We start from the raw sequence: 57,671 nt of genomic DNA on the forward strand, positions 1-57,671 counted from the left end.
CGACGTCCCCAGTCCTTGTTGAGAAGGTTGGTGAAGTTGAAGATATCCAGCGTAAACTCCAGCCGCTGGCCATCTTCGAACGTCTCGTCGAAGAAGCTGCCGAAGATCTCCTGGCGGAACCGCAGGTCGATGACGTGCTCGAACGGCGTTCGATCATCGTTTCGCTCCATATATCCACCCCGGTTTTCCGACAGGGCGTCGATCCCGCTGACGAACGCATCGAGGGCTTGTGCCTGCTGGGCTGCCGTCACGGTCACGCCCCGAACGTTGGTGTCGACGAACTCGAGATTGCCGGCGTCTTCCGGTACGTAAAAGAGCGCCCGATCATCACCGCCGCCACCGGCGCCGACCAGACCGTCATCCGCACTGTTACCGATGATGTATGAGAAAGGACGGCCGGATTCTCCATTGTAAAGAAGCGAGAGCGAGGATCCGCCGATCTGATACGTGAACGTAGCGAGCACGCGGTGGCCGATCGAGAAGTCGGATCGGGATGTCCCGACGTTGTTGAGGCCGTTGACGTTCTCGATGTCCTCCCAGTTCGAGTTGATCTGCGAGGAGGTGCCGTCGTTGACGGTAAACGCGTCACCGTACGTGTAGGAGGCGGATCCGCTGAACGTCCCGTACTTCGTATCGACCTGGTTCTGCAGGCGGCCGGTGATGTCGTAGGCATATCCCTTCGACGTGCTACCGACCCGGTGAATCACGTCGTACCGCGAATCGATCAGCGCCTCCTCCGGGTCAATGTCGCCGTCCTCGTCCCGGTATGCCCAGATCGGGCGATTGTCGGGACCGTCGAGCGTGGCGTTCGCCGGTTTCACGTTTACGTTCGTGATCGTGAGGTTGCTGAGCGTGTTCGTGTATTGACCCTCAATCGTGCCGACGAAGCCGAACGGAAGACGCTGATCGATGCCCAGGTTGGTTCGAAGCACCTGAGGGTACTTGAAGTCATCCTCGAAGATCTCAAGTCGACCGCTCGGTGCCAGTGCTTCGGCCGTCAGGTCATCATCAAAGTTCAGCGGTGAGAGACCGTTTGACGGATCCGGCCTGAACGGGTTATTGCCGATGTTGAACAGGAATCCGTTGGAGACGCCGTTATTCAAGAACATGCCTCCGGGCCAGACATACGGCACGCGGCCCGTGAAGATACCGACACCACCGCGAATCTGTGTGGCGCGATCTCCCTGCACGTCCCAGTTGAATCCAAACCGCGGCGACAGCAGGAACTGCGCGTCGGGCGTCGCGCCCGGCTCGGCGCCACCGAGACTGTACCCATCAAAGCCGGCCACATCGGTGAGCGTCACATCCGTCACAACCGGATTGTTCGGGTCGGCTTCGACGTCGACCTCCTGCCCGGTCCGCACGGCCTCGAGCGTTGACTCGAACACGCCGTCGTTGTCGTCTACGCCGTCGTACTCATCACTGTAGAACGGCGGCTCGGTCGTAATCTTCGGCACGTCGAGACGCAGGCCGAACGTGAGCCGGAGGTTGTCCGTGACGCGCCATTCGTCCTGCGCGTAGATGCCGAGCTGGAAAGCGTTGAAGGCCTCGGCGTTGTTGGCGTTGTCGCCAAACTGTCCGGTCCCGTCCCGGAGATCCGGAATCGAGAAGCCGCGGAGCACGGTGCTCGAAGGCGCGGTCGCACCGCCCGGGAAATTCGACTGGCAGTAGTCGCTACCGCCCGATCCCGCCGCACAAACAGCCTGCAGGAAGTCATCCGGGCTGGAAAACTCGTACTGTCCGTAGTTGAATGGAATGAACGTGTTGAAAATCTCGTAGAACTCGTTGTGCGTCCCCACCGTGATGGTGTGGTCGCCCACGAAGTAGCTGAAGTTGTTCGTGACCGTGAATACGTCCTGCTCCAGCAGGTTGGCGGTTGAGAACGGCTCGGCGCCGAGGCTGATTTTGCCTGCGCCATCATCGATATCCACCGTCGGGAAAATCGCCGCCGCGTTTCGGTCATCCCGGACGCGGGTATAGCCGGCGATGAACTTGTTCGACATATTGTTGCCCAGTGTCGAATTCAGTTCGATGGCGGTCGAGTTCGTCGTGCTCGGAAACACCTCGGCGCGCGAGGTGAAGTTGATGTCATCGCCACCGCTTCGAAACTGGTCGGTGTTCTCGCCCTTCGTGTAGCTGTGACGGACCATGAGCCGGTGATTCTGGCTGATATTCCAGTTCAGCTTCGCGAATACCTTAGGGCTCTCGACAGTTGTCGTCTTGTCGCGGAAGGACCCGGGGTCGAAGTCCAGTTCCTGCTGCAGAACCGACGAGATCTGCTGGAACGTGTCTTCACCCGATGCGCCCGTATACGTGCCGGGTGCGTACGGCTGCGGCGTCGCCCGGTCCAGGTACTCCGCATTGACAAAGAAGAACAGCTCGTCCTGAATGATGGGTCCGCCCAGGCGGAAGCCGTACCGGTCGTCCGTGAATTGATTCAGGCGACCGCGGACACCGTCGGAGCCGGCAAGTGGATCGCGCCCTGTCAACCAGTCGCGGCGGCCGAAATAGTAGACCGACCCTTTAAACCGGTTGGTCCCCGAACGCGTGACGGCGTTGATGGCACCGCCCGTGAAGCCCGACTGCGTAACGTCGAACGGTGAGATCGAAACCTGAAACTCTTCGATCGCGTCGAGGCTGATCGGCGTGATGCCGGTCTGACCGCCGTTCGTGCCCTGGGCCGAGAGGCCGAACACATCGTTGTTTACGGCGCCATCAATGAAAATGGAATTGTAGCGATTGTTCTGGCCGGCAATCGAGATGGCCGGACCGTCGTCGTCATCGTTTTCAACGTACGCCTGCGGCGTTAGCCGGGTGTAGTCGGCCAGGTCTCGACTTAGCGTCGGAGCGGAGTCGATCTCGTCGGCGCCGATGCTGCGCTCGATGCCGGTCCGCTCGGCATTGAAGATGCCTCCTCGCTCGGCGGTAACCTCCACGCCCTCGAGCTCCTCGGTGGCGGGCCGGAGCTGGACATCCAGCTCATAGACCTGATTCAGGCTTAACTGAAGACCCGTCTGCGTGTACGGCTCGTATCCAACGAACGTGACGCGAAGACGATACGGGCCACCGACGCGCATATTGGGCAGCGTAAAGCGACCGTTCGGATTCGTCGTCGTACCGTACTGCGTACCGGATGGCTCATGCACGGCCACCACATTGGCGCCGGGGAGGGACTGACTGGCTTCATCGGTGACCTGACCGCGCATCGTGGCGGTCGTTACCCCCTGCCCCATCGCCGGCGCTGTGGACGCCAGCAAAAAGATGGCAAGCAGGATGGGAATCGTAGCCCATCGTTTCATCGGACTGTGTATGCTTTATGAGTAAAGTGGCAGGCATACACTCCCGATGACCTTCATCCATCTGTGGCCGGATCTACGTTACGTATACACCGCAGAAGCCCACTGACGCATAGTACTGAGCCGGCTCATTCGACCGCCGACCCCGGTCCACCGAGAGCGCACCAGTGAACATAAACCGCTGTCTCTCGGCTCTTCAATGAACCGAAGATGCATAACTATTTGATGATACTTTGGTAGCCCTCTCATATCACTATCGTCAACGTGGCGTCATGTCCGGATTTGACTTTCCGAAGTTTAAACCCACGATTACGCGATGCCGACGCTTCGTAACGGACCTGTTTCCTGATGTGCCGGCCGGACAGCCGTCCTGTATCTCAGGGCGCCTCTTGCGCCATCGCCTCGGTCTCCTTCAGAACGCGAAGGAGGTTGCCACCGAGGAGCTTGTAGACTTCTGCCTCCGAGTAGCCGCGCCGCAGCAGTCCGTAGGTCACGTACGGCAGGTCAGTCACGTCGTCCAATCCGCGCGGCAGGTCGAATACGCCGTCAAAGTCCGACCCGATGCCGACGTGGTCGATGCCGGCCACCTGCACGGCATGATCGATGTGGTCTACCACGTCGCCCCATGTGGCACCGGAAATAGAGCGTTCGCGCCGAATGTCGTAAACGGCCGACCACAAATACGCCAGTCCCCGACCCGAGGCGGTGAGACGACGGCGGGCCTCCTCGAACACGTCTGCGCCGAGGTGCGGGTTCACCATCGCGTCGAAGAAGTTGATCATGACGACGCCGCCATTCAGCGCGACGGCCCGCATCTGTTTATCGCTCACGTTCCGGACCGTGGGCGTCAACGCGCGACTCGATGAATGACTTACGATCACAGGGGCCCGGCTGGCCTCGATGGCGTCGAAAAACGTCGAGTCGGATACGTGTGCAAGGTCCACAACGACGCCAAGGTCGTTCATCGCCCAAACCATCTTTCGACCGAGGGGACTGAGGCCACCGTGCTCGGGTTCATCCTGCGAGCTGTCCGCCCACCGGTTCGTGTTGACATGCGTGAGCGTCACGTAGCGAATTCCCTGGCGCGCAAAGCTCTGCAGTGTGTCCGTGGATGCGGCAAGGGCGTGACCTCCTTCCAGTCCCAGTACGATCGCCTCTCTCCCCTCACGCGTGATTCTTCGCACATCATCGGCGCTTTGGGCGAGGTCAACACCCGGCGCTGCTCCAACCTGGCGGCGCACCTCTTGGATTTGCTCTCGGGCCCGGGCGACCGCCCGATCGCCCTCCCCGTAGTAGGGCGCGACGTATACAGCGAATACGGCCGCGTCCAGCCCTCCCTCGCGCATCCGCGGCAGATCAACGTGACTGCGGTTGCGTGAGTGCCGGCGGTCCAGACGGTACGCATCATCGACCATATGCATCGGGACGTCCACGTGCCCGTCCAGGACGATGGCGTTGAAATGGATGCGCAGTGCTTCGGCCCAGAGCGAATCGTCGACCACTCGGGCCGTCACGCGGGCCGCGGGCCAGGCAATGGTGTCGCCGTCAACCGACGCCGAAACGGGCTGATCGAGCGTATCGCGCGGGCCCTCGGGAGATGCATCGCCCGTGGTCTGGTCCGGCATCTGCGCCCGGCACCCGACAGCGGGCCATACGAGCAGGACGACAAGAATCAGGGAAAGCACGCGGGCAGACGCAGGCATGTCGGTCCGGCATAATGCGGAAGAAGGACAAGCGCCCGAACAGTGACGTTCAGAGATGTGAGCGCGGTCGACCCGGCGCATTTGCGTCATGCCAAAGCCCGCACCCTGCGGGTGCAGACGCTATGGCCTCGCTACTACGCAACCGACCCGATTCCTTACGATTACTGCGCCTCAGGAGGCGTCGCTTCCACAGACGTGGAGTCCGTCGTGTCCGATGCGGCGACCTGAACAGAAGGACGCACGGACCGGATGGCATTCTCAAACCATGTGATTCGGTCGTCCCCCTGCGACGCGGCGGCGATGTCAACATCACCGTCTCCGTCGAGGTCTACCGGCAGCACGGCGAGCGCTTCCGGCGCATCGCGGGTGATCATGTGGCGCGCTCCGAAGGTGCCCTCGCCGAGGTTTTCATGCCACGCGACGATACCGGACCGGAAGGAAGCAGACAGAACGTCATTGTCGCCGTCATGGTCTACATCCGCGACGGCGATGGATTCTGGCTCGTTCACGCTATCCGACACGAGCTGCGCTTCTCCAAAGGTTGCTGGGCCCGTGTCCGCAGAGTCGCGAGGGATCTGTCGGTACCAGACCACCCGGTCATCCGTCGCCGTGCTCGCGAGCATGTCCCGCAGTCCGTCGCCGTCTACATCATTGGCTGCAACGGCGATCACGCCCGTAGCGGCTTCGTCGACGATGTGGGTCGTGAACGAACCGTTGCCGGTGTTCTCGTGCCAGGCGACGGTGTCGTCGCGATAGTCCGCCGATGCTACGTCTGGGTCGCCATCGCCGTCGATATCCGCGACGATGACGGCTTCGAGACCGCCGAACGAACTGGCGATCGGCTGCGCCTCGGCAAACTTGAAGCCGCCGGACGCACTTCGATTTTCGAACCACACGATTTCGCCATCGATGCGCGACACCGCTACCACATCGAGCTGTCCGTCCCCGTTTACGTCCGCGGGCTGCGCCAGAAGCGCGCCCTTGACTTCGCCGGGCATCGCTATTGGTTCAGAAAAGGCCAGTTCGCCATCCGACGACACATTCTGAATGATGTACACGGCGTCGTCCCGGAAGGCGGCGGCGAGGACATCCATGTCTCCATCTGCGTCCATGTCGGCCGAGGACGCATCAATGGCCCCTTCCGCTCCATCCATCACAACGACCGGTTCGTCCCGGTTCAGGGAGAACAGGAGCACGCGGTGACCCGCATATGTGGCGGTCAGAAGGTCGAGAGTCCCGTCGCCGTCGACGTCGGCCGGGGCGAGCATCTGCGGGTCCCGGGGAGCGACGAAGACGCGGGCGGGCTCACCGGCGAAGGGGACGTGAATCCGAGCGGTGGCGGATGCGAAGTTGCTGTCGGGATCCATGACCGTGTGGCGAATCTCCGCGACGCCGGCAAACCCTTCCGCAGGACGGTACTCGATGCGTGCGCTGTCGACCTGCGAGACCGCACCGATGCTACCGGGGAGTGCCGTCACGGAGGCGAGGCGCACGCTACCGCCTTCCGGGTCCTGGTCGTTGGCGGTCACGTTGATCGTGACGACGTCGGCCTGCGTGGTGGCCAGATCATCGCCGGCAACGGGGGGCTGATTCGTTGGCTGGGCGGGAGCGCCACTCCCGAGGAAGGCCCACCATCCGCCGATGATCAGCAGAAGGGCAAGCAGAGCGGCGCCGCCGACCTGAAGTCTCGGGTCGGACAGCCGCTTCCGGACGATTGTACCCAGTGCCGCCGTTGTATCGGCGGGTGAACGCGTATCGGCGGCTGGACGATCGGCCGCACGATCAGAATCGACGGCTTCGTCGGTCGCGGACGTCGATCCGTTCTTCGAGGATGGAATCAGGAAGTCCGGATACTCGACGGTCTTTATGCGGCGCGCCATCGTCCGGGCCGTGGTCGTGGTCACCTCGCGGGTCCGGCTCAGGGCGTGGGTCGCTCCGTGGAGCGCACGGCGACCTGCCTTTTTCGCGGCACGTGAGGCATGGTGTAGGGCAACGGCAATGTCGGATTGCGCGGTCGCTCCCTCCGTCCCGGCAGCTGCTTCGGCCGCCGGGGACCGGCTGCCCTTCGACACAACGCCCGAATCTTCGGCCGGGTCGTTTCGACGGGTCCGTCTGGAGGTATCGGCGGTGCCGGTGGCGTCGGCTTCGGACGCGTCCGACGAACCCGCAGACGTCGCGCGAGAAACGCGGGTAGCGCGGCTCGCTTCTTCCTTCGCTGCCGGGATGGCGTCCCCGTCGGCTCCGTCGGCACTCACGGACACCGCTTCTTCCTGTTCGGATGCATCGGAGGCGAACGTTCTCGTTGCACCGCTACCGCTGGACGGACGAAACGAAGCGGACGTCCCTGGATCCGGCAGTTCGGGACCTTCCGTGCCGAACGTGACGTGAACGGCGGTCGGACTGTCCGGGGAGGCGCTGATCTCCGACTGCCAAATAAGATCGTGCAGCGAGACGTAATCGCCTTGACTTCCGCCGGTCGAGGTCGCCGTCGTCGTCAGCGTGGCCGTTCCGCCAGAGGAGGCGGCCCGGTCGGTACGGACGGCGCGAAGCCGGTGCGATCCGCGCGACAGGTTCAGCATCACGGTCTGTCCGGCCTCAAGAATCTCGGACACGCGGCCGTTGACGTAGAGCCGGCAGTCGGCATCGGTCCGTACCTGGACGACGGCCTCTCCGAGATCGGCCGGGGAGGGGTCGTGATCGTGAGGTCGAGGGTTTCCATCGATCCACGCTGCGGCCGTGATGCCGGGAGGCGGCGGAAGCAGGTCGCGGAAGGCTTCGATACTCTGCGGGCGGTTCTGCGGGAGAACCTCCAGTCCCGCGACGACGGCATCGTTAACCTGCTCAGACAGGCTGGGAGAAATTTCGATCGGCGGCACGAGATCTTCGTTCATCACCCGAGCCGGCGCCTCCGGTGGCTTGTAGCCGGTCAGGGTCCGATAAAGGGTCGCAGCGGACGCGTAGATGTCGGTCCACGGCCCCTGTTCTCCACGAGAGTGGTACTGCTCGTGAGGGGCGTATCCGCGCTTGAGCATCACGGACAGCGTCTGCGTTCGCTCGCCAACTGCAGCTCGTGCCGCGCCGAAGTCCAGGAGAACCACGCGCCCGTCTTCCGTGAGGTAGATGTTGGACGGGTCGATATCACGGTGAAGAACGCCGGCGTCGTGGGCAGCCTGCAGGCCGTCGAGGACGTCGTGGATGATGTAGAGCGCCTCCTCTTCCGGTAGCCAGCCTGACTGGGCTTCAATATATTCTTCCAGCGTGTAGCCCTCGTAGAAGTTCATCACGAGGTAGCCCGTCCCGTTCTCGCCGAAGAAGGTCCGCACCCGCACAATATTCGGGTGGTCCTCAAATTTGGCGAGTGTCCGCGCTTCCTGAAGGAAGCGTTGAAGACCGAAGTCGAAGTCCTGATCCTGCGCCGACGACCGCGGCACCACCGAGTTGGTATCGGTCCGGTCTACGGCGAGGTGCCGCGGGAAATATTCCTTCACCGCGACCGGCCGCTCCAGCAGTTCGTCAAAGCCGAGATACGTCACCCCGAAGCCGCCCGCACCGAGCACGCGGCCAATCCGAAACTGGTCCCGCAGCAGCGTGCCGGACGGAAGTGCGATCGGCAGCCGATCGCCAGCTTCATGAAAGATGTCGTCTCGATCCATACCTCCGCAGGAGGGTGTAGGTGAATACCCGCCGGGGCCGTGGCGGCGGAAAAGTGCAGGTGTACTGGTTAATGTATGATGGAGCCAACGGAGAATCACATATGCTCCGTTCCGCTCTCTTCGTCCAATCGCCCCATTATTACGTGTCTACCGACGGCGGTTCGAATACCGGCACCGGATCGGCGGCAGGTGGCGGCGGATTGTTGGAAGGCGGCGGGGAACCGCTTCACGCCGTCGGTGCAGGTAGGCGCACGCCAACACATCACTCGTCCGGTCCATCTCCCTACGAAGATCGTGCCACCAACGAAAGACGCCGGACCGTGGCCGGCCCGGCGCAGAAATTTGGTACATGCCTCACGTCGTGTCGCCAGAGCGTAGCTTTGGGCGACCGGTTGGTGAGGGGTCATGCGGCAACCGGATCAGCGTGATCGATGCGTGTGCCGAGCACCTCAAGGAAGGCCGCGATCCAAGCCGGATGCGCGGGCCACGCCGGGGCAGTCACCAGATTGCCGTCGGTAACGGCTTCGCTCATATCGACGTCCTCGTACGTACCGCCCGCGGCCTCAACCTCGGGAGCGCAGGCCGGGTACGCCGACAGACGCCGACCTTCTACAACATCCGCGGCCGTAAGGAGCTGTGCGGCATGACAGACGGCCGCGACCGGTTTGTCCTCATCGAAAAAGTGGCGGACGGCGTCCAACACGTCATCATTGAGACGCAGGTACTCCGGCGCCCGACCACCCGGCAGGACGAGCGCATCATATTCCGCCACGTCGATGTCGTCAAACGTCGCGTTGAGCGCAAAAAGGTGCCCGGGTTTCTCTGTGTAGGTCTGGTCCCCTTCGAAGTCGTGGATTCCCGTCTTCACGGTTTCGCCCGCCTTCTTGTCCGGGCAAACGGCATGTACGGTGTGCCCCACCATCTGGAGCATCTGAAACGGGACCATCGTCTCGTAGTCTTCGCCGAAGTCGCCGGCGATCATCAAGATCTTTTTGGCCATCGGTATACCTCTTTGCTTGTCGAGTGCGAACGGAGTCGTGTATCTACGGGCATGGGTATACACATCGTACCGCGCGGATGGGTTCATGCACCGACATCATCGGATGCGCGCTGCCGCACGAGGTACCCCCATGTTGAGGCTTTGTTACACTTCAGATCGATAAGGTTGAAGGTTCACCGGGGGGCGTGTGCGCAACTCGGTCGGGCGACGACCGCTGCAAAATTACCGTCACCGGTCACGCGGCAGCGGACGCCGTTGCGGATGTTTGCTCTTCCCAGCGCTGGGCGGCTTCGATGGCTCCGTCGAGAAAGCCCGGGTGGTCGCACGCGGTTTCTGCAGCAACGAAGTGGAGGCGGCCATTCCAGTACTCGCGCGACAACGCCGGGACAGCCGTCGGCTCGTCTACCCGGCAGGCGCTCCCCGCGGACGGTGTCGTCCGCGGCGCCCGCGACCAGTCCTGCACACGCACAGCCACCGGATCGCGCGCCGCCGGGCCATAGCAGTGGACGAGTTGCTCTACGATCCGCTTGCGGAAATCGTCCATGGATACACCCTGTTGCAGCGGCGGGCCGAACCCGAAGAGTCCGCCGGCTCCCCGGCTGCGTCCCCCGGAGGCCAGTGATGCGGGCGGGGTGGCGTCGTGCCAGTCGTGAATGGGGCCCACGAGGCTTCGCACGCGGCCGGACCATCCGTCCTCGCGCCAGAAGGGACGGTCGTACACGACGCCGGCCTTGAGACTGTGACTCATCCACGTGGGCGTGTGCCTGAGTGCGTCTTTGACGCCTGACGGCAGGGGACGGATGTCGATCGTATGCGCGACGAGGCGGGGCGGCACAGCGCAGGCGCATCTCGCTGCCTCGACGCTGAACGGCCCCTCGGAGCCGGTGCCCTCCACCCGAATGCCGTCCGGGCCTGCCTGCCGGATGCGATCCACCCGCATGCCGCAATGGACCGTTCCGTCCGGAATAACATCGGCCACGGCGTCTATGAGGGCCTGGGTTCCTCCTTCGATCCGCCATGACGGGGGCGGGGTGCTCGGCCAATCGACGTGTTCTACCGGTCGGTTGCGTCCGGATTCGAAGACGGCCACGCCGGGTTCGTACTGACGGATCCGTGCGAGGCTGAACCGATCGAGGACGCGTGGGACGCGGGTATGCTCCGCCCAGTGCCACGCCGCCCCAAGATCGACCCGTATGCCGCCTGCGTCCAAGCTCAGGCAACGACCGCCGACGCGTTCACCGGCCTCAAGCAAGAGGACGCTGTCTCCGGTTGCGGCGCAGCGGTGGGCCACCAGCAATCCCGCCACGCCGCCGCCGATGACGACGACATCCGCGGATGTGGCAGGGGAGCGAGGCATGGAGACGAGTCGACGTCGGTAAGAAGCCGGAAGGAGCCCGGCGCGGTCGGTGCTTACACCGTCTCCTTCGTCGGGGCCGAGAATTTCTTCTCAAGCATCGCGTCGATGCTGTACCGCCCCGGTCCCGTCAGAAGCAGAACGACGAACACGGTCAGCATCTCCGTCGCGTGCCACGGGCCGCCGGAAATCGTGCCCGTGATGTGGCCGGTCGCCGCCACGACCATGGTTATGATGAGGAGACCCAGGGCCGGGCGCGTGAGCAGGCCGAGCATGACGAACAGGGCGCCTGCGAATTCCGCAAACGACCCCATGAAGCCCCAGAATGTGGGCCAGAACGTGATGCCGAGAGCCGACATGTTCTGGCCGAGTCCCATCCACTTCTCTGGACCGCCGAAGAGTTTCTCGTAACCGTACACGAAAACAAACGAGATGCCGATGCCGATGCGGAGAATCAACAACGCTGCATCAACGGAAGACCACCGGGACGTATTCATCGTTCAATCTGATCGAATGGGACAGACGGGGAAAGATCCAACCGCTTCAACAGGTCGATGCAAGCCCGGAACTCCGACGGGGTTGGCCCGCCGACCTGCTTATCCGAGAATTTTGTCGGCGCTGTATTTACCGGGACCGTAGAGAGCAACGGCGAGGAAGCCGATCAGGTAGACGATGGCGGTCTCCGGGCTACCGTTGCCAGTCACGATGTGCATCGTCGCGGCCATGGTCATCGTCAGGACGACGAGCAGCGAAGCCGGGCGGGTGACGAGGCCGACTGCGACCAGTAGGGCGGCGACGAACTCCGAGATAGCCGCCATGAAGCCCCAGAAGGCTGGGGCGAAGTCGAGCCCGATGATGCCCATCACGCCCCCGACTTCTGCCCATTTCTCCGTGCCGCCCGTGATTTTGCCCCAGCCATGACCGATGGCCATGTACAGGCCGAATACGACACGAAGGAGGAGTAGCGCGAGATCCGGATACGTTTTCAGCTTATCGCCAATCATCTTGAAGATAGTTCAGGGGGAGGGAGTGAGGGGTGAGAGCAAACGGCACGACGGAATCGTGCGCTGTGAAGGCTTGAGGGTAGGTACCGGTGGCGAGCCACGATGCCGTCAGTCGATTTCCCAGGTGTTGCCCCGGCGAAGGAGTTCGTCCAGGTCGCCGGCACCGCGCTTCTCGGTAATGGCTTCGATCTGCTGGTGAAGCAGGTCCTCGTAGGTGGGGCGCTCCACGCGGTACAGGACGCCGAACGGACGCGGCAGGTCCTCACGCCAGAACATGCGCCCGATGATCGTCGCCATTTCTTGGTTCGTTTCGTCGTATACGAGGCAGTCATCAGCCGACCACTGGCCATTCGTCAGGTCCACCGGCTCCGGACGGAGCCCGTCCAGACGAATGCCTTTTGCCCCATTCGCGTACGTCAATGGCTCGCCGTTGTCCACGAAGAGCGCGCGGTCGGACTTGGTCTCTTTCTCCGTAAACTCGAAAAAAGCACCGTCGTTAAATATATTGCAGTTCTGGTAAATCTCCAGAAACCCAGTGCCGTGGTGGTCATGCGCGGCCCGCATCATCTTTTTCATGTGCTTCGGATCGCGGTCCATCGTCCGACCGACGAACGTCGCATCCGCGCCGAGGGCGACCGCAACCGGATTGAACGGCTGATCGATGCTGCCGTACGGGGTACTCTTCGTGACCTTGCCCACCTCCGATGTGGGGCTGTACTGCCCCTTGGTGAGGCCGTAGATCTTGTTGTTGAAGAGCAGGATCTGAGTGTTCAGGTTGCGGCGGAGAATATGGATCAGGTGGTTGCCGCCGATGGAGAGCGCGTCCCCGTCCCCGGTCACGATCCAGACGTCAAGCTCGGGATTCGTCGACTTCAGCCCCGTCGCGAAGGCAGGGGCACGGCCGTGGATCGAGTGCATCCCGTAGGTGTCCATGTAGTATGGAAACCGTCCCGAGCAGCCGATGCCACTAATGAACACGATGTTCTCTTTCGGCACGTCCAGGTCGGGCAGCAGGCGTTGCACCGTCGACAGGATTGCATAGTCGCCGCAGCCGGGGCACCAGCGGACGTCCTGATCGCTGGAGAAGTCCTTTCGCGTCAGTCCGCCGCCATCCCCGCTCATGCCGGGCGGCATCTTTGGTTTCTTCGATCCAGGAGGACCTGCGGGCTTTTTGCCGGGCTTCTTCGCACCCGGAGGTCCGGCCGGCTTCTTCGCTCCGGGCGGTCCCGCCGCTTTCTTTGCGTCGGGCGTCTTCGAACCGGGTTTTTTAGCACCGGGCGGTCCGGCGGGTTTACGGGTGCCGGCCGGGCTCGAACCCGACGACGACCCGTTCTGGGTGCCGTTGGTGTCGTTGGAAGTCGGCGTCTCGTCTGCCATGTCGAATCGTACGTCGTCAGGTGGAATGCAACGGGCGTTCATCAGCGCCGGTTGCGGAAAACGGTCGGGACGGAGCGATCAGCAGCGGCGGTCAGGCGGGCGTGACCTGACCGGTCATGCGTTGGATCTCATCCAAAATCTCCTCCGCCCGGAAGGGGCGTCCCTGGATCTTGTTGAGCGGCCGCACATCCTTCAGGTACTCATCCCGCAGGAGGCGTGAAAGCTGTCCGTTGTTGAGTTCGGGGACGAGCACGCGGTCGTACCGCGCGAGGATCTCTTCCAGGTCTCCGGGTAGCGGCCATACGTGGCGTAGGTGCGCCCGAGCCACTGGCACGCCGTCCTCGACCGCCCGTTCGACGGCTTCCTCGATTGCACCTTTCGTGGAGCCCCAGCCGAGCACAAGCAGATCCGCATCCCTATCGCCGTGAATCTGGGTGGGCGGAATATCCTGGCGGACGCGCATCACCTTCTCCGCCCGCATCTGCGTCATCTTCTGATGGTTGGCTGCGTCGTAGGAGACGTCGCCGGTCGGGTCATCCTTCTCCAGCCCGCCGATGCGGTGCTCATGGCCGGGCGTTCCCGGCTTCGCCCAGGCCCGCGCCAGCGTTTCTTCATCCCGAACATACGGCAGGAATTGGGGGTTGCCGTCGTCGTCTTCATGAAAGGTCTCCGCGCGCTTCTCCGTCTCGAACGACACGCTGAAGGGGGCCAGCTGGTCGGTGTTGGGAATGCGCCAGGCCTCTGAGCCGTTGCCCAGGTACCCATCCGCGAGCAGAATCACGGGCGTCATGTATTTCGTCGCAATCCGGCAGGCTTCGTACGCTGCGTAGAAGCAATCGCCGGGCGAGCTTGCGGCGATCACCGGCAGCGGGGCATCCCCGTTGCGGCCGTAAATCGCCTGCAGGAGGTCGCTCTGCTCGGGCTTGGTCGGCAGTCCCGTGGACGGGCCGCCTCGCTGCATGTCGATGACCACGAGCGGAAGCTCCGTCATGACGGCCAGGCCAATGGTCTCCGTCTTCAGCGCGAGGCCGGGCCCGGACGTTGCACAAACGCCCAGTCCGCCGGAGAAACTCGCACCGACTGCCGAGCCAACAGCCGCGATCTCGTCTTCGGCCTGGAAGGTCATCACGCCGAAGTTCTTATGCTTGCTGACCTCATGGAGGATGTCGGACGCCGGTGTGATAGGGTAGGATCCGTAGAAGAGCGGCAAACCACTCTTGTCGGTGGCGGCAACCAGGCCGAGAGCGAGCGCCTCCGCTCCGCGAATGGCCCGGTACGTGCCCGGCCGCATGGCTGCCGCGTTCACCTCGTAGCGAACGGCGAAAGCCTCGACCGTCTCCCCGTAGTGTGCCCCCTTGTGCAGAAGGTGCAGGTTGGCATCGCGAATCTCCGGCTTGTCGTCGAACTTCTGCTTGATCCAGTTCTCTGCCGGTTCGATCGGTCGCGAATACATCCAGAGCGAGAGCCCGAGCGCGAACATGTTCTTCGACCGGTCTTTCTGCTTCTTCGTAAGGTCGAAGTCGTCGAGCGCCTCGTGTGTCAGCTTCGTTAGCTGCACTTCGATGACCTGATAGCCGTCCAGGGTGCCGTCCTCGAGCGGATTGGCATCCATGTCCGCAAGTTCAAGGTCCCGAGCGGACATCTTGTCGACATTAACCATTACGGTGCCACCGGGGCGGACGCGGTGCAGGTGCACTTTCAGCGCGGCGGCGTTCATCGCGACGAGAAGATCCACCTCGTCGCCGGGCGTGTGGATGTCGACCTCGCCAAAGTGAAGCTGAAAGCCGCTCACGCCGTATGTGGTGCCCGCGGGTGCACGGATTTCCGCCGGGTAATCCGGTAGCGTCGCCAGATCGTTGTGCGCGTAGGCGGACGCCAGGGTAAACTGCGATCCCGTCAGCTGCATGCCGTCGCCCGAGTCGCCGGCGAAAAGGATCGTCGCCTCGGGGATCTGCTGCACGTTCGTAGATGGAGCGCTCATGCGAAAACGTCAAACTTTAGAATAGATCTAAACTGTGTGTTGCAACGACGGCCCCGGTGCGATGATTCCGGGAGCTACGGTGAACGCACGCGAGGTTCACCGAGCCTAGACTCGATCCGATGCCCATGAGTACGACCCGGCGATCGAACGACCCGGCCCGCGTGCCGGTGGACAGAATGCGGAACGGAGAGCCCGGGTCCGGCTGTGCCGCGCTGTCCCGCGCTGTCCCGCGGAGGTTGCGAGAACGAAACAGTGTCGCGCCGACGGAAGGCCGTCACGTTGCAATATCCGCAGATCCGCGGGGATCGGATAGCGGGTTGACGTCGCGTTGCTGTGCCCGGCATTCCCCCACAGACGATTGCCTCCGAACGGGATTCGGGCGCTTCCTCCGATGAACTGACTTCCGTCCTGCTCCGACCCGGGGGGCACGATCGTCAGGTGTGGATACCACATTCCGACTTGTCCGTGCCCTCCCACCGACCGTCCCGCGAGTACTCCGAGCCGTCGACGGCCTGCGTGCAGGGGATGCAGCCGATGCTGGGAAAGCCGCGGTCATGCAGTTCGTTGTACGGCAGCCCGTTTTCAATGATGTAGCGCCAGACGTCCTTTCGCGCCCACGAAGCCAGCGGGTTCACTTTGACGACCTCGCATTGTGGCGCCCAGTCGACAATCCGCGCCTGGGCCCGAGAAGCGGACTGATCGCGACGAACCCCCGTGACCCACGCGCTGCGGTCGGCCAGAAAGTCCTGGAGCGGTTTGACCTTGCGAAGAAAGCAGCACCGGTCCGGGTTGCGGTTCCACAGCTCCGGCCCTTCCGCCTCGGCCTGCTCTTCGGGCGTCGCACCTCCGTGCACGCGGGTGATGGTGATCCCGAACGCCTCGGCGAGCTCGTCCTTGAGTTCGTAGGTCTCGGGGAAGAGGAGGTCGGTGTCCAGGTAGAAAAACGTCGTCGCCGGATCGATCTCTGATAGCATGTGCATGATGACGACGCCGGACGGTCCGAACCCGGTGCCCTGCGCGAGGCCGCGGCCGAAGGTCTGAACGGCCCACTTCAGCACGACACGAGGGTGGCGCGGCTCGAACTGCGCATTCAGAGCGGCCAGCCGACTCCGGGTCCACGATTGTGGATCGGTTGCTGCCGGCGGGGTGATTGCCGACAGGTCGACAACCGGATCATCGATGTCACCGTACGCAGCGTCGGACGCCCCGCCACGCCCATCCGGGTCCACATCGTCGGGGATATGTGATTTCTCAGGAGACGCGTCATCGGGGTCAGAAGCAGAAGCGTCCGACCGGGAAGAAGAAACCATACGGTTGAAGGGAGTGAGGGCAAAGGGGGTCCCTGACTGATACGGCTCAGTGTGGGGTACTGGCCATTGCGCACTGGGCATGCGCGCGTCGGGTCGTCAGGCTAAACGAGGGCGTAGAGCACTGCGTCGGCAGGGTAGCCCAGGTTGCTATGTAAAAGACGCACTGGGACTGACATCGTCAAGCCCGGCACAACGGCAGACGCCCTTCCATGAAATCGACGGGCGGTGGCGAACAATTGGTAACAGTGCCGTTACAGGAAGATGTCCGGCAGGATTTCTGCCACGTGTATTTGCCCATTGACCTGGTTCCATGCCGGTTCCTGAGGGGATCGCCGCTGGACGGCACGCCGGGTCGTTGCAACCTCGCTTCTGCGCCGCCTGCACCTCTATGCTCAGCTACGCCACAACGACGCACGATATCCAGATCACCGTTCGCCCGATATATCTGGACGGGCAAACAAACATTCTGGAACGTGCTTTTTCCTTCGCCTACGCCGTGTTCATCGAGAATCAGGGGGAAGACGACATCCAGCTTTTACGGCGGCGATGGACGATTCACGAGTCTGACGGTACACTTCACGATGCCGAAGGGGACGTCGAGTTACGGGCTCAGCCGGTGCTTTCCCCCGGCGAGGAACACATCTATGACGGCGCATGCACGATCAGCTCGTTCAGCGGATCTGTTGAGGGCAACTACCTCGTCCAGCGCTCGGACGGGAAGCAATACCGCGTCGACATCCCGACCTTTCCCCTTCAGGCAGCAGCGAACTGACCGAAGATGCCGGTTTAAGCCGACACGAGCCCCACGGAACGGTCAGCTGGCCACTACGTCCAGGCGGATATCGTAATCATCCGTCGTCAGCGTAATCGTCTGGTTCTCGTTCGCCAGGCCGTACTCGATGATCTGGTCCGGAAGCTTCTCGTCCGGCGTGTTCATCTTGAACAGCACGTCGGCGACGACCTGCCAGTCCTGTGCCGTCAGGTGGACCTGTGCATCCCGGCCTTCAGCCACCATCGGTGCATACTGAAGCACCTTGTTCAGATGGTTGACGGCCATTTTCACGTGCTTGTTGGCTGGAATCTCGGGATCCATACGTGCGAAGCTGTCTCCATTTGAGGTGGCTCGTCAGGGTTGATCGCGCCAACGACGGCACGTTTTCAAACGTTCCTGCACGCGGCGACCTCCGCGACTTCTTATCACGCTCCGTCGCAACACGGCCCGCCCGATCCATCGCCGGCGTCGTATGCCGGTCTACCTTGACGCTTCGCGCGCCGTTTCAGACCTTTCATCCTCTTCGACGTTCTCTCCTCGACCGCTGCGCTCATGAAGCCGTATCACGACTATCTCCGCGACATCGTTGACAACGGCTCGGAGCATGCCGATCGGACCGGAACGGGGACGCTCCGCGTGTTCGGCCGCCACCTACGTTTCGACCTGCAGGAGGGCTTTCCCCTGATTACAACGAAACGCGTGTGGATGCACGGCGTGGCAGCGGAGCTCTGCTGGTTCCTTTCGGGCGGGACGAACATTCGCCCCCTCCTCGAGCAAGACGTCTCCATCTGGACGGACTGGCCCCTGAAGCGTTTTCGAGACGAGACCGGTCGCGACCTCTCACAGGACGACTTCGAACAGCGGATCCTGGACGATGCCGCGTTCGCGGAAGAATGGGGCGCACTCGGTCCGGTGTACGGCAAACAATGGCGCGACTTCCGCGGACCGGACGGGCGCGTCGATCAGATCGAGCGCCTCGTGACGGATCTTCGAGAAAATCCGGAATCCCGCCGGCTCCTGGTGTCGGCCTGGCACCCCGCACAGGTGGACGTCATGGCCCTTCCCCCCTGCCACTACGCCTTCCAGTGCTTCGTCGACGGCGAACCGGGCGATGGGCGCCTCTCGCTCATGTGGCAGCAGCGATCGGTGGATTCCTTCCTCGGCCTCCCCTTCAACATCGCGAGCTACGCCCTTCTCACGCACATGCTGGCGCAGCAGGCTGATCTCACGCCGCACGAACTGATCTTCTCGGGCGGCGACTGCCACATTTACACGAATCACCTCGACGTCGTCCGCGAACAACTTCGCCGAGATTCGTACCCATTGCCCCGGCTGTCCCTGACCCCAAAAGCCTCGATCGTCGATTACACGGTCGAGGATGTTATCGTCGAGGACTACCGGCATCATCCCGCCCTTCGAGCGCCCATCGCCGTATGACGCCGACTCCAGGCAGAAGTGGGCCCGTATCTCGCATTCGGGCCATCACCTCGCTTCCTCCCATACCGTGCCCGTGCCTCCGCCTTCGACTTTGCCACTGTTCGACCCACACGTCCCACCCGGCGCTTTCCTTTCCAATTCCCACCCGTGCTGATGGAGTACGACGGCGACAAGGTTGACGACATGATTCTCGCGCTGCTCTGGCTGACGGCATTCGACGAGGAGATCGGCGAGAACGTCATCCAGACGCGTGCGTGGAAACGCTTTGCCCACCGCCACATCGATCGGCTTCATGAGAAGGGGTGGATCGAAGACCCGGGTGAAAGCGACCGATCGGTCGTCTTCACGGCGGAGGGCCGGGAGCGATCGCACGACCTCTTCAAGCAACTCTTCGTGGATGGACCGCCAGGCCGCTCCTGACCTCGTTCGGTACCTACTTGTCCCCTGCCCTCATGGTCACCCCTGCCGTCGCCGCACCTTCGACCCGGACCGCGCTCCCGTCTGCAACGGAGCTCGCCGCACAGATACGAGCCGGCGAGACAACCGCTACCGAAGCGCTCGATGCCGCGCTGGACCGTATTCGGCGTCGCAACCCGGAGCTCAACGCGATCGTGACGCTGGATGAGGCCGGCGCCCGACAGCGGGCGGCGGAGGCGGATGCGGCACTCCGGGAAGGGACCGTGTGGGGCCCGCTCCACGGCGTCCCCATCACCGTCAAGGATCAGTTCGATACCAGAGGGATCCGCACAACGTACGGGCTTCCGCCCTACCAGCGATGGGTGCCGGATCGAGACGCCGCCGTCGTGGCCCGACTCAAACGGGCCGGCGCCGTCCTGGTGGGAAAGTCAAACCTCCCCTTCGCCTCATATGACTGGCAGTGCTGGCATCCGTACTTCGGGCGAGCACAGAATCCCTGGGCACCCGGCTACACACCCGGTGGAAGCAGCGGCGGGTCCGCAGCCAGTCTCGCAGCCGGTTTCGTCCCGCTGGAGCTGGGGGCGGACGTCGCCGGCTCCATCCGCCTCCCCGCCCACTTCTGCGGCGTCTGCAGCCTGCGCCCGAGCGACGGAGTACTTCCAACCCACGGCATGGTGCCGAGCGATCGGCCGATGACGATCAAAAACATCGTGGTGCCAGGCCCAATGGCGCGCACCGTGGCCGACCTCGAGCTTGGCTTCCATGTTCTCAACACGCCGAGTGACACCCCGCTGGAACCGCACCATCCGGTCTCTCCACCGCACCCGTCGGACCTGACGATCGCATTGACGGACGCTCTCGGTGATGTCCCGTCAGACACCGACACGCAGCGTGTCCTACGATCTCTCGAAACCGCCCTCACCCGGCAGTCGGTCTCCGTTCAGCGGGTCGCGGCCCCCATCGACATCGAAGAGGCCCTATCCGTATGGGGTCGCATCCAGGGCTACGAACTGTCCCGGGGCTTACCCTGGTTGCTCCGCGACACGCCGGGACGACATGTCATCTGGAACGGCGTCATCCGCGCGCTCTACGGATTTCTTGCGTCGTACCTCGTCGTCGGGTCGGGTCTCGACGAACGAGGATACCAGAATGCGCTGACCCATCGCGACAAACTCCGCGCAACCCTCAATGACTTCCTCGACGACTTCGACGCCTGGGTAACGCCGGTCGCGGCCATCCCCTCCTTCCAGCAGTGCCGGACGGGTGCGCGCCTCTCGATCGATAGAGAGACCGTGCCGTACGCTCTGCCGTTTTCAGCCTATCTGCCGGCGCTGGCCGTGCCCGGGCACCCGATCGCGACGCTTCCTGCGGGCTGGACACGTGCCGGCGACGAGCCAAGCCGCCCCATCGGAATCCAGGTCCACGGCCGCTTCAACCAGGACCGGGACCTGCTGGCCACAAGCCAGACGCTGGAATCGATTCTGGAACGAGAAGCAAGTTGCTGACACAGGCACAATCGGGCGGGTTCTACCATCCTGGATCGCGAGGCCGCCGACCGAACCCGTTTGCTGCGTCGGAGGTATGAACCGGTCCACTGCTTTCCGTACCCGAAGCCGGTGCTCCGATGCCTGCCTCTCATCGCTCGTCTCCGACGCCGCCGCCTAAAGACACGCCCCGTCGCGCCGTCATCATCCGCGACCTGGTCTTTTTTCAGGTCAAACTCTGGCTCGACGGTATCAAAGACATCGTGCTGTCGCCCCTATCGATTGCCGGGGCCGCCATCGACCTCCTCTTCGACCGGACCGGCGCAGACAGCCTCTTCTACCGCGTGATGCGATACGGCGAGCGGTTCGACCTCTGGCTGAACCTGTACGGCCCGGCACGGGAAGCGGCGCATCACCCGGACGGGCTACTGAGCCGGCGCGGAATTCGGGGAAAAGATATGATCGAACAGATCGACCGCACATCCCCGGCCCCAGAGAACGCCATTACGAGCGGCGAACCCCGCCCCCCGTCGTCTACGTCGACGTGATGCACGCATTCCCACTCACCTGTATTTGTACGCTGTGCCCGACATTATCCTGATTGCCGCCGTTGCGGAAGAAAACCGCGTCATCGGCCGAGACCTCGACCTACCCTGGCATCTCCCGGAAGACCTGCAGCGATTCAAGCGACTCACGACGGGCTATCCGCTCATCCTGGGTCGCAAGACATTCCAGTCCATCGTCCACCAGTTCGGGGGGCCCCTTCCCAATCGCCGAATGATCGTCCTGACGCGGAAGGGGCTCGAAAACGACTACGACGGCGTCGAGACGTATTCGTCCCTTGATGCCGCTCTTGAGTCCGTGGACGGGGAACAGACGGTCTTCATCGGCGGCGGTGAGGACATCTACCGGCAATTCCTCCCGCACGCCGACCGCCTGGAACTGACGCTCGTGGAAGGTGAATGGAAGGGCGACACGTATTTCCCCGAGTACGAACACCTGATCGGCGACGTCTTTGAACCCGTCGAGGTCGACAAGCGTGACGGATTCCGGTTCGTGACGTACGAACGGACCTAACATAAGACCTTCTTTCGGAAGTGATTTCCCCGGCGGATTCCCTGCAATTCGTCGGGGGATTTTTTTTTGCTTCCGGATGTCGGGTGAGAAGCCCGAGACGCGTATAGATTAAGTGAAGGGCCGGCACCCGGTCGCGCCCGCGAGTCCACGCTTCGTAACACAGATTGACACGTGCCATGCGAATGCTTCAGACGCTTCTAACTGCAGACCTCGCAGCCGGACCAGACCGCACACGCTCGACGGCGACTGCCTACGGGGTCCTCACAAGCATGGTCGTTTTCGCGGTGCTCGTTGCACTCGGATGAACGCCGTCCGTGTCGGCGATGAGATGAACGAGAATCCCGGGTGCGCACGCCCTTCCAGGAAGAAGGTTATCTTTCGATTCGTGGATCCTTCTCCTTGCGTTTATCCGTTTGGAAGCTTAAAGTCTGAATAATCCCATCACATTTCTTTCACAACAGCGAGCCAAACCCATGCCAGGAGACGACAACGACAACGGCGAAAAGAAGGAAGAACCGGAAGAGCCAATGCCGGATGGCGATTGAGCGTCGGCAATCATAGCCAAAGAAAAGAGTCCACCGAATACCCGGCAGGGATTTCGATGGACTCTTTTTTGTGTACTCACGACAGTTGGGAGCGATCACACCCTTCCAGAAACTGTCGAATCTCCGCACCTTCGTCCTGACCGTACATCTGTGGACCGATCTCAGAATCGCGATACACCTGATCGTATTCTGCCATAATCTGGCATTTTTCGCGGCGGCGGCCGAGATCGTCCAGCAGAAGTGAGTACGAGCGAAGAATGGCGATGTATGGCCGCGCGATCTGACGATACTCAATCGTCTTCACTTCTTCTGCAGTCGGATTTTCTGGATACAGTCGACGTGCTATATCCAAAACCAGTCGGTGTTGTCTGAGTGCGTCATCTGTAGCACCGACCTGACGAAGTGCGGCAGCCAGATTCACACGTACGCCGATCGTCAGGTCGGCTTTGCTGCCATATTTAGCATTATAAACCCGGAGAACGTCCTGCAATATCGGCACAGCCCGCCCCGGATTCCCCATTGAATTGTAGGCATTCGCCAGACGCAGCCGAGCGTCCAGTGTGTTGTCGTGATCGGCACCAAATTCAACTCGACTGATGCGGAGCGCTTCTCGGAAATACGACACTGCTTCTTCGTGTCGATCGAGATTTACCAATGCATTTCCGACATGGTTCAGAGTGGGCCGAAGCGTGGGGTGGTCGTTGCCATAAATCTGACGACCGATCGAAAGTGCCTCGCTGGCTACGGCATACGCTTTTCGATAGTCGGCCATTCGGACATACATCGCGATCCGGTTATTGAGAATCGTCTCCACCTCCTGCGATATGTGTCCGTATTTTTCTTCTCTGAATGAAAGGGTCTTCGTAAAGAGTGAATCTGCAACATCGAACGCACCCTCATCAAGGTAATAGCCGGCAAGGGTGCCGTATTCGAAGAGCAAGGTCTCGTTCTGAGCCGAACCGCCGGCATCCTTGAATCGCCGGATCAGGGTGTTAATCGTGTCGACCTCTGCATGGGCACGGGTCCGATCCACCATCTCCACCACACTGAGATAGTTCATCCGGGCCTGGATTTCCGCGATAAGCTGCTCTTTCTCGGACATGGATGACTGAAACCACGTCCCGGCGAGGCGTGCCTGCCCCCGCGATCGCTGCCTGCCGGTAATGACAGAAACGGCTCGTTCGCGAAGGGTGAGAGCCTCGTCGATACGGTCCAGTTCACGAAGCGCGGCGGCCGTATTTCCGAGAGCCGACGCGTACTCATTCGTGATCGCGAACCGATCGTCGACGGCGTGCTGGTGGAGCGAGTCGTAAACAGCCAGAGCGGAGTCGCCAAACGCAACAGCTCGCTCATATTCGCCCAGGTTGTACTCGTAGGATGTGAGGCGTGTGTACGTCCACGCCTTCAGGCGAGGGTGGTCTGCGAACTGCATGTACGCCTGCTCTGCGCTCCGATTCAGCATGTCCCGCACCGTCAGCGTGTCCCGGTACTCCGGGCTGGGCTCTGCAACATCCAGAATGGACGTAAAGAGGTCTTGCACCTCTTCGCGTCGCTCCGACTCCGCGCGTACGTCGGCAAGGGCGGTTTCGAGGCGGTTTGTCTGGACGATGAGCGAGACCACGAAGGCCGCGATCAGAACCGCTACCGCGGTACCGAGAACAACGGGCGTGCGGTTGCGGCGGATGAATTTCTTGGTCCGGTACGTCCACGTACCGCGGCGCGCCTCCACCGGCCGCCCGTCCCGGTAGCGCCTGAGGTCATCCAGAAGGTCACTGACGGAGTCGTAGCGACCGGCGGGATCCTTGCGCAGCGCCTTCCGAACGATGGCGTCCAGGTCGCCCCGCACCCGCCCGATGAGATGCTGAAAGTCCGTCCCATGCGTCCGCTGGAGCGTCTCGGCATTGCGCGTCAGGACCTGGCTTGGATTCTCCGGCTCCGTCTGCAGAATGGCATCCTCGGCCGCGCGGATGCGTGAGCGTCCCGATTTGCCTTCCGTGACCTCGTAGAACGGTCGCTGCCCCGTGAGCAGCTCGTACATGAGCGCGCCGAGTTGGTAGACGTCGGTCGCGGTGGTTACCGGGTCCCCGGAGATCTGCTCCGGAGCCGCATACTCCGGTGTCATCAGGCGCTCATCGGCCCGCGTCAGGGCCTCCTCTGTGGTTTCCGCTTCCAGCAGCTTCGCAATCCCGAAGTCGAGCAATTTCGCCACGGGTCGGACGGTCCCGGACTGCCCGTCGCCTCCGGCGCGCCGTTCCTCCACGATCAGATTCGTCGGCTTGAGGTCGCGGTGGATGATGGCCCGGCGGTGGGCGTACTGGACCGCCCGGCATGCCTGCTCGAACAGTTCGAGTCGCTGGTCGACGTCCAGCCCGTTCTCGTCCGCATATGTCGTGATCGTCTGACCATCGACGTATTCCATAACGAGGAACGGCCGGCCACGCTCCGTGACGCCGCCATCCAGGAGACGCGCGATGTGCTCGTGGCGGAGACCGGCCAGAATCTGCCGCTCGCGACGAAACCGGGCCTCCACCTCTCCGCTACCCAGGCCCTGGACGCGAACGAGCTTCAGCGCCACCTTCTGCGTGTACGCGTCGTCGGCGCGCTCGGCCAGGTATACTTCGCCCATTCCGCCCCGTCCAAGAAGGCCCTCGATGCGATAGGCGCCGATGACCATCCCCTTCTCCAGATCCCCCGGTCGGGCGCGAAGACCGGTGCCGCCGCTGCTCAACGTTTCCAGCGCCCGTACGGCCGTGTCGTCGAAACGGTCGTCGTCTTCAACCACCGGCGCGATTAGATCAAACGCGCCGCGATCCAGGACATCATCCTCATCCGCTTCCTGCGCCAGCATCCGCGCGACGGCGGTCCGGATCTTCTCCTGGGCGTCGGACGCCTGAAGCGCCTCCTGCTGTTGAGGCGGATCGAGGTCCAGCACCTGATCGAGCAACGCCATCGCCTCGCGCCACTCGTCCTGCGTGAGGTTCTGCATGCGGGAGGATCGGGGCATTCGTGGAAAGCGACGGTTAAACGGCTTCTTCTGACACACCGCTGTCTACATGAAATACGAGAAACGACGCGCCAACCGGACACGGACCCGGCCTGCACGGGACGTCCTCAGTGAACGGACGCTCGGTTCAGCGTTTTTCCGAAAACGAGAGCCGACGTCCTATTCCCCAGCGCATCGCCGGAGACGAAGACCGGGCCGTTCACTCGGACTCTTCTTCTGCAGAAAGGAACTCGCGAAGGATCATTTTTGCCTTTCGCCACCGCCGCTGCACCGTGCGGACATCGATATTCTCCAGCTCAGCGACCTCCTTTTGGAGCATGCCGCCGAAGAAAATCAGCTCGACGACGCGGGCGAGTTCGGGGTCCATTTTTTCGAGGCGCTGAAGGGCCGATTCGACCGTCAGCAGCGTCTCCAGCGGTTGGTTCTCGGCTTCAGGCGATAGCACGTCCTCGAGCGCCAGATCTGGCTCGTCACCGCCCCGTTTTTGCCGCGTCTTGTAGCGCGCGTAATCGATGATGGCCGAGCGCATGGCACGCGCTGCCGTCCCGAAGAAGTGGAGACGGTTGGCGTACGTGCCGATCTGCCCTTCGTCGCTGTCGACCAGGCGCAGGTATGCGCGGTTCACCACGGACGTGACCGACAGCGTGCCGCCGGAATGACGGCGGCGTAGCTCACGACGAGCGATGCGGCGAAGTTCGTCATACGTAAGTCGAAAAAGCTCCTCCCGCGCCGTGTCGCTACCGTCCCGCGCCCGGTGCAGCAGCCGCGTGACGTCGACTTCTGGAAGCGGCTCGTCAGCGTCAGACGCCTGGCCGGAGTCGTGATCATTCGATGCTTCCGGCGGCTCGTTCGACGCTTCCGGTTTTGTTTCCGAATCCGACGCATCCATGGTGCAACGGCGTGAGTGGTAAGGGATGGATCGTCCTCCGACGTGAGGAACGAGGACATAATAAACGACATGACTGCAAAAACGCCATCTTCGCTGATGGCCTCTTCGATATTCTCGTTATGTCCGAAGGATTCGTTGCCGTCGCCTGTCCGTGTCTTCTGTCGTGACGGCGTCACCCGTGCGTGCGGTACACCGCTTCTCCTCCACCGACAAGCCATTCTGCCGACGTCCCGAAGCGCGCCGCCGCAATGACTGTTTGACCCACCGCCTGACTCCAGGCCTCCGCCGCTCGCTGCATCCGCCGGTCGGTACGCGCGATCTCATTTTCGGACATCCCGCGGTCGTCGACGACGGCAAGCAGCCGCCACTCGCTGCCGCTGCGAATGGCAACGCAGATCGGGGTGGACATGCGTTCTTCCGTCCTATCGTCACCCTCGCTGACGTCGTCGTCCGGCAGGAATATGTTCGGCACCGGGTGAACCTGGTCGGCCTCGTCGATCCACCGTTCGAATCCGGCATCGAGCATCGACCGGACGAGAACGCCGAGCCGATCGACGAGCACTCCTTCCTGATTTCCCGGTAGCAAGGAGCGCAGGTAGGCGGTCTGGCGCAGGCGTTCCTGGTCGCCCGGTGACGCATGCAGGACGGCTGCGTCCACCGCCCAGGCTTGGAGCCCGCGCTGTAACGGGCAACCCGCACGCTCCTGCTGGTCGGCATTCTCGCGGCCCGAGCGGCTTTGCCACGACGGTTCGGCGCGAAGGCGAATTTCGCTCGTGACGCTGATCGTCGTGAGGGACCCGTGATGCGGGCCCCGGAGGAGAGCAGTGAGCCTACCGTTATCTCGGTCTCCCGCCAGCGGTGCGTCGCACAGTGCCGAGAGCCGCGACCATTCTTCAGGCGTCAACCATTCCGGTTCGTTCCGCTCATGGCGTGGCTCTTCAGGGCGTAAAACGATACGGTGCGCCCGGCCCGTCAGCGTTGCGGCTTCGACAGATACAAGCTGGATGGCGCCCGGGTCGGACCTTCCCGAGCGGACACGAAGCCCGGTGGACCGCAGCCGGTCGGCCATCGCCGGGATGCGAGCCTTCGCGACTGCAATTTCCACGGTACCGGCATCGATCCCCTCGGTGGCGAGGTATTCGTCGACCCATTCGGCCGCCTCCGCCAGGGTATCGACTGTCACAGACGTCTGCGCGGTTGGATTGGACCGGCCATTCGATGTCGACGACGCAGGGACACCTTCCCAGCGCGCAGCGATGCGATCGGCGGGACCATCAACGGGTCCGGTGCCAGGGCCGAGCCGGACGAACGCAGCGGCCTCATTATCGAGCGCGTGGAGGAACATCGCCGTGCACTGATCAGCACGCATTTCGTCGAATACGGCAACGGTTGCGGCACGGAGCCACGGCGCCCGGCCCGTACGAACCTGGGCGGTGGCCCACCCGAACACGTCCGACGGTCCCGCCATGGAGCCGTCGAGGAGTTCCCGGTCGTAGGCTTCGTACGCTACAGCGACGGCACGATGAGCGGCCGGGAGGGCGCGACCGATCGACAGCGCGTAGAGCGAGGCAGGGGACACGTCGTTGCGGCGAAGCCGGTCGACGACGGAAGCCATCGATCGGGCGACCGACGCGACCGTATCGCCGGCCAGGTCGTTACGGATCGACTCCGGGAGCCTCGCCAGCGCCGCTTCGAGAATTCGGATCCGGTCTGCCCGTGTGACGAGCGTCTGCGACCGCTGTGAGGGGTGGGTGCGGGCGATCCGTCGCGCCAGGGCAAAGGGCGTAGACACGCATACACCGACCCGGAAGGCGTCATCGCCCAGCATCTCCGCACGAACGGTGCGTGCGGCCCCGGTTGTCGGGACGAGAACGACCATTGGCGACGTCGGCGCGCTCCGGTGACGCGACGCGAGATCCCGCAAATATGGAGGAAGTCCGTCGTGCATGTGGCGGCGAGGTAAGAGCGTTGGACGTGCGGAAACCGCCATGCGGCAGCACCAATCCGCGGGATACAGATGCTTTCCGTTCACAAAAAAACGCGACCCCTGCCAACTGGCAAAGGCCGCGTCGATGTGCAATCCTGGTCGGGGCAGCCGGATTTGAACCGGCGACCTCTTCGTCCCGAACGAAGCGCGCTACCGGGCTGCGCCATGCCCCGAAATTGTGCTACCTTATAGGCCACTGGCCCACCAGGGATCCCCACGATACCACGCGCGCAGCCTATTCGTCAAGGTATCTGGAGGAGTTCAACCTTTATCCACACGCACACCATGGGTGCGACGAGGCCCGATATGGACGATGTGACGGACGGGTGCATCTGCGGCGGGCGCCGGGACTTGCTCACCGTTCGAACTTGGCGTACATGGCGTCGATTTCGTCCGCGTAGCGCTTCTCGATCACGCGCCGTTTCATCTTCAGCGTCGGCGTGAGCGAGCCGTCTTCAACCGTAAACGGCTCAGGGATCAGGTGGAAATTACGGATCTTCTCGTGCGCGGCTGTGTCCCGGTTGTGCTTGCGGAAGGCCTGATCGAATAGCTTGCGCACCCCGTCCAGTTCGGTCAGCATCTCTTTATCGTAGTCGGACTCATCGATGCCCTGGTCGCGGACGGCCATGCGGAGAGACTCAAAGTCGGGCACGACGAGGGCTGTCAGGAACGGCCGGTCTTCACCGACGATCATGATCTGATCCACCCAGGCAAGGGTCTTGAACGCGTCTTCCAGCGGTCCGGGGTAGATGTTTTTCCCGCCACGCGAGACGATCATGTGCTTGATGCGGTCCGTGATCTGGAGGTATCCACCGTCGAACCGCCCGACATCTCCGGTGTGGTACCATCCGTCCGGGTCGAACGCGGCGCGCGTATCCTCCGGACGCTTCCAGTACTTCTTCATCACGTTCGGTCCTTTGGTGACGATCTCTCCCTCTCCGGTCGTCAGATCAGTCGGATAGTCGTCGCCGGCGACCGACCCGATGATGTGGCCGTTCTCGATGTCCTGAATCGCGACGGTCACGCCCGGGAGGATGTGACCAACGGTTCCGTAGCGTGGCGCCTCGAGCGGGTTAACCGCCATGACGGGTGCCGTTTCCGTGAGTCCGTATCCCTCGATAATCGTGACGCCGGCCGCCTGGAAGAACTTCCCGATTTCCTTCGGCAGAGCCGCCCCGCCGGACACGGCAAACTTGAGATTCCCCCCAAGCTTCTCGTGTAGCTTCGAGAATACGAGTTTGCTCGCCACCGCCCGTTGCGCCTTGAGTAGGGGGCCGGCGCCTCCATCCCCGGCCGCATCGGCGTACTTCCGCCCGGCGCGAACTGCCCAGTTGAAGACCTTCTCCTGGATGGCGCTGCCGCTCGTGGCCTGCTTCGAGACGAGGTTGTACATTTTCTCGAACATCCGGGGCACCGAGATCATCACCGTCGGGCTGACCTCCTGCAGGTTCTGGCTGACGGCCTCAATGCTCTCCGCATAGCTGATCGTGGCGCCTGCGGCCATCACGGCCGAGTATCCGGCCGTGCGCTCAAACGCATGGCATAGCGGCAGAAACGACAGGTGGTGGTCGTCTTCGTCGAACGGGACGACTTTCAGCGCTGCCTTCACGTTCGAGCAAAAGTTGCGGTTCGTCAGCACGACGCCCTTCGGCTCTCCGGTGGTGCCGCTCGTGTAGATCAGCGCACTGGTGTCGTCGGGCTCAACGGCGGAGGCGAGAGGCGCCAAGTCCGCTTCGTTCTCGATCCAGTAGGATCGCCCGGCCTTGAGCGCATCATCCCACCGTGTCATCGACGCCGGGGGGTTGTCAGGGAGATCGCTCATGACGACAACGCCCTCGAGATCCGGGCACTCGTCCATGATCTCCTCGATCTTCTTCCGCTGCACAGGCACGGACACCACGACGAACTTCGCCCCGCTATCACGGAGGATATACGCCACTTTTGCCGGCGGCAGCGACGTGTAAATCGAGACGTTAATACCACCAATCAGTTGTGTCGCGAGATCGGTGACGGCCCATTCCGGGCGATTCTCCGACAGCAGCGCCACGCGGTCTCCCTGACGAATACCCTCCCGGTGGAGGAAGCCGGCCAGCGACTGCACGCGGTCCCGCAGGCTCTCCCACGATATATCCACCCACCCTTCATCGTGCTCTTTGTATCTCAGGATGGTCCGTTCCTGTCCGTCGTACCGGTCACAGAGACGCGTGAACAGCTGTGGAATGGTATTAAAATCAACCTGTGCGGGCATAAAAATGTGGCAAGGGCAGTGCCGGCTTGTCGAAAAACAGGGTGCAAAAAAGGCCGTGCGATGGGCCGAGACTGGTGAACGGAACCGCTTCGATGGCGGACGCCCCCCGGCAACGGGGGGAGTAGTTACCGCCGTGACGTTCGAGGATCGCCGCTTCGGACGGGGCCGTGCGAGGCTTCAGCCTCCCGAATGGTTCGGTCGCACGAACCGGTTAGTACACCGTCGCGCAATATCCAAAAACCAATCGCCCTGTACTGTGGAGCCGCCTGCCCGTTCCAAAATGAGCACCCTCGGGGTCGGTGCGTTCGCGACGCTCGTTGGCGGAAACCGGGGAACGTAGCCAACCTGGGGCGGTCGTTGATGGCTTTTCCCGTCGGACCGGTCAAACTCAAGAAGCAACCGATTCGCCCATCTCGGATCGGGTGCCGGTCGCCTCGCCGATGTTTGCGTAGCCGTCACGCTTGATGCGTTCGATCAGGCCCTGCTTGATGCGTTTCACGAGACCGGGGCCTTCGTAGACCAGCGCCGTGTAGAGTTGAACGAGCGAGGCGCCGGCACAGATCGTGTCGTAGGCGGTATCCGCGTCGCAAATGCCACCTACACCGATGATGGGCACTTCTCCGTCCGTCGCCCGATAGAGGTAACGAACCATTTGCATGGACCGGGCGTGCAGCGGGGCGCCGCTCATCCCGCCCCGGCCGATCCGCTCGAGATCGGCGTCGTCCGCCGACAGACCAGAGCGATCCGAGGCGGTGTTCGTCGCAATGAACCCGTCGACCTCATGGTCCAGTGCGATAGCGATCACCTCCTCGAGCTCGCTATCGAACACCACACGCGCACTGTCGGGCGGACTCAGCTTGATCAGTACGGGCACGCGCCGTTCCGGCGTCTCGCGCTCCTCCATGATCACCGACAGCAGTGCGTCCAGGGCGTCCGGGGCTTCAAAGGTCTTGCCCTCGCGGGTGTTGGGGCACGATACGTTCAGGGCGATGTAGTCAGCGTCGGGCGCGAGAAGGCGGAAGCTTTCCCGGAAGTCCTCCACCGCGGCCTCGCCCATGATGTCGGGGGAGTGGGTCTTTGCGATGTTGATCCCAAGCGGTCGCGTGTGGTCGGACCGGTTCGCCGCGAGCCGTTTCGCCACCGCCGCGGCGCCATCGTTGTTCAGCCCCATCCGGTTGATGAGCGCGCCGTCATCCCGAACGCGGAACGCCCGGGGCTGCGGGTTGCCGTCGGACGCCTGCGCCGTCACGGATCCCACCTCCACGAAACCGAAGCCGACCGATTCCCAGAAGTCGATGAGGCGCGCATTCTTGTCCGCGCCAGCCGCAAGACCGAGAGGGTTAGCGAACGCTTTCCCCCAGAGCCGCTGCTTGAGTCGCTCGTCTTCGAATTCAAACATCGACGACACGAATCCCGGCGTCATTGACTGTGCCATCTCCGCCGCACGAAGACTCACGTCGTGCGCACGTTCGGCATCCATACGGAAGAGAAACGGTCGGAAGAGTTTGTACATGGCGGAGGCAAAGGCTCGGTCGGACACGACGAATCCCGCGGGCGGGCGTCTCGTTGGACGATGGTCGTCCGTTCACGTTTCCACCATGTCGTCCCTCCCATGCCTCTATTTCAGGTTGACGCCTTCACCGACGCGCCGTTTTCCGGTAATCCTGCCGGCGTCTACGTGACCGATGCCTTTCCCCCGGACGACTGGATGCAGCATCTCGCGGCCGAGATGAACCTGTCCGAAACCGCATTCGTCGTCCCCCGCGCGACGGCCACCGCACCGGCACGGTATGCCCTCCGGTGGTTCACGCCGACAGATGAGGTGGACCTGTGCGGGCACGCAACGCTCGCCGCGGCTCACATCCTGACCTCTGATCAGACCGGTGCATCCGCAGGCAGCGAAAGCGGTCCCCTCGAACTTACATTCGAGACGGCGAGCGGGCCCCTCAAGGCAACGCGGACGCGCAGCGCACCACGGACGCACAGCGGCGCGATCAGTCTGGACTTCCCGGCCGATCCGCCCCGGCCGATGGAGGCACCGGCGGGCCTGCTGGACGCTCTTGGCGTGGCCAATCCCGTCTTTGTCGGGAAAGGCGACCGGGACGTGCTTATTCATGTTCGCGACCCTCAGAGCGTGCTTTCATGTACGCCGGACATGGACGCGGTCGCCGGGATAGACGCTCGCGGCGTCATCGTGACGGCAGCCGCTGGAGAGCAGCACGATGGCGCAGACTTCATCTCACGGTGCTTTTTCCCGGCCGTCGGCGTGCCGGAGGACCCGGTTACGGGAAGCGCCCACTGCGCTCTTGGCCCCTACTGGGCCGAACGGCTCGGACGAACGAAGCTCGTCGGACGACAGGTATCGCCTCGAGGCGGCGTCGTGGGCGTGACGGCGACGGCCGAGGGACGCGTCGAATTGACTGGGCACGCCGTCACAGTCTTCCGTGGCGGCCTCTCCCCGCTAGCGCGTCCCGACGCATGATCCGTCCTTCGCGTCAGGTGGAATCGCTCATTCGCATGGAGAGACGATGTAGCAACGCCCCCACGGCACCGAAAGCACCATAAGGGCGTGCGTTTGAGGTCGCAAGAAGATCCGACCGTGTTACCAGCCAGGACGCAGAACGAGGCCGAAGTTCCAGTCCTGGTCGCGCTGGTAGGTTCGAGCGTAGAAGATCTCGAAGACCGCCGCTCCAAGCAGATTCATGCGGGCGGCAACGCCGGTGCTGATAACTGGTCGCGCCGGAACCGTTCGCCCTCGTTCTTCGACGAGCGTCGACGTCGACAGCTTCACGGAGTCGAAGCGTAGCTCCTCATTCGTCCAGGCGAGGCCCGCGTCAGTGAAGAGCACGAACTCCGTCGGGATGAAGGGGAAGTTGACAAGGCCGAAGGCGTCGTTCCCCAGCAGCGGCACGCGGAGTTCCGCGCTGGCGAGCCCGACGCGCGTTCCGTACAGGCGTTGGATGCGGCATTCGCGCCCGGTGCGGCACGAGTCCTCGTTGAAGAAGGACGAGAAGCTATAGCCGCGTACGAACGCCAGTTGGTACGGAGAGCCGAGCGACTCGCGGATGAACAAATTGTCGAAGTCATTGGCGGCCAGGTTGTCCGACGTCGCACCATAGTTTCCGGACTGCAGCCCGCGGAAGGCGACGGTCACCGGATTGAAGAAGAAGTAGCGACGGTAGTCGACAAGCACATTCACGAACTGCCGGGACCCGAAATTGGGCGTGACCTGAACCCGGTAGCGGCCGCCCTGCGTCGGGGATGTGAACCCGAAGTTTGAGAAATCACCCACGTACGCGAAGCCCACCTGTCCGAGATAAATCGGATCGGGGAGGGCCAGTCCGCCCGTCACGAGTTCAGGGTCGATTTCCTCCCGTCCACGATTGGTGAAGGCGAAGGCTTCAATGTCGAACCCGAAGCGAACGCCGGTGGCGCTGATCTCGAACCGGCGGGTCTGCGACAGCGGGTAGCTCAAATTGGCGCCCGCCGTGGTCCGGAAGATGCGCTGCAGAATTTGTGCGTAGGGTTCTCCCGGATCGCGGAAGCCATTTCCGTTGAGGTCGACGATGCTAAATCCACCGAAGAGCGTCGGGATGTGCGCTGCGCCGAGGCCCCAGTTCAGTCGATTCTTCCGGTTGGTGTAAAAGCCGCCACCCCCGATGTCCTTTAGCGTGCCGTTGGCCTGCAGAAAGACGTCGAGGTTCTGGTTGCCCAGCATGTCGCTAAAGAAGAGCCCGACGCCGCCGTAGATTTGCGTTCCAAAGCCCTGGGAGTACCCCCCGCCGATCGTCGGCGGGGCGATGCGGTCGAGCCGTAGCCGATTGCTCGCCTCGGCGGCCTGAAAGTCTTGAGGCGGCGGCAGACCCGTGCTGGGGTCGTCCAGGTAGCTGCCAACGAGCCCCTCATCTGCGCTCTGCGACGGCGGCAGTAGACGCCCGCCCGAGGCGGCGACCGTCTGCGACGTGTCGGTGCCGGTCATCGGGATGCCTTCGGTCTCGTCCGACTCCAGCGAGACGATCGAGTAGCCGTTGTTCGCGTAAATGCTGAACATCATTCGACCACTCTGGCTCGCGACGGACATGGCCGGCGAAAGCGCCGTGATCCCGCTCGCGCCTGTCTGCAGGGCCGTCACTCGAAACACGGACTCTTCTGCAAGCGCGTAGCGGTAGATGTCTTTGAAGCCGTCGTGGTCCGAAATGAAGTAGATGCTTCGACCGTCCGGGGAGTACTGCGGATTGTGGTGCATCCCCGAGGGGAACGGGCGGATCGTCTCGATCTCCCGCGTCTCCACGTTAACCGTCCCGATCCGGTATTCGCCAAACTCGAGCGTCTGAAAGTTGGTGCCGTCCGGCCCGCGGTCAGTGGTGAAGGCGAGCGTCGATCCATCCGGGGACCATGCCGGCTGGAGGTCTGCGTACCGATCGTTCGTAATCTGGCGCACCGTTCGCGTGTCCAGGTCTAGCACGTACAGGTCGCTAATACCACCGTCGATCCCGGTGAAGGCAACGTACCGGCCGTCGGGCGACCACGCGAGGTTCTGGATCGCCCCGACGCCTTTCACGGCGATCCGCTCATTTACGTCACCGCTTTCGACGTCGAACGTGTTGATCTCGTTGTCGCCTTCGACGAAGGTGACGAACGCGAAGCGGCGGCCGTCGGGCGACCAGGACCCGGCGGAATTAATAAACCGGAGCGCGTCGAAGTGGGGGTTCGACTTTGTAGACTCCAGCTCCGACACGATCTGGCCCGTCTCGGCGTCCGCGACGTACAGGTTCGTGTTGAAAATGTCGCGACGGGAAATGAACGCTACGTAGCGGCCGTCCGGGCTCACCGAGGGGGAGATGTTGAGCTGGCGCTTCTCCCCGGGCGAACCAATGACCGCACGGCCGACGCTATCGGCCGGGGTGCGACCGTCCAGGGACGTAAGATACGTGTCGCGTACGGCCTGCTGCCACTCGGCGGAGAGCGAGTCCGCTGTGATGTTGAGGGCATACACAAAGGCTGAATCAACCCCCACGCGCCCGCTCAGCTTAAACAGGTTCGTGACCGCGGCGTCGCCGTACTTCCCGCCGATGTAGGCCGAGTAAGCCTGTCCATACCGATACGGAAAGTAGGTCGCCATGTCGCGCGTCATCTGGTCGACCGTCGGCAGGTCGTCACGGAGCGCGGCATCCCGAAGCCACATCGCGGTGTGCGGATCGTCGCGTCCGATCGACAGGTATTCCGCCATTCCCTCGACCAGCCAGAGCGGCAGGCGCCGCAAAGAGAAGCCGGGCGTGTCGCCGCGCAGGGCGATATCGTACTGGAAGGAATGCACCAGCTCGTGGCCGAGGACGTGGTCGGTCTCCTTGTAGCTCCCCGTCAACGGCATCACGACACGTTCCTTCAGGCTTTCCGTCACGCCGCCGGTCCCCTGACCGATTTGCCCCTGGATAACGTTGGTCTGCTGGAAGTCCGCATCATTTGCGTAGAAAATGAGCGGTTTGCGCTTGTTGAACTCGCGCAGAAAGGTCCGGGAGTGGCGCCGATACCAGCGCTCCGCCATCCGAGCGGCGTCCTCGACAGCCACGCGTTCTTCCGGATAAAAGTAGATTTCGAAATTGTCCGTCTGGATCGTCTTAAAGTCGAAGTCGTCGTACTGGACTTTATTACGACCGAAGTACTGCGCCTCCGCCGGCACCGCGCTCCACAACAGCATGAGCAGAACCAGCAGGACGGACGTGGGGAGAGTCGATCGGCGCATTGGGGTACGGCTTGATCGTGAGCTTGAAGAAAACTGCACAGAAGCGTGCAGGTACTACACACGCGACGCTCGAGGGGTTCACCGGGAGGACTTCATTTTCTCATCCCGGATGTCGAACCCTCCGCCTCAACGCCGACGTGTTCAGGAGGCGGTGGAAGCACAACCGCCTGTCTTTTCGCGTAAACGACGACGTCCCGACCGCGCGCTGCGTGTGTCTACCATGCTCCGTGTCCGGGGAGAGGAAAACGTTTCAGCATCAGCGCACGGCGGGTCGGTTTGCACCCATCTGACGAGACCATGGCACGTGCGTTGATCTCTTCAGAAACACGCCGTCGTAATGAGTACCCGCGACGGATGAGAAGCAACTATCGATTGAGATTGTCGTACGCGTAACGCCTGTATGGTTTGGTTTCCATCGAGCTTTCCGCAACAGCCCGACCGAACGGATCCAGGTCGACGACATCCGGCGGCATCATATTTGATATTTGAACGATTCGTATTCTCCCGTGCGATTCGTTACCTTTTCTACGCGGTCGTACAACCCGCTTCGAGTCGTCGCTGCAGCGCCGTTCCGGTAACGTCGGCCTCGCATGGATCCCGGGCCTCGCAGGCCGCTCCCCTGCGGCACGTCTGTGCCGCCCCCTCGCTCCCCGTCACCCCGAAGTACGCTCTACATGGACGAGTTTCGGATACGAGTTCGCGTGTACGCCGGCGTCATTGTCGTCGTGCTTGCAATTCTGTGCATTCGGCTCATCCAGCTCCAGGTCGTCAGTGCCGACACCTACTGGGGAGCCTCGCAGAGCAATGCCGTCCGGGAGCAGCGCGTCGAGCCCGCCCGCGGTGCAATCTATGATCGGTCCGGCACGTTGCTGGTCGACAACCAGCCGAGCTACACGATCATGATCACGCCGCGCTTCTTCGAGCCGGATCGCGTGTCGCTCCTCGCCGATCTCCTCGGTGTGGCGGACACCACCGTCCACCGGAAGCTGCAGGAGGCGCGCGACTGGAGTCTCTTTCAGCCGAGTCGCTCCTTCCGCGAGGTGTCCTTCGACACGTTTAGCCGCGTTCAGGAGCATCTCTACGAATTACCCGGGGTGACGTACGAGATCGAACAGCGTCGCCGGTATCACACCGAGGCCCAGGCAACGCATGCGCTCGGATACGTCCGGGAGATCGATGCTCGCACGCTTGCTCGAATGCGCGACGACGGGTACCGCCAGGGCGACCGGATCGGCAGAACGGGCCTTGAAAGTTTTTATGAACGGCGCCTTCGCGGGACGCAGGGGAGCGAATACATGCTCGTGGACGTGCGCGGGCGGGAGGTCAAATCGTACCGTGATGGGGACCAGGATCGCCCCCCTGTGAGCGGGTACGACCTTCACCTGGCGCTCGACCATCAGGTGCAGGCGCTGGCCGAGTCCCTTTTTGTCGGAAAGCGCGGCGCGGCCGTCGCCCTTGATCCCGACAATGGGGAGATTATCTCCTTCGTCAGCCACCCCGACTTCGACCCCGGGATTTTCTCCCGGTCCGTGAGCGATGCGCGGTGGGACAGTATCCGCAATGCACCAGCCGACCCGCTCTATAACCGTGCGACGATGAGCGGCTTCCCGCCGGGGTCGACATGGAAGCCGCTGATGTCGCTGATGGCGCTGGAGGAAGGTATGATCACGCCAAATCAGAAGGTCGACTGCCCGCCTGGCTATCGGGTCGGAAACCGGGTCTTCCACAATCACCGATACAAGGACGAAGGCTGGATCGACGTCAAGGAAGCGCTGGAGGTCTCCTGCAATACGTTTTACTACCATCTGATGATGGAGACCGACGTCAATACGTGGAATCGGTACGCCCGCATGTTCGAGTTCGGCCAGCGGATTCCGCTCGACGTCGCCGATCAGCAGGCGGGGCTGATCCCGGACTCGTCATACTTCAACGACACGTACGGACGGTGGACGGCCGGCTACACGGTCAACCTTGGCATCGGTCAGGGCGACATGTCGGTCACACCCATGCAACTGGCGCGGTACGTTGCGGCAATCGCCAACGGCGGGACGCTCCATGTCCCACGCTTCGTACACGAGCTTCGCCATCCTGAAACCGGGGAGACCGTCAAGCCGGATCTCCCGGAAGCGGCCACGGTGCCGATCGACAGCAGCCACTTTGCCGCCGTCCGGGAGGGAATGCGCCGCGTGATGGAGAACGGCACCGGCGAGTGGGTGCAGATCCCGGGCGTGACCAGCGCCGGGAAGACCGGGACGGCACAGAACCCGCACGGGGAGGACCACTCGCTCTTTATCATGTTCGCGCCGTTTGAGGACCCCGAAATCGCTATCGCGGTGGCCGTCGAAAACGCCGGCTACGGAGGCAGCGCCGCTGCCCCCATCGCGAGCCTGATGGCCGAGCAATACCTGAACGGATCCATCGACCTCGACATCTGGCAGCGCCGATACTGGATCAAGCGACTCATGGAGGAGGTCCGGTCGGCGCCGCCCAAGGGCTTCGGGGCCCCGCTGGATAACGAAACGGACGGGGAGCGCGTCCTGAACGCAGAGGCGGCGCCCGACAGTGCCGACGCCCCGCGCAGTCGATCCACCCGGACCGTCCGCCTTGACCCGATCACCCCCATTCAGCCGGCGGCCCCGGAGAACGAGTAATCGCCGCCGTCTTTCACCGATAACACCCCGTTTCCCGTGAAGCGCTCCTGGTACAACACGCTTGATGTCGGCACGCTGCTGACATGGCTCGCGCTCGTCGGGGTCGGGCTGACGGCAATCTACAGTACGACGCACGGCCCGGCGGCGGAGCAGCTTTCCACGAGCGTACAGTCGAACTTCTACCGGCAGTTTACCTGGCTGGCGATTTGCTCGGTCGGCATCGGCATTTCGCTGATGCTGCCCGTGCGATTCTTCCGGCATGCGGCCTTCCCGATTTACGCGGGAACGATCGTTCTGCTCATCGCCGCGCTCCTGTTTGGAAAAGAGGTGAACGGCGCGCAGTCATGGCTCGTTATCGGGCCGCTACGCCTGCAGGTGTCGGAACTGGCGAAGGTCGGCACCGTGCTGGCGGTCGCGCAGCTGCTGGCGGATCGGCGGGGACGCCTCGGCAGCAACGTGAAGTACGCTCTGAAGGCAAGCGGCCTCATCCTGCTCCCGGCGATCCTCATCGTGATGCAAAACGATATGGGGACGGCGCTGGTCTTCTTCGGCCTCGTCCCGATCATGCTTTTCTGGAGCGGGCTCCCGTTTACCACCATCTTGCTGATGGTCTCGCCGGCGATCGCCGGCTACCTGTCCCTCGTCTACATGCCGGCCGCCATCGGGTTTTCGGTGCTCTTTACGATCGGGATGGGATGGTACACGGGCCAGCGATACATCGGTGCGATCGCTGCGGCCTTCACCGGCGGCGTGGCCGCCATCACGTCCATCGCGATCTCCTACGTTCTCCAGCCCCACCAGGTCGCCCGGCTCATCTCCTTCACCAATCCCGAGGCAGAGGAATTCCGCCAGGGCGTCGGCTTTCACCTCGTGCAATCCAAGGCAGCCATCGGCTCCGGTGGGCTCTGGGGGAAGGGTTTCATGCAGGGGACGCAAACACAGGGCGCCTACGTTCCGGAGCAATCGACGGACTTTATCTTCAGCGTGATCGGCGAAGAGTTCGGCTTTGTCGGCTCGCTGGTCGTTCTGTGCCTCTTTGCAATCCTGCTCCTTCGCCTCGTCAAGCTGGGGACCGACGTCAAGCATCCCTTCGGTTCGATCGTTGCCGCCGGAGCGGTTGGCGTCTACCTGCTCCATATATTTATCAATATCGGGATGGCGACCGGTATCCTTCCGGTCATCGGCATCCCGCTCCCGTTCCTGTCATACGGCGGCTCGGCCCTCCTCGCCAACACCGCCATGCTCGCGATCGTGCTGACAATCCACATGCGACGCGACGACCTATCGATCTACGGGTATTAGGTCGGGGGAAGAGTGCTGAGTGCCGGGTGCTGAGTGCCGGGTGCTGAGCCTGCACGGCAGCGACGGGCGAATCCCCCCTCCGCAATCCGTTGTCCGCAATCCCTCACCCCACCTTTCTCAGATGGGAGGAGCGCGAGGAGGTGCGGCGGTTTTTCTGGCGTTCGACGCTGTGCTCTATGATCGAGGCGTAGAGGTCCTCGACCAGGCCCGGGGCCAGGTCGTTGTCCCGAGCGATGTCGCGGAGACGGTCCATCAATTCGCACTCGCGATCCGGGTCGCGGATGTCGTCGTTTTTCTCTTCCTTGACGGCGGCGATGTCATCAACGGCGGACTGACGCCGGGCGAGGAGTTCGATGATCGCCTGATCCAGTTGATCGATACGGGAACGAATGTCGCTTAACGTGGAGGCGGAGGAAGACATGGCAGAGGGTGTGTCGGTAGGGTCGATGGAGGCGCAGGGCGACACCGCTCGACCGATCTAACAGGCCCACAAACGCAAAAAACCCGCGGGCCTGAACGGCCGGCGGGTCGTAGCAAGTGGGCGATGACAACAGCACGCCTACAATCCGCCGGAGGAGGTCGCATAAAAATAAAAATACACATAGCCCAGAAAGGTAAAGGCATATGCGTACGACGATCCCAGCACGGCATTGGAAGCCGAGGCGACGGTGCCCGGTCGGGGGCAGGCGGATGGGAGGTCTGCTGTGTTCATGATGGTCTCACGGTACGAGGCAGAGCGGGCGATGTCAAGTGAGCCGAATAAATAGTTCAAGGTTCAGGGTTCAAGGTTCAGGGTTCAAGGTCCAGCGTTTACCGTTCAGCGGTGTACACTTCTCAACAGTCAGATCTGGGATGAAACGAACCGGTGGCATCGGGCTGGCGGCTTGCTCGTCTCCCCGAACCTTATACCCCGGACTGCACACCCCGCGCCATCATTCAGATTCCGGCAAATCGATTCGTGCGGGTTTCCTCTGCACCGATCCGGCGATATCTTATCATGTTGTAGCAGACGTGTCGTCTCGGCCGTCCGCGTGTTTGCCTCGTTCTGCCCCGCTTACTTGCCTCGCCTGCGATGAAGGATTATCTCCGCTCGACGATCCGTGCCGTTCTCGACGACTATGACGCCGTGCCGGCCGATTTTGACATCGAGCTGGAAAAACCGGCCCGAGAGGAGCATGGCGACCTCGCCACCAATACCGCGATGCGGCTCGCGAGCATCCTCAAGAACAATCCTCGAGCCATCGCGGAGGAATTGAGCGAGCGTCTCCGTGACACAGTCGACCCGGCACGCGTCCGAGCTGTGGAGGTGGCCGGCCCCGGCTTCATCAACTTCCGCTTCGCCAGTGACCATCTCTTCAACAGCCTGGCGGACGTACTCGACGCGGGCAGCGCATACGGCCGGACGGATCTCGGCGACGGCCGCTCAGCCCTCGTGGAATACGTCAGCGCGAATCCAACGGGCCCGTTGACGGTCGGACACGGCCGCAACGCCGTCCTGGGCGACACCGTTGCGAACCTGCTGGACTGGGCCGGATTCCGCGTCGATCGCGAATATTATTTCAACGACGCGGGACGGCAAATGCGCGTGCTGGCGCAATCCGTCCGCGCACGGTATGAGGAGATTGCCGACGACGTCGACATGAAAACCATCGATCTCGGCGACGGCGAAACGGCAGAGGTACCTGTCAGCTTCCCGGAGGACGGCTACCTCGGCGAGTACATCCGGGACGTCGGCCAGGCCCTGTTCGACGAGCACGGCGACGCGTTGCTTGATTCGGACACCCTCGACCCATTTCAGGCGAAAGCCGAAGAGATCATTTTCGCGGACATCGAGGGGACGCTCGAGCGGATCAACGTCCACATGGAGACATTTTTCAACGAGAAGAAGCTCTATGAGGACGACCGCGTGGAGAAAACCGTCAACGCCCTCAAGGAGGCCGGCGTCACCTATGAGGAGGACGATGCGCTATGGTTCAAGACGACGGACTTCGGCAAGGATAAGGATACGGTCCTGATCAAGAGCAGCGGTGAGCCTACGTATCGGACTCCGGACATAGCCTACCATCTCGACAAGCTCGAGCGCGGCTACGACGTCATCATCGACGTGCTAGGAGCTGACCATATCGCGACCTACCCGGACGTGCTCACCGCCCTCGACGTGCTGGGCTACGACAGCAAAAAGGTGGAGGTCATTCTCTACCAGTTTGTCACCCTCGTTCGCGGCGGGGAACCGGTGAAAATGAGTACGCGACGCGCCAATTACGTCACGCTCGACGATCTTATCGACGAGGTCGGGGCGGACGTCACACGGTTTTTCTTCCTGATGCGCTCGGCGGACACGCACCTCAATTTCGACCTGGAGTTGGCCAAGGAGGCCAGCGACAAAAACCCGGTCTTTTACCTTCAGTACGCTCATGCCCGGGTCTGCTCGATCGTCGACAAGGCCGAGGACGTCGGCTTCACGTTTGACGACGAGCCTGACCTGGCGCTGCTTACGCACGAGGACGAGACGACGCTAATCAAGGAACTTCTCCGCTTCCCGACGATCATCGAGCAGGCGGCTGAGGCGCGGGCGCCGCACTTCATCCCGAACTATCTTCGCGAGGTGGCGTCAGCGTTTTCCCAGTTCTACGGTTCGTGCCGGATCATCGGCGAGGACCAAGATCTCGCCACGGCCCGGATGCATCTCGCACGGGCAACACAAACCGTCATCCACAACGGGCTGACCGTACTCGGCATCGACGCACCGCGAGAAATGTAAATCAGACCCGGCGGACATATCCGTGCTCTCTGGAGAGAAACGGGAAAGGCGCCGCGACCGATGGGACGCGGCGCCTCGTTTGTTTCGGCTGCCGTTCGCGCGGTTTGCGCCCGCTCAGTTGGAGCGGGGTTATGACGTTTCGATGCCGACCTCGTCAAGCAGCCCATTCAGTTCCAGCATGGCGCTGGCTCCGGCAACCAGATCTTCCAGGGCGAGCACGTCGTCGGAGGTGAGCACGAGCACGGAGCGCTGATCGGTGTCCGGGAGGCGCAACTGCCAGCGACAATCCGGGCCGCACCGGCGGACATCTGCCGCCAGCGAGCGGATCGAGTCACGGAGCGAGACCAGCGCCTCCGGTTGTAGGGCGATTGTCAGACCGTCGAAGGTTACGGTGACGCTTCCATCATTGCGTTCGACCACGGATCCATCATCGGTCGAATAGAGCGTTACGGCATCGGAGGAAGCAGATGGGGGCGTGATCATCGTCTCGGATCTCTTCGCTGCGGGGAAGACAGGGCACCGGCAAGATCAGCCGACGCGGACTATTTAGATTGAATACAAACAGTCGGGTTTCAGCTTTCGCCGGCGCTCGTTGTTAAGGTTACACGAAGCCCGAACGGCTTGCCCATCGATTGCGTGCGTTGCCGTGATCCGCGCGCCCTCACGCCGACTGCTCCTCGCTCAACCGACGCCTCATGCCCGCTCCTCTGTCCGTGCTCCCCATGGGTCTTGCTGCCATCCACTGGAGCGTCGACCCTGTCATCGTCCGGCTCGGGTCGTTCGCCCCGCGGTGGTACGGCCTTCTCTTCGGGGTCGGCTTCCTGCTGAGCTTTTATGCGATGCGGTCGGTATTCATCCGTGAGGACAAGCCGGAGCGAGACGTGGACGTCCTCCTCTACTGGATTCTCGGCGGGACCATCGTCGGTGCCCGTCTCGGCCACGTGCTGTTTTACGATCCAGGTTACTACCTCACGCACCCCGCCGAAATTCTCCAGGTATGGCAGGGCGGACTCGCCAGTCACGGCGGGTTCATCGGGGTACTGATCGCGCTTTATCTATACGCCCGGTCCCGGGACGATCAGCCGTTCCTCTGGCTTCTGGATCGAATCGCAATGCCGGCCGCGCTCACCGGAGGCCTGATTCGTCTCGGAAATCTCTTCAATTCGGAAATCCTGGGTACGCCGACGGATGTACCGTGGGCGTTTGTTTTCGCGCTTCGCGACATGACGCCCCGTCACCCGGCTCAGCTGTACGAGTCGCTTGTCTACTTCTGCATCTGCGGGATTCTGGTATGGCTCTATCGCCGTTCCGACGCCTCTCCCCGCTTCGGGACGCTCTCCGGCGCGTTCATGGTTCTCGTATTCGGGGCACGCTTTCTCATCGAGTTCGTGAAGGCCGAGCAGGTTCATTTCGACATCGGCCTGCCCCTGTCGATGGGCCAGCTTCTCAGCCTTCCGGTCATTCTCTTCGGCGCCTGGTTGCTCTGGTCCAGCCGTTCCCGCGCGAAGCAGCCCGGTTCCTGAACGGGGACGCTCGGGGCACCGGCCCACCGTCACCGAAGAACCGCCACGCGGTGCGTTTCGAGAAACTCCTCGCCGCGAACACGAACGACATACGTCCCGCTGTCCAGACCGAGCTGATCAGCGTCGATACGGATCTGTTCGGTCCGTTCGGCGGGAAGGGTTCCGCGATACAGCACAGCGACGCGGCGGCCCAGCACGTCGAACAGCTCGACGCTCACCTCCTGCCGCTCACGCACCGTGACGGCCATGCCCCCCGAGCCGAGGATAGGATTAGGCGATGCCTGCCGGATCTGTACGGCCCGCGTCATTTGAATCCGCAGGGGCACTTCCTCGCTATACGACGTCCCGGCGTCGGTGTCCATGCGCAGCCTGAACCGGTAGCGTCCCGACCGTAGATCCGACAGCGTGGCGATCACGCGTCCTGTGCGGCGCCTCCGGTCGAGCGTGACTGTTGGTGGGCTCCACGCTCCTCCGTCCCGGGAATGCTCCAACACCGCAGCGTCGGACAGGTCGTCAGGCCAGGACAGGACGGCGCCTGTTCCAGAGGCGTGGGCCTGAACATCCCACGCCGGCCCGGGTGCCGGACCGGGCGACACCACCAAGACGAACTCGTGCGTCGCGCTGGACGCCAGCATCAGCGCCTCCTCCCCCGCCGCTGCCGTCCGCTGCGGGTAGTTGGCGCTGAAGGGCCGACTTTCCTGCGTGCCAGCGGGCTGCGCCCCCCCTTGTTCAGAGTCACCATCCACGACGAACGTGTACCCCTCCGAGCCCGGTCGCAGGCGCGTTTCGATGTCATCACCCGGGGGAATGGTACCCCGAGTGTCGATGAGCCACACGCTCCAGTTCGGCGGCACGTGCTCCCAGACCGACGCGTCGATGTGCAGCTTGCCCGTCCAGCCCTCCGTCCTCACGTTGACCGGCAGCCGGACGCCCCGACCGAGCGGGAGCGGCCGACTCTCGTGGGCCTTTTCAACCCACCGCTCGAGTCGCTGGCCGTTTATCACGATCCGAGGCCGCATTTGATCGCCGGCCGGTCCGCCCGGCCGCGTTGCATCCCACACGTCCCACGCATCGACGGCCCCCCGACGGAAGCTCACTTCCAGTAGGTCGTCCGTGAACACCGCCTGCCCGTTGTCGACCGCCGTGAGGCGCACCCCGATCCGCGTGACCCTTTCGGAAGCCCCCTGCTTGCCGACAAAGGGCACCTCGCTGATGCGGCCGCTCGCATCGAATGTAACGGTGGTTGCGGTACTGCCCGGGCTTCGTTCGATGAAGAACCCCTGCCACGAGGCCACCACGTCGCCTGCGGTCCCCTGCTCTAGCCGGTTGTACGCCTCGGTTTCGGGATCCCAGATCCAGACGAAGGCCTGGAAACCGCTCGTTCCGCCGATCGTCAGGGCATCGACATCGTACGCCTGCGGGAAGGGATTCCCGATGAGGTGGTAGAGCGCCGTGGGGCTCAGATTGTCCACGACGAACGTGCCGTTCGGCCGGTCGCCCGGAACGTCGAAAACAAGCGGCACAGAAGGTCGAATCGGGTCACGCTGATCGTCGAAAAAGAACAGGATGAACCCGATACCCGACGGTAGCGGGTCGGTGAGTGACGAGAGCGCGCTCCAAACCCCGGAAAACGAAGACGTGTCGTTGGGCGCGGCGTCGTCCCACTGATAGATCATGGCCGTCGGAGGGGAACCGGACAGGCCGTTCGGTCCGAAGTCGATATCGTCGGCGATGTCGTCGACAGCGGCCTGTGCCGGGGTGGCCATCATGCGCCAGCCGCTGTCTTCGCCGTAGTCGCTGTCCTCGGGCGGGTTGTCCGCTGTGCCCGTGATGATGAGTCGGGTCGGTGTCTCGTAAGCGCCCAGGTCCGGCCCGCCGCTATCCCCGTCCGCGAGATGACTGTCCTCGACCCGGGGGGTGTCGGCCAGGTCGAGCGGTAGAAACTCGGCGGTGTTGCCATCGTCGTCCAGGTCGCCGTCGTCCGAAGGGAGGGCCGCGAAGAGACCGTATCCGACCACGGACGAGGCGAGGTCTACCCGGAGATCGTCGTCCAGCGTGCCGGTTGTACCGTCCGGACCGTCCGCGTCTGCGAAGAGAGGATCGGCATCGATCACCGGCGGCGCTCCGGCCAGGAGCGAGGCGCCCGCTGGCAGGCCGCCGTCGATTAGCGCCGCCCCGACGGAGACCGTCCCACTTCCGGAGGTGACCTGCGCCGCCTGCGGCCACAGGATCACGTTCTGAAGGATCGCCGATCCGGTTCCATCGACGAAGACGGCGCTCCCGTCGGCGGCGGCGTTCGAGGCCATCGTCGTGTTGGTCGCTTGCAGGACCGAGTCGAACAGATAGACGGCACCGCCGCGGCTGCCTGTCGCGTCGTTTCCGGAAAAAACGCTGTTGAATGCTTCTACCGTGCTCCCCTCCACGGCCTGGATCGCACCTCCGGGAATCATGCCGGACGCGTCGTTGCCGGCAAAGGTCGTACTGGTGAAGCGGGCGTCCGCCCCGACGAGGTAGATCGCTCCTCCGCCGAACGTGCCCGACGTAACGTTTTGACCAAACACCGAACGAGTGACCGAAAGCGTTCCGCCGTCGGTGAAGACCGCGCCGCCGCCCCCGGATGCGGTATTCGACGAGAAGGTACTACCGGTCAGCGTCACGCTCCCGGACACGACGTAGAGCCCACCCCCTGCCTGCGCCGTGTTGGCGGTGAACGTGCAGGCATTCAGCGTCGGCATGCCGTTAATCGACAGGAATCCACCGCCACCAAGTGAGGAGGCCGTGTTCGCCTCAAAAACGACAGATTCGAAGTTCGGCGCGCCCCCATCCACGAACACGCCGCCCCCTCCCACACTCGCGCCGTTCCCGCGAAAGATCACGTTTCGCACGGTAGGCGAGGCGCTGTCGATATACAGCCCCGCACCACCGTCCTGGGTCACGAACGAGTCCGCATTACCGTCGGCAATCGTGACGCCATCGATGACCGTTGCCGACGTCACGCCGGACGGTGCCACGACGATCTGGTAGGAATTCCCCGCGAGCGTGCCGTCCCCGTCGATGTCCCCGCTCAGGGTTGTGGTGTACGTAGACGGGTCGCGCGTGCTGAAATCGGGCGCCCATCCACCCACAATCTCGAGCGCATTTCGGAGCTCAAATGACGCGGTTCGGTCGGTTGCAGCGGCGAAATAGGTACCCTCGGCTACGCGAATGTCATTGCTCGAGCCGTCCGCGATCGCATCCTGGAGTGAGCCGTAGGGATCGCTCAGTGTCCCTGTACCGGACGCCCCTTCGCGAACGTAGATCTGACCATTCACCGGAGCGGGCTGCACCAGTCCCACGGTCAGGATGAGCGTGATGGCAGACGCGACACAGCGGGGTAGAAAAGACATGGCACCGACCTGATGGCGAGCGAGAGTCGACGATCGGCGACGCCCCACGGAAACCTCCCAGGGTACACGTCCGCGCGCTCCGCCGGTCCCCGTGATTCTCTCACGGAGAGTCCGACGAACGGCCCAATCACCCGCATCGCCGTATATCTGACTTCCACGCTCGGGTCATGCATTGTTTCCTCCACCCTCGGACCCGTTGACGGCTTCGGCGCAGATTGCGCCATTGGCGTATCGGTCTGTTCACCGCCCTGACGAAGACGCCCCCAAACCAAAAAGAGCAGGCGCCGGAACGAGGCACCTGCTCTTTGGAATGGACCGGAAGGACCGACGATGATCAGCGCTTACTCATCATCTTCATTGAAGAAGTCATCATCGAACTCGTCGAAAACGCTGTCCTCGTCCCACGGGGCCTCCTCCTCCCACTCGTCGTCGTCCTCGTACTCGTCGTCCTCGTACTCGTCGTCATCCAGGTCTTCGTCGTCGTCGATATCCCAGTCGTCATCGTACTCGATGTCTTCGTTTTCGATCTCCTCATCCTCGGGATCGAGTTCGGCGTGCAGGCTAAAGTCGTCGGTCATGAATGAAAGCTTGTCGAATGGAGAGGGTGCTTGGCCCGATGTCACGGTATCTGTGTCGAATCGAACCGCTGGATCCCGCCCCACGGTTCCGCCTGATCATCCTGTGCCCGGGACCAAATCAATGGCCGGTGCGGACAGCACACTGAGCGGGATTTGGCGAGCCGTGGGCGGGAAGGCATCGGCTGCACGGGGCCGGTTATTCGCGAACGGAGAGACGCTCACGGATCCGGTCGGCGGCCTCGACCATGTTACGCAGGGAAGGCTTGACTTCCACCCAGCGCCGCGTTTTCAAACCGCAGTCCGGATTGACCCAGAGCTGCCCCGGATTCAGAACGGTGAGCGCCCGATTCAACAGGTCCGCCATTTCATCGGTCGTCGGGACGCGCGGGGAGTGGATATCATATACGCCAGGCCCGATCTGATTCGGGTAGTCGAACGCCTCAAACGCATCCAGCAGCTCCATCCTGGAGCGCGACGACTCAATCGAAATGACGTCCGCGTCCATGTCGGCAATTGCTTCGATGATGTCCTCGAAGTCGGCGTAACACATGTGGGTATGGATCTGGGTCCGATCGTTCACGCCGGACGAAGCCAGCCGGAACGCTTCGACGGCCCAGGTCAGGTAGGCGTCCCATTTCGATTCGCGAAGGGGCAGGCCCTCGCGCAGTGCGGGTTCGTCGATCTGGATGACGGAAATGCCGGCGTTCTCCAGGTCGGCGACCTCGTCTCGCAGTGCGAAAGCGATCTGCCGGCACGTCTCGGCGCGGGGCTGATCGTCGCGCACGAACGACCACTGAAGCATGGTAACCGGCCCCGTGAGCATGCCCTTGACCGGGCGATTCGTGAGCGACTGGGCGTAGGACGACCAGCGCACCGTTATCGGGTCGGTCCGCTTCACGTCGCCGTAAATGATGGGTGGGCGAACGCACCGAGAGCCGTAGCTCTGCACCCAGCCGTTCTCGGTGAACAGGAACCCGTCGAGCTGCTGACCGAAGTACTCGACCATGTCCGACCGCTCGGGCTCGCCGTGGACCAGCACATCCAGGCCGATGTCCTCCTGCGCCTCGATGGTCTGCGCGATCTCGCGCTTGAGAAAGGACTCGTACGTTTCCTCCGTGATGTCACCGTCCTTGTATCGGCGCCGGGCCTCACGAATGTCGTCGGTCTGCGGGAACGAGCCGATGGTGGTCGTCGGCAGCATCGGCAGGTCCAGGTGTTCGTTCTGTACGGTTCGCCGACTCGCGTGGGGGGTGTCACGCTTCAGATCTTCGGGCGCGATGGACGCCGCCCGCTCCTGCACATCGGCGTCGTGGACGGCGTCGGATGCCTTACGCGACGCCCGCGCCGCTCGACTCGCACGAAAGGCGGGCGCTGCTGCCTCCGCGTCACCATTGCATGCATCCGCGAGGGCCGCGACCTCGTCCAGCTTCCGCGTTGCAAAAGCCAGCCACGAGGTGACCGTCTCTGGCAGCTGCTCCTCCGTCTCGAGATCGACCGGGACGTGAAGCAGCGAGCAGGAAGTGCCAACGATAACGCGGTCGCGCCCCAGTGCGTCGATCGCGGTCTGCGCGATTTCGAGGCGCTCATCCAGATCGGCCCGCCACACGTTGCGGCCGTTAACGAGGCCGAGCGAAAGCGTCATATCGTCCGGGATGCACAGGAGCAGCGCCTCCAGCTGGTCCGGCGTGCGCACCAGGTCGAGGTGAAGCACGTCCACCGGCAGGTCAAGCACGAGGTCGGCGTGGTGCTGGACGCCGTCGAAGTAGGTTGTGAGGTGCAGGTCGAGACCCTCGGCCGCCGACCGGAGCCGTTGCATCGCAGACCGGTACGCAGGACGCGCCGCATCGTCCAGGTCGAAAACCAGGCACGGCTCGTCGATTTGTACCGCTTCCGCGCCGGCCGTCCGGAGGCGGCGCAACACGGTTTCGTACACGGGCAACAGGTCGTCGAGAAGGTCAAGCACGTGGGCATCGCCCCGGGCGTCCTCGAGTTTGCTCAGGAGGAGAAATGAGACCGGGCCGAGCAGAACCGGGCGCGTCTGGATGCCGGCCTCTCGTGCTTCTATGTACGCATCGATGACGCGGGTGGACGCGAGCTCGAATTTCTGATCCGGCTGAAGCTCCGGGACGAGGTAGTGATAATTCGTGTCGAACCACTTCGTCATCTCCAGCGCCGCGGCACCACCTTCATCCGCGCCGCGATCCACGTCTTTCTCTTGAAGTCCCCGGGCCATGGCGAAGTAGGTGTCGAAGTCAACCTCGTCGCCATTCCAACCAAACCGCTCCGGCACGGCCCCCACCATGCAGGCCGTATCCAGAACGTGATCGTAGAACGAAAAGTCACCACTCGGGATGAAGTCGATACCCGCATCGGCCTGTTTTTCCCAGTGCCGCTTCCTCAACCGACGGCCGACGCTTCGCAGATCCGACTCGGTTGCGTCGCCGGACCAGTAGTCCTCCTGTACATGCTTGAGTTCACGCTGAACGCCAATGCGAGGAAAGCCGAGTACAGACGATTGCACCATGGGGAAAGCGGAACCTGGCAATGAGAAGCACGCGATTCACATCGGAATATCAGTATGGCGAATACACAGCAAATCGTTGTGTTCGACCTGTCACAAATCCCCGAGCCCGCCGGGATAATTGATGCGGTGTTCGACAACGGGAGAAGGGCGCGACGAATCATGCGTCTTGCGCCCGGGTTGACCATGGTAGAATTCGTTCCAGTCCCGATATGTCCCAACTCCGCTTCACATTCCGCCTCATTCTCATCCTGACGGTCTGCGTCGGGATGCAGGGGACGGTGCTGGTCGAGGCGCTATTCCTGATCCACCACGACCACATCGCAGAGCACCACTGCATAAACCGGCATAACCCCGAGGTGGACTGCGACGGCATGTGCTTCCTCGTGGAACGGATTGAGGACGTCCACGGGCAGCACGACCACACCTCTCTGACCATGCGGGTCGCGGACATCGACCTGCGTGCCATCTCACGGAGCATTCTGCTTGTCCCGGCAGCAACCGCTGCGTCCACGACATACGTCATGGACCCGTGGCAGCCGGCTTCAGACCCGCCGCCGATGGACATTTTTCGACCTCCCTGGACGTCGTGATGGATTGCGCAACCGCGCAATCATCTCCACGACGAGCGGCGCACGGCTTACTTCGCCCGCCATCTCCGGTGGGATGTGTGCGCCCCTGCATGTTCTTCACCTTTCCCATCCAGGGACCGTTTACCTATGTCTTCTCTACACTTTCTGCTCGACGTGCTTCAACCGGTTCAGCGGTTGCGCATCGTCGCCGTGACGGCTCTGCTGTCACTTCTATTCGCAACGCCTGCTTTCGTCGCCGGGCAATCGTCCGGCACACTGGTCGCCACCGTGACCGATGCGTCCACGAACGAACCGCTCACGGGCGTCAACGTCACCGTTGACCGCTCGACCCGCGGTGCCGCTAGCAACCCTGAGGGGGTCGCTCGACTGACCGGGATTGCTCCCGGCACGCAAACCATCGTGATTCGCTACATCGGATACGAAACCGTCCGGCGCGACGTCACCATTGCGCCCGGTGAAACGACCCGGATTGCGGTGTCGCTAACGCAAAAAACGCTCGGCCTGGACGGTGTCGAAGTCTCCGCCCTGGCACCGGGGTTGAAGCCCTCGGCCGGTATTGACGCCGCCCGGGTCCGCGAGATCGAGGCCGACGACGCGGGCCAGTACCTCCAGTCCGTGCCCGGTATCAACGTCATCCGCCGCGGCCCGATTGGCTTCGATCCGAACGTCCGTGGACTGACCGAGACGTCGGTCGGCGTCTACCTCGGCGGCATGCGCACCTTCCCGGCCGGCCCCCTCCGGATGGACTCGCCGCTGAGCCACGTAGATCCTAGCAGCATCGCGTCCATCGAGGTCGTAAAGGGGCCGTACGCGCTGACGTGGGGACCCGGAAACATGAGCGCGATCCGGACCATCCCCCGCGGCGATTCACCGCCGCCGACCCCGATCACCGGAACGCTGCGGACCGGTTACGACACGAATACCGAGTCCGTCGAAACCACCGCCTTTGCCATGGGTCGTCAGGGCCGGGTCTTCTACTCTGCCAACGGCGCGTGGCGCACCGGGAGTGACTACGAGACCGGCGCCGGCCGCACCATCGACGGCGACTTCACCTCCGGCGAAGGCCGCGGACACATCGGCGTCCACCTGACCTCCGCCACGACCCTTGAGGTTCGCGGCGGCTATCAGGAGCAACTCGACATCGAGTATCCCGGTCGCCTGCTGAACGCGGACTTCTTCCGGACCGGCATGGGACAAATCGACCTGTCCTACGCCCCCGGCGCGACGGGAGACGGCGTTTCCCTGACGGGCATCGACGTGCAGGTCCACGCGCAGCAAACCCTGCACGAGATGACCAACGAGGGCAAGCCGACGTTTGACGCCGGACAGTTCCCGAACGGCAATCCGCGGCCGCCGCTCCGCATCGGCGTGAACACGGAACTCCGGAATCTGGGCGCGCGGGCATCCGCCTCGCTTGCCTCCGGCGCGTGGTCCTTTGAGGCAGGAGCGGATCTGCTGTCCACCCTTCGCGATGCGCGGCGCCCGTTCGAAGCCGTCATGCCGAACGGCATGCGGATGACACCACCCTTTTACACGAGCGATCGGGTCTGGCCCGACGTTCACGTGGTGCAACAGGGCGCGTTCCTGAACGTGCAACGAAGCCTTGGCGTGGTTGAGATGGCCGCGACCGGTCGCCTCGACCTCGTTCAGGCGGATGCGGGGGAACCGAGCGAGGTCTTCCTCACCAATGCATCCACCGTTCGCGGGTCCAACGTCACGGAAGCGGATCTGGATCGCTCCTATACGATGGGAAGCGGTGCTGTGACCGCCTCCGTTCCACTGACTGGCACCTGGAGCGTGAGCGCCGGCCTCGGTTCGGTCGCGCGATCACCGCAGGCGCTGGAGCTTTACTCCGACCGCATCCCCGCCTCCCGCTCGCAGACCACGGCGGAGTTTCAGGGGAATCCCTTCCTCGAACCGGAGCGTAGCACACAGGCCGATGTATGGGTGGAAGGCTACGCCAGCACGTGGACGTTCCGCGCAAGCACTTTCGCCCGGCGACTGGACAACTACGTGACGCTGGAGGCGACGGACGTCGATCCCCTCCTGCCGCTCAGCCCGTCCACCGTCTTCGGCTATGTTAACGGCGAGGCTACGTTTTACGGCGCGGAAATCCAGGGGAGCGTCCGACCGGCTGAGGACGTCGAGTTCCGTGCGTCCGGCAGCTATCTCTGGGGCGAAGATGAGACGTTGAATGAGCCTGCACTCGGCGTCTCACCCGCATCGGCATCCGTCGGCGCCCGCTGGACACTCCCTGTGAACGGCGCAACGGTGCAGCGCTTCTACGTCGACGGCTCTGTCACAGCCACACTCGAGCAGGACCGCGTCGCAACGAGGCGCGGCGAACGCGACACACCCGGATACACGGTCGTCGACCTGCAGACCGGCGTACGAATCCTTCGGCGTGTTGACCTCCGCGTAACAGCAGAGAACGTCTTCGACGTGAACTACACGAATCACCTCAGTGCGAGCAATCCGTTCTCGGGCGCCCGCATAGCCGAACCCGGCCGGGTCATCGCGTTCACTGCGGCCATCGGCTTCTGAGCCCCGCCACACTCTGATCGAGAAGCATCAAAAAAGAACAGCCCCGACCGGTCGTCCCGGCGGGGCTGTTCGGTTTTGTGACAAATAGATTTCGGATCGCGGAGAGCCCTCGCGGGCAGGCGGTGAGCAGCGTCCCCGGCCCCGGCATGCCGATTACGGCTTAAAGGCGACGACCAGATAGTCGGCCGGTGTCGAGCCGGTGTTCTCGACCCGGTGGAGTCCGGCTTCATGGTGGTGCACATCTCCGGCCTCGTAGGATCGCTCCATCGTTGACTCGTCTTCGGGATCGGTGAGCGTCACCGTGTAGTCCGAAAGGGCGTAGACGACGCGTTCGTAGCCGAAGTGCTCCGGTAATTCATCACCCGGTGCGAGCGAAATTTTATGAACGGTGAACGCATCGTTCGTCAGCACCACTTCGTGGGACGTCCCCTCGGGAATATCGACTTCGTCCAGGGTGGACGCCTCGCCGGGTCCCACCGAGTCGACGTCGCTGATGCGCTCGAACACGACGTACGAGGCAAGCGAATCGGCCGTGTTCAACACCGTATGGACGCCGGCCTCATGTGCGTGAACGGCCCCGCTCTCGAACGAGCGCTCCGAGGCCTCTCCATTCGTTTCGAACTGGAGTGCGTAGGTGCTGGTCGAATAGACAACCCGCGGCCCGCCGTCATGCGGGGCGATCGAGTCGCCCGGCGGTAAATCGATCCGGTAGACGCGGGCGAACGCGTTCTCGAACGGGCTCTGGACGAACTCACTGTCCAGCGCGGACAGGTTCTCCGCCGCTTCCACATCGTCCTCCATCGGCTCATCGCCCCTTTCGGCATCGGTACACCCGGCGAGGGCGACGACGACACAGATTAACCCGAGCATGAGAATTCGAGAGACGCGTCCCGGGAGGAGCGTGTACTGATTCGAAATGGTCATGGGTGTGGTTTTCGATTGATAAGAACGAGGACCTGCATGCGCGGATCGCTGCCTCCCGCCCCACCACCCTCGCACGGCCGTGCGACGGTAGTGGGGTGGTGATGGAGACAAGAAAGTCCGTAGGATACGGCACGGCGGGAGTGGGTGAAAAGGGGACGTGTACATCTTGCCCTTCTCACCCACAGACACATCCCATCAGGGATTGTATGCCGCCGTTATCATCGTTTGTACGCTATTTCCTCGTAGCGCATCGTGCGGCTCCCATTAGAAGCGTGTTGACAGCGTAAAGCGGACGTCCCGCCCGGGCGACAATGCGTAGCCCTTGTAGGTGTCGAGGAAGTCGCGATAGCTTTCGTCGAGGAGGTTCCGCACTTCGACCGACAGCGTTACCATGGCACCCACGTCGACCGTCGTGCCGGCTTTGGCGTTGACAATCGTGTAGGCCTGCGTGGAGGCTGTGCCGAAGGGCGGGCCGAAGTCGCCATCGAACTGCGAGAACGGCTCGAAGCGTCCGGCCGCATCCTTCGAGTTTGCGTGCTTCGCGGACAGCTCGACGTATGGATTCGACAGGATGCCTGGACCGGTCGGTAGCCATTTCGCAAATCCGCCAAGCGTGTTGGCCGGAAGGAGCGGCAGCTCACCGTCGCCTCCGCCCGAGCCGAGCCCGTCGCCGGTGCCGTCCAGATACGCCGCATTCACCCCGACCTGCAGCCATGGAAGCACGCTCGCTTCGACTTTGGCTTCGATGCCAGGGATGACGGCATCCGTCTGTGCGGCCGCGTAGATCGGCAGGCCCGAGCCGTCCGGATTCTGATTGTCGCCCGTATTGGCAAGATAGATGTAGTTCGAAATCGCATTCACGTACGCTGTCATTTCCGCGTTCAAGCGGTCTTGCCGGACGCGGAGGGAGAGGTCGGCGCTGTAGGAGCGCTCCGGATCCAGAGCCGGGTCGCCGACCTGGAATGCGGCGACACCTCCATGCACGCCGCTGGCGTACAGCTCGAAGATGGACGGGGCCCGGAAGCCGGTGCTGGCATTGGTGGCCAGGGCATACCCGTCGGCAAATTCGTACGATGCGCCGACCGAGCCCGACAGTACAAAGTAGTCATTCTCGAGGGCGTCGGGGTCCGAGGTTCGCTCGTTCGACACGGCCTCCACGGTTCGATAGTCAGCACGGCCGCCGAAGGATACCGTGACAGGATTCAGGTCCACGTCTTCGAAGAAAAAGACGCCGGCGTTCCACGTCCGTGCCGAGGGCTGGAGTTCGGCTGGCCCTCGCGTGTCGGCGTCCTGGTGCTGCACCTCCGCGCCGATGGTGCCGCTCATGGAACCGATCTCCGGGTGAGCCGCCTCCAGGCGCGCGGTGTAAATGTCGGTTTTCAGATCCAGCGGATAGTCGAAACCGCCCAGGCCGCCATTCTCCCGAATCGTCGAGAGGGTGACGTCGCCCGTGGGAGGCGCCGACTGACGAATCGACCGCTGCCAGCTTACCCGCGGCTTCAGCACGAAGCCGTCCGCTACGATATTCCCCTTCATCATCACGTTGCTGTGCTCGAGGTTCTGCCCGAGGCCGTCCGGGGGATTGCCCGCATTGCCCACGGGTCCACCGGTCGGCAGGACGAAGTTGTGCGCGTTGGCCCAGTAGTCGCCGTAGAGCTGCAGCGTCCCGAAGTCGCCCTGAACCCCGGTTTGCGCGTAGGCGCTCCACTGCTCAAAGTTGGTGAAGGGAATTTCCCCGGTGTACTTTGGGTCGCCGTACGTTCCACCGGTGCCGGTTTCGAAGAAGGTGTCGTCCTCCGGCGTATGGAAGTTGCCGCCGATTCGACGCTCTGCGCCGGCGCGCCAGCCGACATTTCCATCGGCCACGCTGAGGTCGACCGATACCGCACGCTCATTGTTGTTGGAGAAATACTGCGTGCTTGCGGCGCCGCCGACGTCCAGTTCACCGCTTGCACTCGTCGGCGCGGTCTTCGTGATGACGTTGACCGCCCCGCCGAGCGCGTCGGAGCCGTACAGGATGCTGCTGGCCCCGCGCACCACCTCGACTCGCTCCGCTTCACTGGCGTTGGTCGTGGGGAAGTGACGGACACCAAACTGATAGTATTCCTGGGCGATGCCGTCCTTCAGCAGAACGACCCGATTGCCGCTGAGACCCCGAAGCACCGGCTTTCCGGCCTGCGACCCGGTCTGAATCGACGAGATGCCGCTTACATTTTCTCGGAGCAGGTCGCCCAGTGCGGCATTCCGATCGACCGACAGGTCTTCCGCAGCGATGACGTCCACGTCCTGGGGCGCCCGAAGCGTGGAGCGCGCCCGGGCTGTGCCCGTCACGGTCACGCCTTCCGACTCCAGGACGCGCGACTTGAGCGTCACTTCAATGGAGACCGTTTCGCCCGCCTCGAGCATCACGGTACGAATGGCGGTCTGGTACCCGATGAACCGGATCTCCAGTTTGTGCTTTCCGACGGGCAGCTTGTCCAGGCGAAACGTCCCGTCCGGACCGGTGGTCGTGCCCCGCTGCAGCGCCGGGTCGACGACCTCGGCCCCGGGCAACGGGTCGCCATCTGCCGCAAACACGGTCCCTTTCACCGCGCCGCGGGTCTGCGA

Annotated in this window: 38 protein-coding genes and 1 tRNA gene (1 of these 39 running past the window's edge); 13 read left to right on the forward strand and 26 right to left on the reverse strand. The window is 62.9% G+C overall.

The window, feature by feature from the left end:
* From ACFCU0_RS04010 to ACFCU0_RS04055, 10 genes are all read right to left on the reverse strand, one after another.
* The coding region (locus tag ACFCU0_RS04010; protein ID WP_434972376.1) for a TonB-dependent receptor at positions 1 to 3,299 on the reverse strand (3,299 nt) is incomplete at its 3' end.
* A 374-nt stretch (positions 3,300 to 3,673) separates the two neighbouring features.
* The gene (locus tag ACFCU0_RS04015) at positions 3,674 to 4,999 is read right to left on the reverse strand and encodes a dipeptidase (protein WP_434972377.1); all 1,326 of its coding nucleotides are present in this window, start codon (positions 4,997 to 4,999) and stop codon (positions 3,674 to 3,676) included.
* A gap of 161 nt (positions 5,000 to 5,160) precedes the next feature.
* Positions 5,161 to 8,652 carry an FG-GAP-like repeat-containing protein gene (locus ACFCU0_RS04020; protein WP_434972378.1) on the reverse strand — a complete coding sequence of 1,164 codons (3,492 nt, stop codon included), beginning with the start codon at positions 8,650 to 8,652 and terminating at the stop codon, positions 5,161 to 5,163.
* 403 nt (positions 8,653 to 9,055) lie between these two features.
* On the reverse strand, positions 9,056 to 9,652 hold the full coding sequence (locus ACFCU0_RS04025; protein ID WP_434972379.1) for a DJ-1/PfpI family protein: 597 nt from the start codon (positions 9,650 to 9,652) through the stop codon (positions 9,056 to 9,058).
* A gap of 235 nt (positions 9,653 to 9,887) precedes the next feature.
* Positions 9,888 to 11,009, reverse strand: a complete 1,122-nt coding sequence (locus tag ACFCU0_RS04030; RefSeq protein WP_434972380.1) for a flavin monoamine oxidase family protein — start codon at positions 11,007 to 11,009, stop codon at positions 9,888 to 9,890.
* A 53-nt stretch (positions 11,010 to 11,062) separates the two neighbouring features.
* A complete protein-coding gene (locus ACFCU0_RS04035) occupies positions 11,063 to 11,503 on the reverse strand; it encodes a DoxX family protein (protein ID WP_434972381.1) in 441 nt (146 codons plus the stop codon).
* Between the two features lie 99 nt (positions 11,504 to 11,602).
* Positions 11,603 to 12,010: a DoxX family protein gene (locus ACFCU0_RS04040; protein ID WP_434972382.1), complete on the reverse strand. Its 408-nt coding sequence runs from the start codon at positions 12,008 to 12,010 to the stop codon at positions 11,603 to 11,605.
* Between the two features lie 108 nt (positions 12,011 to 12,118).
* Positions 12,119 to 13,144: a 2-oxoacid:ferredoxin oxidoreductase subunit beta gene (locus tag ACFCU0_RS04045; protein ID WP_434972383.1), complete on the reverse strand. Its 1,026-nt coding sequence runs from the start codon at positions 13,142 to 13,144 to the stop codon at positions 12,119 to 12,121.
* 334 nt (positions 13,145 to 13,478) lie between these two features.
* Positions 13,479 to 15,368, reverse strand: coding sequence for a 2-oxoacid:acceptor oxidoreductase subunit alpha (locus ACFCU0_RS04050; protein WP_434972384.1), 1,890 nt, complete (start codon positions 15,366 to 15,368; stop codon positions 13,479 to 13,481).
* Between the two features lie 434 nt (positions 15,369 to 15,802).
* A complete protein-coding gene (locus ACFCU0_RS04055; RefSeq protein ID WP_434972385.1) occupies positions 15,803 to 16,678 on the reverse strand; it encodes a phosphoadenylyl-sulfate reductase in 876 nt (291 codons plus the stop codon).
* Positions 16,679 to 17,066: 388 nt separating this feature from the next.
* Between ACFCU0_RS04055 and apaG the strand changes: the two genes are divergently transcribed.
* Positions 17,067 to 17,450, forward strand: coding sequence for a Co2+/Mg2+ efflux protein ApaG (apaG, locus tag ACFCU0_RS04060; protein ID WP_434972386.1), 384 nt, complete (start codon positions 17,067 to 17,069; stop codon positions 17,448 to 17,450).
* Positions 17,451 to 17,492: 42 nt separating this feature from the next.
* Here apaG and ACFCU0_RS04065 read toward each other — a convergent pair whose 3' ends face one another.
* A complete protein-coding gene (locus tag ACFCU0_RS04065; RefSeq protein ID WP_434972387.1) occupies positions 17,493 to 17,771 on the reverse strand; it encodes a hypothetical protein in 279 nt (92 codons plus the stop codon).
* A gap of 231 nt (positions 17,772 to 18,002) precedes the next feature.
* Between ACFCU0_RS04065 and ACFCU0_RS04070 the strand changes: the two genes are divergently transcribed.
* The 5 genes from ACFCU0_RS04070 (at position 18,003) to ACFCU0_RS04090 (ending at position 21,865) form a co-directional block, all read left to right on the forward strand.
* Entirely contained in the window at positions 18,003 to 18,887 is an 885-nt protein-coding gene (locus ACFCU0_RS04070) for a thymidylate synthase (protein WP_434972388.1), read from the forward strand.
* A 153-nt stretch (positions 18,888 to 19,040) separates the two neighbouring features.
* Positions 19,041 to 19,307, forward strand: coding sequence for a DUF6429 family protein (locus tag ACFCU0_RS04075; RefSeq protein ID WP_434972389.1), 267 nt, complete (start codon positions 19,041 to 19,043; stop codon positions 19,305 to 19,307).
* 32 nt (positions 19,308 to 19,339) lie between these two features.
* The gene (locus tag ACFCU0_RS04080; RefSeq protein ID WP_434972390.1) at positions 19,340 to 20,809 is read left to right on the forward strand and encodes an amidase; all 1,470 of its coding nucleotides are present in this window, start codon (positions 19,340 to 19,342) and stop codon (positions 20,807 to 20,809) included.
* 119 nt (positions 20,810 to 20,928) lie between these two features.
* Positions 20,929 to 21,336 (forward strand): hypothetical protein, encoded by a 408-nt coding sequence (locus ACFCU0_RS04085; RefSeq protein ID WP_434972391.1) that lies wholly within the window; start codon positions 20,929 to 20,931, stop codon positions 21,334 to 21,336.
* A 34-nt stretch (positions 21,337 to 21,370) separates the two neighbouring features.
* Positions 21,371 to 21,865, forward strand: a complete 495-nt coding sequence (locus tag ACFCU0_RS04090) for a dihydrofolate reductase (protein ID WP_434972392.1) — start codon at positions 21,371 to 21,373, stop codon at positions 21,863 to 21,865.
* Between the two features lie 621 nt (positions 21,866 to 22,486).
* On the opposite strand, the gene ACFCU0_RS04095 is transcribed toward ACFCU0_RS04090, so the two are convergent.
* From ACFCU0_RS04095 to ACFCU0_RS04120, 6 genes are all read right to left on the reverse strand, one after another.
* Positions 22,487 to 25,414: a protein kinase domain-containing protein gene (locus ACFCU0_RS04095; protein ID WP_434972393.1), complete on the reverse strand. Its 2,928-nt coding sequence runs from the start codon at positions 25,412 to 25,414 to the stop codon at positions 22,487 to 22,489.
* Positions 25,415 to 25,613: 199 nt separating this feature from the next.
* The gene (locus tag ACFCU0_RS04100) at positions 25,614 to 26,303 is read right to left on the reverse strand and encodes an ECF-type sigma factor (protein ID WP_434972394.1); all 690 of its coding nucleotides are present in this window, start codon (positions 26,301 to 26,303) and stop codon (positions 25,614 to 25,616) included.
* Positions 26,304 to 26,475: 172 nt separating this feature from the next.
* Positions 26,476 to 28,251, reverse strand: coding sequence for a hypothetical protein (locus ACFCU0_RS04105; RefSeq protein WP_434972395.1), 1,776 nt, complete (start codon positions 28,249 to 28,251; stop codon positions 26,476 to 26,478).
* Between the two features lie 135 nt (positions 28,252 to 28,386).
* Positions 28,387 to 28,463: transfer RNA gene (locus ACFCU0_RS04110), tRNA-Pro, on the reverse strand.
* Positions 28,464 to 28,645: 182 nt separating this feature from the next.
* On the reverse strand, positions 28,646 to 30,538 hold the full coding sequence (locus ACFCU0_RS04115; protein WP_434972396.1) for an AMP-dependent synthetase/ligase: 1,893 nt from the start codon (positions 30,536 to 30,538) through the stop codon (positions 28,646 to 28,648).
* Positions 30,539 to 30,926: 388 nt separating this feature from the next.
* Positions 30,927 to 32,051: a quinone-dependent dihydroorotate dehydrogenase gene (locus ACFCU0_RS04120; protein WP_434972397.1), complete on the reverse strand. Its 1,125-nt coding sequence runs from the start codon at positions 32,049 to 32,051 to the stop codon at positions 30,927 to 30,929.
* Between the two features lie 99 nt (positions 32,052 to 32,150).
* On the opposite strand from ACFCU0_RS04120, the gene ACFCU0_RS04125 reads away from it, so the two are divergent.
* Positions 32,151 to 33,020 carry a PhzF family phenazine biosynthesis protein gene (locus ACFCU0_RS04125; RefSeq protein ID WP_434972398.1) on the forward strand — a complete coding sequence of 290 codons (870 nt, stop codon included), beginning with the start codon at positions 32,151 to 32,153 and terminating at the stop codon, positions 33,018 to 33,020.
* 120 nt (positions 33,021 to 33,140) lie between these two features.
* On the opposite strand, the gene ACFCU0_RS04130 is transcribed toward ACFCU0_RS04125, so the two are convergent.
* Positions 33,141 to 36,281 (reverse strand): peptidase S9, encoded by a 3,141-nt coding sequence (locus tag ACFCU0_RS04130; RefSeq protein ID WP_434972399.1) that lies wholly within the window; start codon positions 36,279 to 36,281, stop codon positions 33,141 to 33,143.
* A 674-nt stretch (positions 36,282 to 36,955) separates the two neighbouring features.
* Here ACFCU0_RS04130 and mrdA point away from each other — a divergent pair.
* Together mrdA and rodA are read left to right on the forward strand one after the other, a co-directional pair.
* A complete protein-coding gene (gene mrdA / locus ACFCU0_RS04135; protein WP_434972400.1) occupies positions 36,956 to 38,932 on the forward strand; it encodes a penicillin-binding protein 2 in 1,977 nt (658 codons plus the stop codon).
* Between the two features lie 36 nt (positions 38,933 to 38,968).
* Positions 38,969 to 40,234, forward strand: coding sequence for a rod shape-determining protein RodA (rodA, locus tag ACFCU0_RS04140; protein WP_434972401.1), 1,266 nt, complete (start codon positions 38,969 to 38,971; stop codon positions 40,232 to 40,234).
* A 103-nt stretch (positions 40,235 to 40,337) separates the two neighbouring features.
* On the opposite strand, the gene ACFCU0_RS04145 is transcribed toward rodA, so the two are convergent.
* Entirely contained in the window at positions 40,338 to 40,655 is a 318-nt protein-coding gene (locus ACFCU0_RS04145; RefSeq protein WP_434972402.1) for a chorismate mutase, read from the reverse strand.
* A 138-nt stretch (positions 40,656 to 40,793) separates the two neighbouring features.
* Positions 40,794 to 41,006, reverse strand: coding sequence for a hypothetical protein (locus ACFCU0_RS04150; protein WP_434972403.1), 213 nt, complete (start codon positions 41,004 to 41,006; stop codon positions 40,794 to 40,796).
* 300 nt (positions 41,007 to 41,306) lie between these two features.
* Here ACFCU0_RS04150 and argS point away from each other — a divergent pair, with 300 nt between their 5' ends.
* Positions 41,307 to 42,995 carry an arginine--tRNA ligase gene (argS, locus tag ACFCU0_RS04155; RefSeq protein ID WP_434972404.1) on the forward strand — a complete coding sequence of 563 codons (1,689 nt, stop codon included), beginning with the start codon at positions 41,307 to 41,309 and terminating at the stop codon, positions 42,993 to 42,995.
* A gap of 129 nt (positions 42,996 to 43,124) precedes the next feature.
* On the opposite strand, the gene ACFCU0_RS04160 is transcribed toward argS, so the two are convergent.
* Positions 43,125 to 43,478 carry a citrate synthase gene (locus ACFCU0_RS04160; RefSeq protein ID WP_434972405.1) on the reverse strand — a complete coding sequence of 118 codons (354 nt, stop codon included), beginning with the start codon at positions 43,476 to 43,478 and terminating at the stop codon, positions 43,125 to 43,127.
* Between the two features lie 212 nt (positions 43,479 to 43,690).
* Between ACFCU0_RS04160 and lgt the strand changes: the two genes are divergently transcribed.
* A complete protein-coding gene (lgt, locus tag ACFCU0_RS04165) occupies positions 43,691 to 44,518 on the forward strand; it encodes a prolipoprotein diacylglyceryl transferase (protein WP_434972406.1) in 828 nt (275 codons plus the stop codon).
* A gap of 29 nt (positions 44,519 to 44,547) precedes the next feature.
* On the opposite strand, the gene ACFCU0_RS04170 is transcribed toward lgt, so the two are convergent.
* The 3 genes from ACFCU0_RS04170 to metE form a co-directional block, all read right to left on the reverse strand.
* Positions 44,548 to 47,904 (reverse strand): right-handed parallel beta-helix repeat-containing protein, encoded by a 3,357-nt coding sequence (locus ACFCU0_RS04170; RefSeq protein WP_434972407.1) that lies wholly within the window; start codon positions 47,902 to 47,904, stop codon positions 44,548 to 44,550.
* Between the two features lie 341 nt (positions 47,905 to 48,245).
* Positions 48,246 to 48,482 (reverse strand): hypothetical protein, encoded by a 237-nt coding sequence (locus ACFCU0_RS04175; protein WP_434972408.1) that lies wholly within the window; start codon positions 48,480 to 48,482, stop codon positions 48,246 to 48,248.
* Between the two features lie 196 nt (positions 48,483 to 48,678).
* A complete protein-coding gene (metE, locus tag ACFCU0_RS04180) occupies positions 48,679 to 51,006 on the reverse strand; it encodes a 5-methyltetrahydropteroyltriglutamate--homocysteine S-methyltransferase (RefSeq protein WP_434972409.1) in 2,328 nt (775 codons plus the stop codon).
* Positions 51,007 to 51,215: 209 nt separating this feature from the next.
* On the opposite strand from metE, the gene ACFCU0_RS04185 reads away from it, so the two are divergent.
* Entirely contained in the window at positions 51,216 to 51,596 is a 381-nt protein-coding gene (locus ACFCU0_RS04185; protein ID WP_434972410.1) for a hypothetical protein, read from the forward strand.
* Positions 51,597 to 51,722: 126 nt separating this feature from the next.
* On the forward strand, positions 51,723 to 54,140 hold the full coding sequence (locus ACFCU0_RS04190) for a TonB-dependent receptor (protein WP_434972411.1): 2,418 nt from the start codon (positions 51,723 to 51,725) through the stop codon (positions 54,138 to 54,140).
* Between the two features lie 153 nt (positions 54,141 to 54,293).
* Here the strand turns inward: ACFCU0_RS04190 and ACFCU0_RS04195 are convergent, their stop codons facing one another.
* The gene (locus tag ACFCU0_RS04195) at positions 54,294 to 55,064 is read right to left on the reverse strand and encodes a hypothetical protein (RefSeq protein ID WP_434972412.1); all 771 of its coding nucleotides are present in this window, start codon (positions 55,062 to 55,064) and stop codon (positions 54,294 to 54,296) included.
* Positions 55,065 to 55,328: 264 nt separating this feature from the next.
* Positions 55,329 to 57,671, reverse strand: the 3' portion of a protein-coding gene (locus ACFCU0_RS04200; protein WP_434972413.1) for a TonB-dependent receptor. 81 nt of this gene lie beyond the right edge of the window; only the last 2,343 of its 2,424 coding nucleotides appear in the window; its start codon lies beyond the right edge, outside the window; it ends in the stop codon at positions 55,329 to 55,331.

The organism is Longibacter sp., from assembly GCF_051155795.1.
Taxonomy (GTDB): Bacteria; Bacteroidota; Rhodothermia; order Rhodothermales; family Salinibacteraceae; genus Longibacter.

Excerpts from the sequence above, each read along its gene's own strand:
- ACFCU0_RS04015 (WP_434972377.1), bottom strand. The coding sequence starts at position 4,999 with ATGCCTGCGTCTGCCCGCGTGCTTTCCCTGATTCTTGTCGTCCTGCTC.
- ACFCU0_RS04020 (WP_434972378.1), bottom strand. The coding sequence starts at position 8,652 with ATGGATCGAGACGACATCTTTCATGAAGCTGGCGATCGGCTGCCGATC.
- ACFCU0_RS04025 (WP_434972379.1), bottom strand. The coding sequence starts at position 9,652 with ATGGCCAAAAAGATCTTGATGATCGCCGGCGACTTCGGCGAAGACTAC.
- ACFCU0_RS04030 (WP_434972380.1), bottom strand. The coding sequence starts at position 11,009 with ATGCCTCGCTCCCCTGCCACATCCGCGGATGTCGTCGTCATCGGCGGC.
- ACFCU0_RS04035 (WP_434972381.1), bottom strand. The coding sequence starts at position 11,503 with ATGAATACGTCCCGGTGGTCTTCCGTTGATGCAGCGTTGTTGATTCTC.
- ACFCU0_RS04040 (WP_434972382.1), bottom strand. The coding sequence starts at position 12,010 with ATGATTGGCGATAAGCTGAAAACGTATCCGGATCTCGCGCTACTCCTC.
- ACFCU0_RS04045 (WP_434972383.1), bottom strand. The coding sequence starts at position 13,144 with ATGCCGCCCGGCATGAGCGGGGATGGCGGCGGACTGACGCGAAAGGAC.
- ACFCU0_RS04050 (WP_434972384.1), bottom strand. The coding sequence starts at position 15,368 with ATGAGCGCTCCATCTACGAACGTGCAGCAGATCCCCGAGGCGACGATC.
- ACFCU0_RS04055 (WP_434972385.1), bottom strand. The coding sequence starts at position 16,678 with ATGGTTTCTTCTTCCCGGTCGGACGCTTCTGCTTCTGACCCCGATGAC.
- apaG (WP_434972386.1), top strand. The coding sequence starts at position 17,067 with ATGCTCAGCTACGCCACAACGACGCACGATATCCAGATCACCGTTCGC.
- ACFCU0_RS04065 (WP_434972387.1), bottom strand. The coding sequence starts at position 17,771 with ATGGATCCCGAGATTCCAGCCAACAAGCACGTGAAAATGGCCGTCAAC.
- ACFCU0_RS04070 (WP_434972388.1), top strand. The coding sequence starts at position 18,003 with ATGAAGCCGTATCACGACTATCTCCGCGACATCGTTGACAACGGCTCG.
- ACFCU0_RS04075 (WP_434972389.1), top strand. The coding sequence starts at position 19,041 with ATGGAGTACGACGGCGACAAGGTTGACGACATGATTCTCGCGCTGCTC.
- ACFCU0_RS04080 (WP_434972390.1), top strand. The coding sequence starts at position 19,340 with ATGGTCACCCCTGCCGTCGCCGCACCTTCGACCCGGACCGCGCTCCCG.
- ACFCU0_RS04085 (WP_434972391.1), top strand. The coding sequence starts at position 20,929 with ATGCCTGCCTCTCATCGCTCGTCTCCGACGCCGCCGCCTAAAGACACG.
- ACFCU0_RS04095 (WP_434972393.1), bottom strand. The coding sequence starts at position 25,414 with ATGCCCCGATCCTCCCGCATGCAGAACCTCACGCAGGACGAGTGGCGC.
- ACFCU0_RS04100 (WP_434972394.1), bottom strand. The coding sequence starts at position 26,303 with ATGGATGCGTCGGATTCGGAAACAAAACCGGAAGCGTCGAACGAGCCG.
- ACFCU0_RS04105 (WP_434972395.1), bottom strand. The coding sequence starts at position 28,251 with ATGCACGACGGACTTCCTCCATATTTGCGGGATCTCGCGTCGCGTCAC.
- ACFCU0_RS04115 (WP_434972396.1), bottom strand. The coding sequence starts at position 30,538 with ATGCCCGCACAGGTTGATTTTAATACCATTCCACAGCTGTTCACGCGT.
- ACFCU0_RS04120 (WP_434972397.1), bottom strand. The coding sequence starts at position 32,051 with ATGTACAAACTCTTCCGACCGTTTCTCTTCCGTATGGATGCCGAACGT.
- ACFCU0_RS04125 (WP_434972398.1), top strand. The coding sequence starts at position 32,151 with ATGCCTCTATTTCAGGTTGACGCCTTCACCGACGCGCCGTTTTCCGGT.
- ACFCU0_RS04130 (WP_434972399.1), bottom strand. The coding sequence starts at position 36,281 with ATGCGCCGATCGACTCTCCCCACGTCCGTCCTGCTGGTTCTGCTCATG.
- mrdA (WP_434972400.1), top strand. The coding sequence starts at position 36,956 with ATGGACGAGTTTCGGATACGAGTTCGCGTGTACGCCGGCGTCATTGTC.
- ACFCU0_RS04145 (WP_434972402.1), bottom strand. The coding sequence starts at position 40,655 with ATGTCTTCCTCCGCCTCCACGTTAAGCGACATTCGTTCCCGTATCGAT.
- argS (WP_434972404.1), top strand. The coding sequence starts at position 41,307 with ATGAAGGATTATCTCCGCTCGACGATCCGTGCCGTTCTCGACGACTAT.
- ACFCU0_RS04160 (WP_434972405.1), bottom strand. The coding sequence starts at position 43,478 with ATGATCACGCCCCCATCTGCTTCCTCCGATGCCGTAACGCTCTATTCG.
- lgt (WP_434972406.1), top strand. The coding sequence starts at position 43,691 with ATGCCCGCTCCTCTGTCCGTGCTCCCCATGGGTCTTGCTGCCATCCAC.
- ACFCU0_RS04170 (WP_434972407.1), bottom strand. The coding sequence starts at position 47,904 with ATGTCTTTTCTACCCCGCTGTGTCGCGTCTGCCATCACGCTCATCCTG.
- ACFCU0_RS04175 (WP_434972408.1), bottom strand. The coding sequence starts at position 48,482 with ATGACCGACGACTTTAGCCTGCACGCCGAACTCGATCCCGAGGATGAG.
- metE (WP_434972409.1), bottom strand. The coding sequence starts at position 51,006 with ATGGTGCAATCGTCTGTACTCGGCTTTCCTCGCATTGGCGTTCAGCGT.
- ACFCU0_RS04185 (WP_434972410.1), top strand. The coding sequence starts at position 51,216 with ATGTCCCAACTCCGCTTCACATTCCGCCTCATTCTCATCCTGACGGTC.
- ACFCU0_RS04190 (WP_434972411.1), top strand. The coding sequence starts at position 51,723 with ATGTCTTCTCTACACTTTCTGCTCGACGTGCTTCAACCGGTTCAGCGG.
- ACFCU0_RS04195 (WP_434972412.1), bottom strand. The coding sequence starts at position 55,064 with ATGACCATTTCGAATCAGTACACGCTCCTCCCGGGACGCGTCTCTCGA.